The following is a 46,562-nucleotide window of genomic DNA, read 5'->3' on the forward strand; positions in this document are numbered from 1 at the left end:
GGTCGTGCCGGCCGCCACTACGTCGTCGGCACCGCCGTCACGCTGACTGGGTATGCGGGCATGCCGCGCTGCGGGCATCGGCGCGATCACCGGCATGCCACCGGACGCACCGGCCTTGCGGGGTCGGAGAGCCTGGCGGGGCGGGCGTAGAGCCGGGCCGCGCGGCGTTGCGAAATCGAGTACCTCAGCCACGCCAGTTGGACACGCTTCCCCCCACGAGGGTTGTACGTGCCGGGCGTCATGTTTACGGCGCCCGGCACAGACCGTTCCGCATCGTCCGGGCCCCGGCGATCACCGCCCCGTGCCGGTCGTACGCCGTCCCTCGCCGACTGCGCCTCGTTCACGCCGGGCAGTACCACCGACAGCACACCGAATGCCCTCATGCGTCCCGCTCTTCCCCTATGCCTCATATGAACGGACGTCCCACGTCCCACGTCCGGCTCCGGACGTCCCCACGTCCGAAAAAGACCGCCTCGCCCCTCAAGAACACCCCGAAGGGGATGCCCGCAGAGACGCTCTCCGCCCGGCACGCGGTTGCGCGGGGCGAAAGGTAAATCCTTGACCGCAAACCGTTCGGGATCAAGAGATCCGAGACACATGACCGGTTCACATCACTTGCACGGATCCTACAAAAATAAATGCTGTGACCAAGGATTATTTACAATACGGAAGGTCAGGGCCGGCCCGGCATCGCCACCAACTCGGCGATCTGCGCGGTGTTGAGGGCGGCCCCCTTGCGGAGGTTGTCGCCGCAGACGAAGAGCTCGAGCGCCGTCGGGTCGTCCAGGGCACGGCGTACCCGCCCCACCCAGGTCGGGTCGGTGCCGACGACATCGGCGGGCGTGGGGAACTCACCCGTGGCGGGATTGTCGTACAGCACGACGCCGGGTGCGGTGGCGAGGATCTCACGGGCCCCGTCGACGGTGACCTCGTGCTCGAAGCGTGCGTGCACGGTGAGCGAGTGCACGGTGATCACCGGCACCCGTACACAGGTCACGGCGACCGGGAGTCGGGGCAGGCCGAGAATCTTGCGGGACTCGTCGCGGACCTTCATCTCCTCCGAGGACCAGCCGTCCTCGCGCAGCGACCCGGCCCACGGCACGACGTTCAGCGCGACCGGCTCCGCGAACGGCCCGGTGTTGTCCCCTACGGCCCGGCGTACGTCACCGGGGCCGGTCCCCAGCTCCGTGCCCGCCACCAGGGAGAGCTGCTCCCGCAGGGTCCGCACCCCCGCGTGCCCGGCGCCGCTGACCGCCTGGTACGAGGAGACGACCAGCTCGCGCAGTCCGAACTCGGCGTGCAGCGCACCCACGGCGACGATCATCGACAGGGTGGTGCAGTTCGGGTTGGCGACGATCCCGCGCGGGCGGATCCGCGCGGTGTGCGGGTTGACCTCGGGGACGACGAGGGGCACCTGAGGATCCATGCGGAAGGCACCGGAGTTGTCGACCACCACCGCGCCCCGCGCGACGGCGACGGGCGCCCACCGGGCGGCGACCTCGTCGGGGACGTCGAACAGCGCGACGTCGATCCCGTCGAAGGCCTCCTCGGTGAGCGCCACGACCTCGGTCTCCTCGCCGCGCACGGTCAGCTTGCGGCCGGCCGAGCGCGGGGAGGCGATCAGTCTGATCTCGCCCCAGATGTCCGCCCGCTGGGACAGGATCTGGAGCAGGACCGTGCCGACTGCTCCGGTCGCCCCCACGACCGCGAGCGCCGGTCGCCCGGACCGCGTCATCAGCGGCCGGTACCCCCGTAGACGACGGCCTCGTCGCTGTCGGAGTCCAGCCCGAAGGCGGTGTGCACGGCGTTGACGGCCTCGTCCACCTCGTCCTTGCGGGTGACGACCGAGATGCGGATCTCGGAGGTCGAGATGAGCTCGATGTTCACGCCCGCGTCGGACAGCGCGGTGAAGAAGTCGGCCGTGACCCCGGGGTTGGTCTTCATGCCGGCGCCGACCAGGGAGATCTTGCCGATCTGGTCGTCGTAGCGCAGGGAGTCGAAGCCGATGGCGCCCTTGTTCTTCTCCAGGGCGTCGATGGCCTTGCGGCCGTCGGTCTTCGGCAGTGTGAAGGAGATGTCCGTGAGGCCGGTGGAGGCGGCGGACACGTTCTGCACGACCATGTCGATGTTGATCTCGGCGTCGGCGATCGTGCGGAAGATCGAGGCCGCCTTGCCCGGCTTGTCCGGCACACCGACGACCGTGACCTTGGCCTCGGAGGTGTCGTGCGCGACACCGGAGATGAGCGCCTGCTCCACCTTCTTGTCCCCTCGCTGAATCGGCTCACTGCTGACCCACGTGCCCGGCAGTCCACTGAAGGACGAGCGGACGTGGATCGGGATGTCGTACCGGCGGGCGTACTCCACACAGCGGTGGAGCAGCACCTTGGACCCGGAGGCCGCCAGTTCGAGCATGTCTCCGGTCGAGATCCAGTCGATCTTCCGGGCCTTCTTCACCACCCGCGGGTCGGCGGTGAACACGCCGTCGACGTCGGTGTAGATCTCGCACACCTCGGCGCCAAGAGCGGCCGCCAGGGCCACCGCGGTGGTGTCGGAGCCGCCGCGGCCGAGCGTGGTGATGTTCTTGCCCTGCTGGCTGACGCCCTGGAAACCGGCGACGATGGCGATGTTGCCCCCGTCCACCGAGGTCTGGATCCGGCCGGGCGTGACGTCGATGATGCGGGCTTTGTTGTGGACCGAGTCGGTGATGACACCCGCCTGGCTGCCGGTGAAGCTCTGGGCGTTGTGGCCCAGGTTTTTGATCGCCATGGCCAGCAGGGCCATGGAGATCCGCTCTCCCGCGGTCAGCAGCATGTCGAGCTCGCGCCCGGCAGGCATCGGGGATACCTGCTCGGCGAGATCGATCAGCTCGTCCGTCGTGTCGCCCATCGCGGAAACCACGACGACCACCTGGTGGCCGTTCTGCTTGGCTTCCACGACCCTCTTGGCGACGCGCTTGATGCCTTCGGCATCGGCTACGGAGGAGCCTCCGTACTTCTGCACGACAAGGCCCACGTGCGCTCCTCGCTCATTCCGTCGTTGTCCCACGCTGTGCACACAGGTGTGCCCAGCCCGGTCGGCTCATTCTATCGAGCGCCCGGAAAACGCCTCCTCGATATCGCATCGTGAGACTTCCGGGCACCCGCGCAGGGGGCTCATGCCCAGGGCAACGCGGACCACTCGGAAAGTGCCCCGCGTCACACTCCCATGGCCGCCGCGTAAGCCTCGGTCGCCGTGCGTGCGGCCTGCTTGCGGGACTCCCACTCGGCGTCGGACGTCTCGGGCCGGCTCTCCCGGACCCGGTGCTCGGCCTCTGTCCAACTGCCGTACCGGCTCATCGGGCCCCTCCCCCATCCTCTGTCGTCGCGTAGCCGGGTACAGATGGCCAACGGACGGTCAGCACCACCGACTCCTCCTCCGCGAACCATGAATGGTCGGCTCCCGGCCCCCACACGACGTAATCGCCCTGCTCTTCCAGAAGGACGCTGCGGCCGAGAAGTCCAACCCGGAAACGACCGCTGATGAGGACCAGGAGAGCCGTGCGTTCCTCACCCTTCACCCACTGCGAGCGCTCATCGCCACAGGGATGGACACCCCATTTGATCTCCACCGCCTCGCTGTGGCGCGGATCGCCGACGTCCTTGAAGTGCCCGAGAATCCAGCCCCGGTCCAGCGCCGCGTCCTTGCCCGCGTTGCCGACGTACACACTGTCGTGAGCACCTCGGCCACCATTGTCCGCATGGCGCCCACTTGAGCGCTTATGTGTCATTGAGTCGCTTTATGCTCACGCTGTACAGCAAGGTCTCTGCTCCGGTTCGTTACGTCACCGGGCGCATACCCAGCGGGCCGCTGATTTCCTCGACCATGACCCTGCCCGCCTCGATCTCCAGGGTGTCGTCGCCCATGGCCTGGTCGGTGTCGAGGCCGTCCAGGGCGGCGAGGGGCTGGTTGAGGCGGACGTGGGCCACGACGGACTGCAGGGCGCGCAGGGCGGCGGAGGCGGTGGAGCCCCAGTTGGAGAAGTAGGAGAACTGCCACCACCACAGGGCTTCCGTGGTGCGGCCGGCACGGTAGTGGACCATGCCGTGGCGGAGGTCGGTGATGACGTCGGTGAGGTCGTCGGAGATCCGGGCCGGGACGGGCGCCGTACGGGGCTCGTACGGGTCGAAGACCTCGGAGTAGACGTCGACCGGCTCCAGGAGGCGGGCGAGGTTCTCGCGGAGGTCGTCCACGTCGGCCTCGGGGCCCGGGTCGGGCTCGTAGGGCTCGTCGGGGACGATGTCCTCGTGCGCGCCCAGCCGGCCGCCGGCCAGCAGGAGCTGGGAGACCTCCAGCAGGAGGAAGGGGACCGCCGAGTCCGGTTCGTCGCCCTTGGCGACCTCCGTGACGGCGACCAGGAAGCTCTCGATCTGATCCGCGATCTGGACCGAGAAGTCGTCCGGGTCCCGGTCGATCGCGTGCAGCGTGGCATCAGACATCTAGGAGTCGTCTCCCCTCGAAGGCGCGGCCGAGGGTGACCTCGTCCGCGTATTCCAGGTCTCCGCCCACCGGAAGGCCACTGGCCAGGCGGGTGACCTTGAGGCCCATGGGCTTGATCATGCGGGCGAGGTACGTGGCCGTGGCCTCGCCCTCCAGATTCGGGTCCGTGGCCAGGATCAGCTCGGTGACCGTGCCGTCCGCCAGCCGGGCCAGCAGTTCCCGGATACGCAGGTCGTCGGGGCCCACCCCGTCGATCGGGCTGATCGCGCCGCCAAGGACGTGGTAGCGGCCCCGGAACTCGCGCGTGCGCTCGACGGCCACGACGTCCTTGGGCTCCTCCACGACACAGATGACGGCGATGTCGCGCCGGGTGTCACGGCAGATGCCGCACAGTTCCTCCTGCGCCACGTTGCCGCAGGTGGCGCAGAAGCGGACCTTCGCCTTCACTTCCATGAGGGCGTGGGCGAGACGCCGTACGTCCGTCGGCTCCGCCTGGAGGATGTGGAAGGCGATCCGCTGGGCGCTCTTGGGACCGACGCCGGGCAGCCGCCCGAGTTCGTCGATAAGGTCCTGTACCACGCCTTCGTACAACGGACTGCCCGTCCTTCCTGGGTTCCTTCAGTACGTACCGTAGAGGCCTTCGGCCCGTCCTAGAAGGGCAAACCGGGAATGCCGCCGCCGCCCAGCCCCTGGGCCAGCGGGCCGAGCTTCTGCTGCTGGAGGTTCTGCGCGTTCTCGTTGGCCGCCTGGACGGCCGCGACGACGAGGTCCGCGAGGGTCTCGGTGTCCTCCGGGTCCACCGCCTTCGGGTCGATCTTCAGGGCGCGGAGCTCACCGGAACCGGTGACAGTGGCCGTCACCAGGCCGCCGCCCGCCTGACCGTCGACCTCCATGTGCGCGAGTTCCTCCTGCGCCTGGGCCAGGTCCTGCTGCATCTTCTGAGCCTGCTGGAGCAGCTGCTGCATATTGGGCTGGCCACCACCGGGGATCACGATTCAGCTCCTTGGTCGGTCCGTACGTACGGGACTTTCCCGTTCGGCACGAGCCTACGTGGTCCGGGCGGCCGTCGCCCCAGCACTCTTTCGAGTGAGTCACCCTCGCGTCCTATACCTGATCACAGCCCTCTTCCGGGCGGAAGCGGCGCTCGAACCCCCGACGCGGCCACCCTTTGGGAGGTAGGAAGGGGCCCGGCACGTCCGCGTCCGGTGCCCGAGCAGGGGCCGAGCAAGCGCCGAGCAGGCGCTCACAGGGGGCCGGCGGAGGTCAGGCCAGGATCGGGTTCGGAATCGGGTTGGGTCGGGTCGGGTTCCGAGGCCAGTAGGGAGTAGCGGGTGGTTCAGCCGGAGATGCAGCCCGAGGGCCGTCCGCAGGACGGGTTCGGCGAGGGGGCGGCCGGGCTGCGGCCGGGTGATCTGACCGGGCGGGTGTTCCCGCTCGGGGACTGGGGCGAACCCGCTCCCCGGCTGGACGAGCTGTACCGGTGGGTGGAGCGCGGGGCGCTGGACACCGCCGCCTGGTATCTCGCTGAGCGGGCCTGGAAGCGGCGGTGCGCGCGGGCGCTGCGTACGGGGGCCGCGGCGGGGGTGGCCGCCGGGGCGGCGCTGCCGCTGCTGGATCTGACCGGAGCGACCGACGGCGTCGCCCCTTGGGGGTACGTGTCGTTGCTGCTCGCGGTCGTCTGTGTGGCCGCGGACCGGTTCTTCGGGGTGACCTCCGGCTGGATGCGGGACGTGGCGACCGCGCAGGCCGTGCAGCGGCGACTCCAGGCGTTCCAGTTCGACTGGGCGTCGGAGTGCGTCCGCGAGGTGCTGGGACCGACCGAGGGCACCGCGAGCGAGGCGGCCGAGCGATGCCTGTCGGTGCTGCGGCGGTTCTCGGAGGACGTGAGCGAGCTGGTGCGGGTCGAGACGGCGGACTGGATGATGGACTTCCGTACGGGCACGAGCGTGCCGCCGGGCATCCAGGGGGCGCCGGCGGGCACGGGCCGCCCCGAGTCGGCCGGTCAGCCCCACGGCCGCTTCTCGTCCGCGCCCGGGGCCACCCGCCCGAACATGCCCCGGCAACGGCCGCCGGAGCCGAGGTGAGCGCTCCCCCGGCATGCCGGGTCTCGGAGTTCCCGGGGCTCGGAGTTCCCGGGGCTCGGAGTTCCCGGGGCTCGGAGTTCGAGGTCGGCGCAGAGGCGCTGGACTCCCGGGTTCAGACACGGGAGATGCCCGTGGGTGTGGATCACGTCCTGACCTGTGCCGCGGGTCAGGTACGTCAGGAAGCTCGAGGCCAGGGAGTCCGACGGCGGCCGCCCGTAGGTGTACGCGTACTCGATCTCACGGAACGGGTAGGAGTGGTCCCCCCGTTCCAGGGCCTCGACGGACGGGGCCTTGCCGTCCAGGCTCAGCCGGTTCACGCCCTTCGCCGGTTCACGCCCTTCGCGCCGACGGCCCGGTTGAACTCGCTGTACCCGATCGAGCCGGGGAGGTCGGCGACGGTCCGCAGCACCAGTTCCGTCGAGTCGAGTTCGCAGCGCAGGACCGGTGCCGTGGGGTCGTCCCTGTGCCGGCAGTCGAGGGACGAGTTGGCGATCTCGCCCCTGCCCAGCACCCGGTGCTGCAGCACCTGCCGTGTGCCCGAGTTGGCGTCCCGGCTGACCAGGCGCACCGCGACATCACGCCCGCCGAGTTCGCTCCAGTTCGTGATCTCGCCCCGGTACAGCCTCCGTACGGCCGCCGTGGACAGGTCCTTCACTCCCACGTCCTCGTTCACCACCAGGCTGAAGACCGGCACCGCCACCCGGTTCTCGCGCAGTTCGGGCAGCCCTGCGGGCTTGCGTCCGTTCGCCGAACATTCAACAGCAGGCCGTAAGCGTGCCGTTGGTGTGCCGCGTCAGTCCCGCGTGTAGGTGAGCTGTTCGCCGCTGCTGGTGTTCACGCGTCGGAGGGAGCCGTCGGGCAGGAGGGTGATGGCGCTGGCGGCTCCCGGGGTGCAGGCGCTCCGCGGTTGGCCGACCGTCACGGTGGTCGGGCCGATCTCCAGCCGGCCGCCGGAACCCGCGTTGGTGAGGTCGCCCTCGAACACGCAGTGGTAGGCGCCGTTGCCGGTGGGCCCGTCGGCGACGAGGGACATGACCGTGTCACCGGCCTCGCCCTGCTGGATGGTCAGCGTGCGGCTGTGCAGCCCGCTCGCGTTGTCGATGGTCGTCGACCAGTTGCCGAGGTATCCGGTCGGGATCGCCCCGTCGGCGGACGGCTGATCCGTCCCGGCGACGCTACCCGGGCCGCCCGTTCCGTCCGTCCCGGTCGAGGACTTCCCGTCGGGTGAGGGGTTGCTGCCCTGGGACGTGCCGTCGGTCGGCGTGCCCGAGGGATCGCCGCCCGCGGTATCGCCGTCGCCGCCCTTCATCAGCGCGTACACCGTGCCGCCCGCGGCGAGCGCGACGACCAGCGCGATCACGACGAGCAGCGCGGTGGAACGGTTGTCGCGCGGGGACTGCGGCGGGCCGTACGGCGGCGGATTCGTACCGAAGGGCGGCGGGCCGTAGGGAGGGGTGGCGCCGGCGGCCCCGTAGCCGTTGTAGGGGTAGCCGTAGCCGGGAGACTGGGGGTGCGGCTGAGCGTGCTGTTGCGAGTACGGCTGAGGGTGCGGCTGGGGGTGGCCGTGGGCGGCGGGACTCTGCCCGGCCGCCGGGGTGCCCGGAACCGGGCCCGGGGGTGCGGTGGGGCCGTTCGGGCCGACGACCAGGGTGGGCAGGTGGTTCACCGGCGCGCCGCCCCCGGGCGTGCCGGGCGCGGGCGGGGCGGAGTCGTCGGCGGCGGGGGCGTGTTCGGGGGTGGCGGCGGGCGCGGAACCGTCCTGCGCGGGCGGCGGCGCCTGGGGATCCTCCGCGTCCAGGAGCCGTACGGCGTGCCGGCCGAGCTGGGCGACCAGCGCGGCCGGCAGCCAGGGCTCACGGGAGCGGCCGTCGGCGACGGTCTCCTCGGCGCCGGTGCGCAACAGGATCTGGTCGAGAGTGGGCCGCTGGGCAGGGTCCTTCCTGAGGCAGTCCTTCACGAGGCCGGCGAGGCCCTCGGGGACCCGGCCGAGGTCGGGTTCTTCCTCGGCGATGCGGAACATCAGGGCGTGCACGCTGCTGTTGGCGGTGCCGAAGGGAAGCTCGCCGGTGGCGGCGTAGGCGAGCACCGAGCCGAGGCAGAAGACGTCGCAGGCGGGGGTGAGGCGATCGCCGCGCACCTGCTCCGGTGCCATGAAACCGGGCGAGCCGACCAGCGCCCCGGTGCGGGTGAGGCCGCCGTCGGTCACGGTCTCCATGGCCCGCGCGATCCCGAAGTCGATGACGCGCGGCCCGTCGATGGTGACGAGCACGTTGGACGGCTTGAGGTCGCGGTGCACGATGCCGGCGGCGTGGATGTCCTTCAGCGCGTGCGCGAGACCGGCGGCGAGAATGCGGACCGACCGCTCGGGCAGTGCGCCGTGGTCCTGCCCGACGACCTGCTGGAGGCTGGGCCCGGCGACATATCCGGTGGCGACCCAGGGCACCGGGGCCTCGGTGTCCGCGTCCAGTACCGGCGCGGTCCAGTCGCCGCCGACCTGCCGGGCGTTCTGCACCTCCTGGCGGAAGCGGGCCCGGAACTCGTCCTGCTGGGCCAGTTCCTCGCGCACCAGCTTGACGGCGACGGTGCGTCCCCGGTCGGAACGGGCGAGGTAGACCTCCCCCATGCCGCCGGCTCCGAGCCGCGCGAGCAGCCGGTACGCGCCGATTCTGCCGGGATGCCGAGCGTCCTGGTTTCCCATCGCGTCCCCCGCCCCCGGTCCGTGCTTGTCCATCGCTCTGCCGCCTTCCCCCGCCGTGAGCAACAGCCTGAGGATAAGCCGGGCACTGTCCGGGGCGAGCCGGGTGTTGTCTACGGTTCCGTAACAGGAGGTCCGAGGTCGTCGAGCACCGCGCACAGGCGTTCCAGTGCCTGGATCGCCTGTGCGAGTTCGGTTTCGCCGAACGTCTCCGCGAGGCGTTTCGCATAGGCCGCGTGGCCGGGGCCGATCCCCGCGACGGCCGCGCGTCCCTGCTCGGTGACGGCGAGGAGCTTGGCGCGGCGGTGCGCCGGGTTGGGCCGGTACTCGGCGAGACCCCGCTCGACCAACAGGTCGGCGATGCGCTGCACGCTCTGCCGGGTGATGCCCATGACGCGGGCGATGCCGGATACCGGCAGGGGTTCGCGGAGGACCGCGCCGAGCACCTGCCACCGGGCGGCGGTGAGTCCGGCGGGCCTGGCGAGTTCCTCGGCGACCGCGAGGAACTCGCCGTTCAGCCGGAAGGCACCGAGCGCGCCGCGGCTGAGCAGATCCTGCTGTTCGCGGCTCACCGGCCCAGAGCCTCCTCGAACTCGGCGTACGCCTGGGGGTCGGAGTCGTGGAAGAGCCGGTACCAGGCGTCGATCGCCGGTTCGTCGTAGGCGCCGAGCAGCCGGAAGATCTCGCGGGCGAAGGCGACGGGTTCGGTGGGTCCGGCGGTGACCAGCCCGCCGTCGGTGACGGCGTCGGCCTCGGCGTACCGCGCGCCGCCGGCGTAACCGGTCGCGGCCAGGTAGAAGGAGGCGGCGCTGGTGTGCGCCCGCTCGTCGAGCAGTCCCTCGCGGGCGAGTCCGGCGGTGGCGCCGCAGATGGCGGCGACGGGCACACCGGCGTCGAGGAAGGTGCGGGCCGTGCGGGCGAAGGGGGCGAGGTCGTCGCCCTCGTCCCAGAGACGGGCGCCGGTGAGGACCAGCAGCGCGCTGTCCTCGGGCCGCAGGTCGTCGAGTGCGAGGTCGGGCAGCACGCGCAGCCCGCCGGCGCTGGTGACGGGCGCCCCGGTGGGCGCGACGGTACGGACCTCGTACCCGGCGAGGGCGAGGTACGCGGTGGTGTGACCGGTCTCCCAGTCGGCGTAGGTGTCGTAGACGGCGAGATGGACGGGCTTGCGGGTCATGACCGCTCCCTGAATGCGCCGGGGGATGAGGGGATGAGGGTGTCGCGGTGACAGCCGGCCGGGTCTACCGGGCCTACCGGACCGGCCGGACCGGCCGGACCGACCCTCATGACAGCACGCTGACAGGTGTGCAGCATGCTGTCAAAGAGGGAGGGTCGCAACTTACGCTCGGCCGTATGACTGCTCAGCCGAACCCCGAGACCGGGGCCTCCGTGAAGGCCGCCGACCGTGCCCACGTCTTCCACTCCTGGTCCGCGCAGGAGCTGATCGACCCGCTCGCCGTCGCCGGGGCCCAGGGGTCGTACTTCTGGGACTACGAGGGCCGGCGCTACCTCGACTTCACCAGTGGGCTCGTCTTCACCAACGTCGGCCACCAGCACCCCAAGGTCGTCGCCGCGATCCAGGAGCAGGCCGGCCGGATGACGACGTTCGCGCCCGCGTTCGCCGTCGAGGCACGGTCGGAGGCGGCCCGGCTGATCGCCGAGCGGACGCCGGGCGACCTGGACAAGGTCTTCTTCACCAACGGAGGCGCGGACGCCGTCGAGCACGCCGTCCGGATGGCGCGGCTGCACACCGGACGGCCCAAGGTCCTCTCCGCGTACCGCTCGTACCACGGCGGCACCCAGCAGGCCGTCAACCTCACCGGCGACCCGCGCCGCTGGGCCTCCGACAGCGGTACGGCCGGGGTCGTGCACTTCTGGGCGCCCTTCCTGTATCGCTCCCGCTTCTACGCGCAGACGGAGGAAGAGGAGTGCGCGCGGGCGCTGGAGCACCTGGAGACGACGATCGCCTTCGAGGGGCCGTCGACGATCGCTGCGATCATCCTGGAGACCATTCCGGGGACGGCGGGCATCATGCCGCCGCCGCCCGGTTATCTCGCCGGGGTGCGGGAGCTGTGCGACGAGCACGGGATCGTCTTCGTCCTGGACGAGGTGATGGCCGGGTTCGGCCGGACCGGCACCTGGTTCGCGGCGGACCTGTACGACGTCGTGCCGGATCTGATGACCTTCGCGAAGGGCGTCAACTCCGGCTACGTACCGCTCGGCGGCGTCGCGATCTCGGGCGCGATCGCCGAGACGTTCGCGAAGCGACCGTACCCGGGCGGGCTCACCTACTCCGGGCATCCGCTGGCCTGCGCCGCGGCCGTCGCGACGATCAACGTCATGGCCGAGGAGGGCATCGTCGAGAACGCGGCACGGCTGGGGACGTCCGTCGTCGGGCCGGCGCTGCACGAGCTGGCGGAGCGGCACCCCAGCGTGGGCGAGGTCCGCGGGGTCGGCATGTTCTGGGCGCTGGAACTGGTGCGCAGCCGGGAGACCCGGGAGCCGCTGGTCCCCTACGACGCGACCGGTGGGGCGGGCGCCCCCATGGCCGCCTTCGCCGCCGCCGCGAAGGGGGAGGGACTGTGGCCGTTCGTGAACATGAACCGCACCCACGTCGTCCCGCCGTGCAACGTGAGCGAGGCCGAACTGAAGGAGGGCCTGGCCGCGCTGGACTCGGCACTGTCGGCGGCGGACGAGTTCGTGGACCGACCGTGAGGAGATGACCCGGCCATCCGAACAGGCATGGGTCACTCGAACACGTAAAGTGGCGTGACCGTGGGCGGACACGTGCGCCGGACGCGTCCGCCGGATGTATCGGCGCACGTATGCGCCGCATGCATCCGGTCGGCACCGGGACACACGCACCGCCCGCCCCCACGCGTGGCACGGTCACGCCACTCGAACACGACAAGGGAGACGCCCGACCATGCCCGGCATCAGCGGCAACGGCGCGGTGACGCGCAGCACGCTGCGGCAGCAGATCGCCGACGCGCTCCGGGACGAGGTGCTGGCCGGGCGGATGGAGCCGGGGCAGGAGTTCACCGTCAAGGAGATCGCCGACCAGTACGGGGTGTCCGCGACCCCCGTACGGGAGGCGCTGGTCGACCTGTCGGCGCAGGAACTGCTCGACTCCGACCAGCACCGGGGCTTCCGGGTGCACGAGTACTCCGTCGACGACTTCCGCGGCATGATCGAGGCCCGCACGCTGGTGATCGACGGGATGTTCCAGACCCTGACCGACGCCGACGGCCGCCTGGCACGCCTCCGGCCCGAGGAACCACGGGTCGCCGCCGCGCTCGCCGGAGTCCGGCGACGCGGGGAGGAGGCCCAGCGTTCCGCCCTCGCCGGCGAACTCACCGTAGTGATCGGCTACGACCTGCGCTTCTGGCGCGAGCTCGTGACCCTGTTCGGCAACCCCCACCTCACCGCCTTCCTGCACCGGATCCGCGTCCAGACCTGGGTCTGCGTGGTCCAGCACCTGCGGCGCCTGCCCGATCTGCGGGGGCAGTTGTGGTCCGAACACACCGATCTGGTCGACGCACTGGTGCGCCGTGACATCGATTCCGCCCGCGCGGTCGTCGCGTCGTACAACGCCCACTCCCTGGCCCTCGTCGAACGGCTCCCCTCGGGCTGAACGGCCCGGAACGGGTGTGAAGTGGAGCCCGGGGGCCGGGTCCCGCGTCGCCTGTGTTCGTATGGGTAGAGGATCTGCACGAGGGGTGTCACCCTCGTGCCCCGCCGGTACCCTTCCCTGACCTCCGTACTGGATGTACCGGACGTACCGGATGCGGTGGACGCGCTATACGAGGAGCTCTCTTTGGCCTGTGACCTGTGGCTGGTACCGCTCGTCGACGTGTTGTGCCACACCCCCGACAATCCGTTCGCCGAGGAACTCGCGCAGTACAACAAGGTGCTGGCCGAGGCCGGGCTGCCGCCGGTGCCGGTGTACCAGTACATGCCGGGGCTGTCCGGCGAGGTCGCCCCGGTCGCGGGTTTCGACTACGACGCGCTGCACTTCCTGCGGCGCACGTATCTGCTCCAGGTGTGCGGCCTGCCGGTCACGCCGGTGGGCGAGCTGGGCGGCGACTACGAGCAGTTGCTGGAGATGTTCGAGTCGACGGCCCAGCAGTCGCACCTGGTCTGGCACTACGACCACGCGGGGGCCTACGTCCCCGTGGACTTCCCGCACCCGCTCTCCAGCGACGAACTCCTGGCCGGCGGCGGCCCGCTGGGGTCCTCCCACGCACTGCTGCGGGAGCTGGAAGTCGTCGCCCCGGCCCTCGGCATCGACCCCGCGAACCCGCCGGCCGCGCCGAAGCCTCCGCAGGGGCCGACCGAGCTGGAGGAGCCCGCCGTCCCCGCGCCGTACGACCCCAGCCCTTTCGCCCGCGAACGCCACGTCTGGCTCGGCCTGCACGCGGCGGCCACCCGCAGCCTGGCCCAGGGCTCGATGATCGTCTTCAGCTGAGCCCTGGGCGGCAGCCGGCTCGTCCCGGACGGCCTGAACGCCCCGGACGCACCGGACGCACCGGACGCACCGGACGCACCGGACACGAAAACGTCCCGGCGGCCCTGGGCGGGCCACCGGGACGTCGGGGTGCGGCGGGGTACGGCAGGACCGGACTAGAGGAACGAGTTGATCTGGATCGTCTCGTCGCGGCCCGGGCCCACGCCGATCGCGGAGATCGGGGCGCCGGACATCTCCTCCAGGGCCTTGACGTACGCCTGGGCGTTCTTCGGCAGGTCGGAGAAGGACTTCGCGCCGGTGATGTCCTCGGACCAGCCGGGGAGCATCTCGTAGACGGGCTTCGCGTGGTGGAAGTCCGTCTGGGAGTACGGGAGCTCCTCGACGCGCTTGCCGTCGATCTCGTAGGCCACGCAGACCGGGATCTGCTCCCAGCCGGTGAGGACGTCGAGCTTGGTGAGGAAGAAGTCGGTCAGGCCGTTCACGCGGGTCGCGTAGCGGGCGATGACCGCGTCGAACCAGCCGCAGCGGCGGTCGCGGCCGGTGGTGACGCCGCGTTCGCCGCCGATGCGGCGCAGGGCCTCGCCGTCCTCGTCGAAGAGCTCGGTCGGGAACGGGCCGGCGCCGACACGGGTCGTGTACGCCTTGAGGATGCCGATGACCCGGCTGATCTTCGTCGGGCCCACGCCGGCGCCCGTGCAGGCGCCGCCCGCGGTCGGGTTCGACGAGGTGACGAAGGGGTACGTGCCGTGGTCGATGTCGAGCAGGGTGCCCTGGCCGCCCTCGAAGAGGACCACCTTGTCCTGGTCGAGGGCCTGGTTGAGGACCAGGACGGTGTCGGTGACGTACGGCGCCAGCTTGTCGGCGTAGCCCAGCAGCTCCTCGACCACCTGCTCGACGGCGATCGCGCGCCGGTTGTAGAGCTTGGTGAGCATCTGGTTCTTGGCGTCGAGCGCGGCTTCGACCTTCTGGGTGAGGATCGACTCGTCGTACAGGTCCTGGACCCGGATGCCGACGCGGTTGATCTTGTCGGCGTAGGTCGGGCCGATACCGCGGCCCGTGGTGCCGATCTTGCGCTTGCCGAGGAAGCGCTCCGTCACCTTGTCCACCGTCACGTTGTACGGCGTGATGATGTGTGCGTTGCCGCTGATCAGGAGCTTGGACGTGTCGACGCCACGCTCGTTCAGCCCGCTCAGCTCGGAGAACAGGACAGAGGGGTCGACGACGACACCGTTGCCGATGACGGGAGTGCAACCAGGAGACAGGATTCCGGAAGGGAGCAGGTGGAGGGCATACTTCTGGTCGCCCACGACCACCGTGTGGCCGGCGTTGTTGCCGCCTTGGTAACGCACCACGTAGTCGACGGATCCGCCGAGCAGGTCCGTCGCCTTTCCCTTGCCTTCGTCACCCCACTGAGCACCGAGCAGCACAAGTGCGGGCACGCGCGTACACCCCTTCCGGGCGGGGCATGTCCAGGGTCAGGGGCGTACGCGGAGGATCTCCGCCGCGCACACACCGCGACCACCGTGGCCGCCAACCGTCGGACCGTATGCCCCGGAATAGACGAAGCCCCTGCGCAACAGCGCAAGGGGCTCTTGCACAAAGATGCTACCCGAGGAAGCGAGGCATGGCCGAGGTGGCGACTTCCCCGACGTCCGATCAGCTCCTGGTGGTCATCGATCCGGTCGCCCGCCGCAGCGACGGCGAGTCCGTACGTATCGCGAAAGACGTGCTCAGCGGGGGTGCGACGATGAAAGTGTGCTTGCCGGACGGGCCGGAGGAGTTCGCCCGCGCGCTCGCCCGGCGGGGCTCCCGGCGTCCGGTACTGGTCGGCGACGACCGGGCCCTGATGCGGGCGGTGGGCCTGCTGCACCGGCAGCGGGAGCTGACCGGCTGCGGACTCGCCCTGGTACCGGTCGGGGGTGCGCTGTCGCTCGCCCGGTCGCTGGGGGTGCCCACGGGGGCGGTGGCCGCGGCGCGCGCCGTGCTGGACGGTACCGAGCGGCGGATGAACCTGCTGGTGGACGACAGCGACGGCGTGGTGCTCGGCGCGGTACGGATTCCGCCGGTCGGCGCCGACCGGGTACGGGAGGAGGACGCCGAAGAGGCCGAGGACCCGGAGGACCCCTACAGGGCCCCCTGGGCGGGGCAGCGTCCGTGGCTGAGGACCTGCCAGTCCCTGGTACGGACCCTGGTGCCGGTCCGGCCGCCCCGGGTCGCCTCCGCCCCCGAGGGCGGGCCGGTCCGGCTGCGGGTGGAGGTCGACGGGAAGATTCTCATCGACCTGCGTCAGCCGGTGGAGTCCGTCTCCATCGTCCCCGGGCCCGGCGGGATCGCCCGGGTCGAGGTGCGGCCGGTGTCCGTCGGCGCGGAGGCGGCGCCGCTGCTGGCCGAGGGGCACACGGTGACGGTGTCGGGAGCGCACTTCCGCTACCGGGCGGACGCCCTGGTGTCCGGGCCGGTGGGCACCCGGACGTGGGTGGCCCGGGAGGACGCCTGGGGGCTGACGCTGCCGGTGTGAGCCGCGGCGCCATGCGAAGGGCCGGTGCGCTGCGACGGGCCGGTGCCGCACGACGGCCGGTTCACCGGACGGGCCTCGGGTCAGTCGCGGCCGAAGTGCTCCTCCCGGTGGACCCGCCACCGGTCCATGATCGCCTCGATCTCCTTCTCGACGAACTCGAAGAAGGCCAGCGTCTCCCCCAGCCGACGGCCTGCCGGGGTGCCGGGGCCCAAGCTGGCGACGCCCTCGCGCAGCGCGTCCTGCCAGCGCCGGATGACGGCCTCGCGGTTGGTGAGGGCCTCGTACCACTGGTCGCCGTGCACGCGGTAGCGCTCGCGGCGCGAGCCGGGTTCCCGCTCGCGGGAGACGAGGTGCTGCTGGTCCAGGTAGCGCACGGCTCCGGACACCGCGGCGGGCGAGATCCGCAGCGTCTCCCCCAGTTCGGCGGAGGTACTGGCCCCGGTGTCCGAGACCAGCAGGGCCGCGAAGACCCTGGCCGGCATGCGCGGCAGCCCGGCCGCCACCAGTTGCGCGGCGAAGTGCTCGACGAACCGGGAGACCGCCTCAAGGTCCCGCTCCGGCTGCCCGGCCCCTTCCTTCGTCATGATCCACCCGTCTCCGCCCTCGGCCCCTGCACATCCCGTCCGCCCGCTGCGCACCCGTATCCGCAGCTCAGCAACATCGACCAGTCTAGTCCGACATTTATACACTTCCTTAACTTCATAAATTTGTGAAACCAGCGTACTTTCCGAAGCATGACGAAGGCCATCACCGTGTCCGGACTCCACAAGTCGTTCGGTCGCACGCACGCACTCGCCGGTCTCGACCTGGAGGTCGAGACCGGCGAGGTCCACGGCTTCCTGGGCCCGAACGGCGCCGGAAAGTCCACCTCCCTCCGCGTCATGCTCGGTCTGCTGCGTGCCGACTCGGGTGCCATCCAGGTACTCGGCCGCGATCCGTGGGCGAACGCCGTGGAGCTCCATCGCTGCCTCGCCTATGTCCCCGGCGACGTCGAACTGTGGCCGAACCTCACCGGCGGTGAGGCCATCGACCTGCTGGCGCGACTGCGCGGCGGCCTGAACAGGAAACGGCGCGCCGAGCTCATCGAGCGCTTCGACCTGGACCCGACCAAGAAGGGCCGCGCCTACTCCAAGGGCAACCGGCAGAAGGTCGCCATCGTCGCCGCGCTCGCCTCCGACGCCGAGTTGCTGCTGCTCGACGAGCCGACCGCAGGACTGGACCCCCTCATGGAGGTCGTCTTCCAGGACATCATCGGCGAGGCCAAGGCGGCCGGCAGGACCGTCCTGCTCTCCAGCCACATCCTGGCCCAGGTGGAGAAGCTCGCCGACCGCGTGAGCATCATCCGGCTGGGACGCACCGTCCAGTCCGGCACCCTCGGCGAGCTGCGCCACCTGACCCGCACCACCATCGAGGCGGAGACCGAACGGCCCACCACCGGCCTCGGCGAGTTGCCCGGCGTCCACGACCTGCGGATCCTCGACGAGGCCACCGGCCGGGTCCATTTCGCCGTCGACGGCGGCCAGGTCGACGCAGCGGTCCGCAAACTCACCGAGTTCGGCATCCGCAGCCTCATCAGCCACCCGCCGACCCTGGAGGAACTGATGCTCCGCCACTACGGCAGCGAGCTCGCCGCCAACGGGCACGGTTCGAAGGGGCACAGTTCGAAGGGGCACGGCACGGACGGGCACGGCACGGACGGAGACCTGCGATGACCACCGCGACGGCCACCGCCAAGGCGCCGGCACCGGCCGGACCGGTCGCGGGCGGCAACGCGCTGGCCGGGACCCGGACGCTGATCCGCTTCGCCCTGCGCCGGGACCGGATCCGGCTCCCGGTGTGGGTCCTGGCCCTGTTCCTCGGCACGCTCATGACGGCGAACAGTTTCAGGACGCTGTACAGCGACCCGCAGGACCGGGCGAACGCCGTCAGGAGCGTGGACAGCCCGGCCGGCCTGGCCATGTCCGGCCCCCGCCACTACCTCGGCGACGACGGCTTCGGCTCCATACTGAGCCACCAGATGCTCGGCTTCATGACCGTCCTCGTCGGCCTCATGAGCGTGCTGATCATCACCCGGCACACCCGTGCCGAGGAGGAGACCGGCCGCGCCGAGCTGGTGCGCTCCACCGTCGTGGGCCGCCACGCCCACCTCGCCGCCGCCCTGTCCGTCGCCGTCCTGACCAACCTCGCCCTCGCCCTGCTGCTGGCCTTCGGCCTGGCCGGACTGGGAATGGAGGGCATCGACATGGCGGGCTCGCTGCTCTACGGCTTCGACCACGCCGCCGCCGGCCTCGTCTTCGCCGCCGTCGCCGCGGTCACCGTCCAGTTCACCGCGCACACCCGCGGCGCGTCCGGTATGGCGCTCGCGGTCATCGGCGTCGCCTACGTACTGCGTGCCGTCGGCGACAGCGGCGAGAACGGCACCCTGTCCTGGTTGTCCCCGATCGGCTGGGTGCAGCGCAGCTACCCGTACGTCGACAACCGCTGGTGGCCGCTGCTGCTCTGTCTGGTGTTCGCGGTGATGTGCGCGGCGGCGGGGTTCGTGCTCTCCACCCGGCGGGACGTGGGCGCGGGCCTGCGTCCGGAGAAGCCGGGCAGCCCCACTGCCTCCGCCGCCCTCACCACACCGGTCGGCTTCGCCCTGCGACTGCACCGCGGCACGCTGATCGGCTTCGGCGCCGGCCTGTTCCTGATGGGCGCGATGTACGGCTCGATCCTCGGGGACGCCGAGGACATGCTGAAGGGCATCGACGAGATCCAGGAGGCCCTGGACCGCATCGGCGGGGCCGGCGTCGTCGAGTCCTTGGCCTCCATGGTCATGGTCGTCCTGACGGTCGTGGCGGCGGTGTACGTCGTCATGGCGGCCCTGCGGCCCCGCTCGGAGGAGACGGCGGGCCGCGCCGAACCCCTCCTCGCCACCGGCCTCTCGCGCGCCCGTTGGGTCGGCGGCCACCTGGCCGTGGCCATGGGCGGCGGTACGGTCGTGCTGCTGCTGGCCGGGCTCGGCTTCGGCATCGCGGGCGCGGCCTCGACCGGCGACGCCGGACTGTTGCCGGACCTGGTGGGCGCGGCCGTCGCCTACGCACCCGCCCTGTGGGTCACGGTCGGCGTGACCGTGGTGCTCTTCGGCTGGTTCCCGCGGGCGAGCCAGGCGGCCTGGATCGTGCCGGTGTACGCCTTCGTGGTCGGCTACCTCGGCCAGATCCTCCAGTTCCCGAGCTGGATGAACAACCTCTCCCCGTTCGGACATGTCCCCCGGCTCCCCGCCGCGGACATGAACTGGACCCCGCTGCTCCTGCTGTCCCTCGTCGCCGCCGGCCTGGTGTGGCTGGGCCTGGCGGGCTTCCGACGGCGGGACCTGGAGACGAAGTAGCGGCAGCCGTGCCTGCCCGGGCGCCCGTCGCGGTGCACCGCGCATCCACTGCGACGGCGATGGAGGCCGCCGGCCTGGGCAGTTCCCAGCAGTTGTCCTTGGCGGCAGCCGTACGCGCACCGGGCCCGCTCGGCACACCCGATGCTGCCGGCCCGCTCCCGCCACGGTGAGATCGTTCGGACAAGCTCCCCATCGCTTGATGGTGTCCCTGCGGGTGGCGCAAGGAATCTGAAGGTGGCGTCACGGGTCGGGGCCGGTGGTGCTGCTCGGCGGGCGGGAGGTCGAGTGACGGTGCATCGGGCCCTGTCGGGGCGGCCGGCTGCTCGTGCGCGCGGTTTTCCACGACCGCCCGGTGGCACGGCGGCCTCGACGTGCACGATGCCGGGACACGCGTCCGCGCCCCGGGGAGGACACACCGTCCCAAAGGCGTGAGCACTTTGGCTGCCACTGTCCTGATGTCGCTCATTTGAGCGCTCACGTGATACATGCCCGTCGACTGCTCACGCTTTTCGGCAAGGCATCCGCTTCCGGCCCCGCAGCGTCGGGACCGCGGAGATCCCCTGCACCACCCGGCGGGACACCCTCCATCGCATGAACGCGAACCCTTTGGGGGTATATGCGCAAGACGCAGGAAGTGCAGTTTCCAGCCATACGCAAGGGCATCGGTTCTTGAACGGGGTCACCGCAGCAGGTTGTGAAGCAGGGCGACCACGGCCAGGCCCACAAGAAGCGCGCCTCCGACAGCGGGGCGCAGGAAAGCGATGTCCGTGCCGCCGGCGCCCGCCGGCAGCAGTACGGCGGTGCGGGTGCCGAGACCGTTCACGTTGAACCCCGGGTACGGCAGGTGAGACGCGGTCCGTCCGCGTCCGGACCGCACCTTGCGGCATACGCGGGTCACCCCCGCAACTCTCGCGAAAATCCGCTGAGGTCCCCTTTGTGGAACGGGCCCGGCGCCCCGTCCGCCCATGGGCGACGCGGTTCGGGACGGCGGACTCAGACCTCGACCACCAGCCCTTCCAGTCCTCGGATCACGAAGTCCGGCTTGCGCTTCGGCTCCTCCGCCGGGCTCAGCGTCGGGGCCTTCTCCAGCAACGCCGTCATGGACGCGGCCAGTTCGATACGGGCCAGGGGCGCGCCGATGCAGTAGTGGATGCCGGCGCTGAAGGAGATGTGCGGGTTGTCCGCGCGGGTGAGGTCCAGGCGGGCGGGGTCGGTGAAGACGGCCGGGTCGTGGTTGGCGGAGCCGAAGAGCATGGCGATCTCCGCGCCCCTGGGGATCACCGTGCCGTCGATCTCGATGTCGTCCAGCACCCAGCGTTCGAAGAGCTGGAGCGGGGTGTCGTAGCGCATCAGCTCCTCCACGGCGGTGGGGACCAGGGAGTGGTCCGCGCGGAGGGCGGCCAGCTGACCGGGGTTCCGGAACAGCGCCGCCCAGCCGTTGACCGTGGAGTTCACCGTCGCCTCGTGGCCCGCGTTCAGCAGGAGCACGCAGGTGGAGATCATCTCCTGCTCGGTGAGGCGGTCGTCCTCGTCGTGTGCCGCGATCAGCCCCGAGATCAGGTCGTCGCCGGGCTTTGCGCGACGCTCGGCAATCAGCTCCCGGAGATACTCCGAGAATTCGACCGAGGCCCTGACGGCCTTCGTCGCCGACTCCCCTGACGGCTTCAGCTCGTACATCCCGCAGATGTCCGCCGACCAGGGGCGCAGCGGGGCCCGGTCGGACTCGGGGATGCCCAACATCTCGGCGATCACCGCGACCGGGAGCGGTTCGGCGACGTCCCGCAGCAGGTCGCCGCCGCCGGCGTCGACCAGCGCGGACACCAGGTCCGCCGCGAGTCCTTCGATGTACGGCTTCAGCCGCTCCACCGTGCGCGGGGTGAACGCCTTCGACACCAGACGCCGGATACGGGTGTGGTCCGGCGGCTCCAGGTCGAGCATGCCGTGGTCGTTGAGGGTGTGGAACGGCTCCTGCTCGGGCGGCGGTGCGGTCCGGCCGAACTCCTCGTGGGTGAAGCGGTGCTGGTATGTCCGGCCCAGGCGCCTCTCGCGCAGCAGCGCGGAGACGTCCGCGTGGTGCGGGACCAGCCACTGGTTCGTCGGCTCGAACCAGTGCACCCGGCCCCGTTCCCGCAACTCGGCGTAGGCGGGATACGGGTCGGCGAGGAACGCCGGGTCCCACGGGTCGAACGCAAGGTCGGATTCAGCCGTCATGGACGGACCATAGGCCGCCGAGCGGGCCCCTGCCCAGAGCCCTCATCGAAAGCGGCTTTCCCGATGGGGACAGGAAGGGCCGCCAGGAGCTGCCCCCTGCGACCTGCGGAGCGAGACCAGACAGTGCCTCGCACAGCACCTTGGCCGGATGCGTACCCGTGCTCATGGCGTCTGCCGTACGAGGCGGGAAACTCTGGCCATGTTCATCAGACGATCAGTCGCGGCAGTCGCCGTCTCCCTTGTCGCGGTCACTGTGGCCGCGTGTGGAACCCAGCGGGGCGAGCAGGCGCGGTCGGCGAGTCCGCCGCCTTCCTTGACACCCCGACCGACGTGCGCGGAGCCCGTCGAGGTGCCTTCGGATCTGCGGTCATCTCCCGTTCCGAGCGTGACCGGCACACCCCAGAAGGAGAACGGGGAGAACGGGGAGAACGGGGAGAACGGGGACCAGGCTCCCCACTACGCCGAGAACCACGCCTACCGCATGCAGGCATCCATGACGGCGGACGAACACGCCCGGGGGCAGGCGTCGGCAAAGCTCATCCGCGAGGAGCTGGAGAAGGTCCGGCAGGAAGGCGGTCCCGGTGAGCACGGCGCCTTCGGCGAGGAGCGGATCGCGGCGGCGCTGAGTCGTCTCGGCTGCGGTGAGGAGCACGGCGTGTATGTCGGGCCCGGGTTCTACAGCGTCCACACGGGGGTCGCGTGCGTGTCCGGTCGCGTGGCGGAGGACGAGTTGACCAGCGAGGTGCACGGCGCCTACCTCGAGCCCCAGCCGGGGACGGGCCCCTGTGTCAGGAACCAGGGAGGCCACTGAACGCCCGGAATCACGCCCCTGGTCGAGCGGTTCGCTTCACGTGCTCGACGAAGGCCGCGAAGGAGAGGGCGGGGACGGAGAGGACGGCGCGGGCGGGGACCTTGGAGTCGCGGATGGCTATGCGAGTGGAGAGGGCAGCGATCTCGACACAGGTGTTGCCTTCGCCGCCGCCGGAGTAGGTGGACTTCCGCCAGTTCATCAAAGCTCCTTCGTCAAGCGGTGAACGAAGTCCCGTGACTCCGAGGGGTTCAGCGACGACTTCTTCACCGTGCAGAAAAGCGTTCGGAGCCGATCCAAGTGGGCTGCCGCATCGATGAACAGGGTGCCCGTGGGTGAGTCGAGGAGCCCCGTGTCCAACTTAGGCACCGACCCACCCAGATACATCATCGATGCGTCAGCACCAGCGAAGCCGTCCCGGTCGACCGGGATGATCCGCACGGTGGCGTGACCCTCCTCGATCTCGTCCAGGATGAGCCGAAGCTGAGACACGGCCGTCCGGCGGTCGGCCACACGAATACGCAGGGCGAACTCGTGAATCATCGTCTCGTACGGGGTCGGCCTGTCACCCTCGATCGCCTTGCGCCGTCTCATCCTGTGCTCCACGCGCGGCGCCAGTTCACTCTCGGGCAGATCAGGACGCATGTACCTGAAGACCGCCCGAGCGTAGTCCGGGGTCTGGAGGAGCCCGGGAACGTGCGTGATCACGACCTCCCGCAGAAAGGTCGCGTGATGTTCCGCCTCGGCCACATCCATGTTCACCTGCGGCAGGACTCCCCGGTAGTCGTCCCACCAGCCGTGTGACCGCTCACTGGCCAAGGACGCCAGAGCGTCGATGAACTCCTCGTCCCCGCAGACGTAATGAGCTGCCAGCCGACGAACGCGCTCCGCGCTGACGCCTGAGATGCCCAACTCCACCTGACTCATCTGCGCGGAAGTCGAGTTCAGGAACGCCGCCACCTCGCGCGCCTTCATGCCCGTCGCCTCGCGCAGCTTGCGCAACTCAGTCCCCAGCCGCACCTGCCGAGCGGTGGGATTACTTCTCGGCGCCATACGTTCTCCCTCCCCAACGCTTCTGCGTACGTGCCACGTTCGAGTGCCAAATTATGGCAACAGCTCGCGAGAGGAGAAATTACTCCTCTACCGTCAGTGACGCGACGCACACGCTACGGAACATCGGGGTACCGGAAGTGCACCGCTTCGTCCTGTCATGACGGTTGCGGCAATGACACCGCCCGGCGGCTGCGACGCCCCTCACCTCACCGAACGGAGTTGCCGCATGTCCGAAAACGAGTCCTGGGAGTACTCCTTGTACATCCCGAACGATCCGCGCGCCGTGACCATCAGTCGCCGCACCCTCCGCCTGATCCTCACGATGCACGGCCTGATCCGCCTGGTCGACGTCGCCGAACTGCTGGCGGCGGAGCTGATCACCAACGCCGTGACGCACACCAAGGGGCCCGCCGCGCTGCGGGTGCGCTGGTCGGCCGGCGTGCTGCGGATCGGCGCGTGGGACGCTAACCCCGAACCGCCCGACACTTCGGCGGAGTTGAACGGCAACGCCATCGATGAGGGCGGCCGGGGGCTTGCCCTGGTCAGGGCCTGCTCCGACCTGTGGGGCTGGCAGCCGCTCTCCAGGTTCGGCAACCGGGGCAAGTACGTGTGGTGCGAACTCGCCGGTCAGCCCGGCCAGCCCCGTCAGCCCCGTCAGCCCGGTGTCACCAGCCGGGCCTCGTAGGCGAAGACGGCTGCCTGGGTGCGGTCGCGGAGGCCCAGTTTCACCAGGATGCGGCTCACATGCGTCTTGATCGTCGACTCGGCGACCACCAGCCGCCCGGCGATCTCCGCGTTCGACAGGCCCTGCGCGATGAGCACCAGGACCTCCGTCTCGCGCTCGGTCAGGTCGCCGTAGGCCGCGTGCGCGGACGGCATCAGGCGCGGGGCCTCGGACAGTTTGGAGAACTCGGTGATCAGGCGCTTGGTCACCGTGGGGGCGAGCAGCGCCTCGCCGGACGCGACGATCCGTACCCCGTCGGCGAGTTGGCGGGCGGAGGCGTCCTTGAGGAGGAAACCGGAGGCGCCCGCGCGCAGCGCCTGGTAGACGTACTCGTCGAGGTCGAAGGTGGTCAGCACCAGCACCTTCGCGGCGCCGTCGGCGGCGACGATCTCGCGGGTCGCCTCGATGCCGTTCAGCTCGGGCATGCGGATGTCCATCAGGACGATGTCGGGGGCGAGTTCGCGGACCCGGTCCACCGCCTCCCGGCCGTTGACGGCCTCGCCGACGACCTCGATGCCCGGCATCGCGTTCAGCAGGACCGAGAAACCCTCGCGCACCATCATCTGGTCGTCCGCGATCAGGACGCGGATGGTGCGGTCGTCGTCGCTCATGCGTCACCTTCGTTCACCGAGGCGACCGGCAGGAACACCGCGACCTCGTAGCCGCCGTCGTCGGTCGGGCCGGCCGTCATCTCGCCGTTCAGCATGGTGACCCGCTCGCGCATGCCGGTGACGCCGTGCCCGGCACCGGGCGAGGGCTTCACCAGGTTCGGTGCGGGGACCGGGCCGTTGACTATGCGCAGGCCGAGGCCACCGAGGACGTACCCGATCTCGACCCGGGCGCTCGCGCCCGGCGCGTGCCGCAGGCTGTTGCTCAGCGCCTCCTGCACGATCCTGTACGCCGACAGCTCCACGCCCTGCGGCAGCTCGCGCACCGCCCCGGTCACCACTTTCTCCACGTCCAGACCGGTGTCCCGCACGTTGGCGAGCAGGGCGTCCAGGTCGGCGAGGGTGGGCTGCGGGGCGTCGGGGGCCTCGTAGTCCTCGGCGCGGACCACGCCGAGGACCCGGCGCAGCTCGGTGAGGGCGGCCACCGCGTTCTCGCGGATGGTGGCGAAGGCGCGCTCCAGCTCGGGCGGCGGGTTCTCCACCCGGTAGGGCGCGGCCTCGGCCTGGATGGCGACGACCGACATGTGGTGGGCGACCACGTCGTGCAGCTCGCGGGCGATGGTGGTGCGCTCCTCCAGGAGCGTGCGCCGGGAGCGTTCGTGCGCGGTGACCGTCTGCTGGGCGGTCACCTCCTCCTCGGCCGAACGCCGGATGTGCCACACGGCCACGCACAGCAGGATCAGCGCGGAGTAGACCAGCAGAGGAGCGGTGTTGGTGCTGTAATCGTACGCACCGGGCGGGTCGAGCAGGGTTTCGGCCAGGCCCCCGTACAGGGCGGTGATCACCCACATCCAGGCGGCGGTGCGGGGTCTGGTGCGCAGCGCGACGACGGTCAGCACCGTGAGGTGGCAGACGATGGAGGCGGGCGACCACGGCCAGTCGCCCCAGGTGTTGCCGAACAGGGCGGAGATGACGGTGGCCCCCATGGACAGCCAGAACGCGCCGACCGGCCGGACGAGGGTCATCAGGATCGGTATCCCGGCGAGCAGACCGAGGATCACGCTGAAGGAACCGTCGGAGACGCCGAACGCCAGGGGGGCGAGCGCGACGATCAAGGCGTGCGGCGCCCAGCCCGCGTGCTCCCGCAGGCGGGCGGGCAGCAGCCGTGCCAGTCGGCCGTTCATCTCGCGACGCGGGAGCGGCCGACAGGCGAACGCGTTGTGGATCAGGTCGTGGCGCAGCCCGCGCAGGGCGTTCCGGGCCAGCCGGTACTCCGGGCTGCGGGTCTTGGCCCAGTCCCCGGGCGACAGGGCCGCGGGATGGGCGTGGGTCGTCTCAGTCACGGTCACACGTTAGGCCGGTCGGGTGACCGGGGGCGTCCCCGCCGAGAGGGGTTCCCGGGCCTCCGTCTCAGGTACTACAAGGGGGCGAAAAGTCGTACGGGGAGAGGGCCGGCGGCCCCCGGCGCCCCGGCTCACATGGCACCCGGGCGGGCCGCCCCTCGCGTCAGTACCCCGTCGGCCGGACCAGCCCCGACTCGTACGCGAAGACCGCCGCCTGGGTGCGGTCCCGCAGGCCCAGTTTCACCAGGATGCGGCCCACATGGGTCTTCACGGTCTGTTCGGCGACCACCAGCCGCACCGCGATCTCCGCGTCGGACAGGCCCTGCGCGATCAGTCCGAGCACCTCCGTCTCCTCCGTCTCCCGCTCGGTGAGATCGCCGACGCGCTGCCTGAGCGGGAAACGGTGCCTGTCCTCCAGGCGGGCGAACTCGGCGCTCAGCCGCCGGGTGATGCCGGGCGCGAGCAGCGCATCGCCGGGAGCGTGGCCTTCCCGGGCCCGGAACCGGTCAATGGCGCATACGGCGGTGCCCCCGAGGACCAGGCCCGGCTTCCCGAGGTGTGCCCCCGAGGCCCTCCACCCCGGCTCCCCTCACTGGTAGTGATGAACGGTCTGCCAAGGAAAGGAACACCTGTGCGCGTGCGGGAACAACGGGACGACAGGACCAACGGCCAAGGGCGGGTACGGCGCACGGACGCGCCGGGTGCCGTCACCGGACTGCTGGCTCTGCAGCGCACGGCGGGGAACGCGGCCGTGGCCCGCGCACTCGATGAGCAACAGCGCGCCGACCACGGTCACGGCCGCCCGGCGCAGCGCACAGCGACCCCGGAGACCGCTTCCGCCGCCTACGCCGACCGTGCGTTCGTGCAGCGCATGCCGGCGGACAGGCAACCGCCACCGGTACCGCCCAAGCCCGAGAACCTCACGGTCAAAAAGACCGCAGAACCGACACACGACTACACGTGCGCCGGGCCGGTGGGGCAGATGACTTTCTACCGCGCCGACACGCGTCCCCCCGAACTGATCAGAAAGACCAACGGGATGCGCTCATGGGAGCCGGCGTCCCTCAGTACCGAACTGACCACGTTCTTGAGCAGACCACGCGAATACTCCCAGGAACACGTCAGGAGTCCCAACAAGCGTCTGGTGTCCATGGCGCTCAATGAGGAATGCGGCGGCTTCGCCAGCTCGGACCGGCACATCTACACCATCCAGGTTTCCGGCATGTACCAGTTCGATGCTCCGCCGGCGAGAAGCAAGCTCCTGACCAAGCCGACCCTCTTCGCCAACAGCGACTCCCTGGAGACCGCGACCGTAATCATCATGGCGCCCGTGGGCGCGACCGATGAAATGGACTACTTCGGGGACATCCCGGTGTCCCACATCGTCGCCTGCCGCAAGCCCGGCGAGAGCGGCTACGAAGCCATGTGACGCACGTGGGGGAGGGGGAGGGCCGAGGCGCCCTCCCCCTCCTCACCAAGCGAGCTGGGCGATCTCCTCCGCCACCACCGCGCAGGCGTCCGCCGTCGGGTCGATCAGCGGGAAGTGACCGACGTCCTCCAGCAACGTCAGCCCCACCACCTCACCGGCCTTGGCCGCCGCGTCCGCGTACGACTCGGCGACCGCCTGCGGGACATCGGCGTCGGTACGGCCCTGGACGACGGTGGTCGCGATACCGGTGGGCAGCAGCAGCGCGGGATCGGCGTACGGCTGCCGCTCGGTGAACCCCTGCTCACCGCCGAGGAGTTGGCGTGCCGCACCGCCGCAGACGTCCAGCTTGTCGGCGACCGCGAGGTCGGCGATCGGAGCGAGGGCGACCACGCCCCGCAGGGGCACGGGACCGTCGGTGCGCCAGGGGGCGTCGGCGGGGAGCAGGTGGCGGCCGGCGGCCCACAGCGCCAGGTGGCCGCCCGCCGAGTGGCCGGTGACCACCGTGCGGTGCGGGTCGGCGCCGGGCAGGTGCCGACGGGCCAGCCCGGGCAGCGCGTCGAGCGCGGCGGCGACGTCGTCGAAGGTGTCCGGCCACCGCCCCGCGACCGGGCCCCCACCGCCTGCCTCGCCCGCCTCACCCGTCCCGCGCCGGTACTCGACACTGGCCACGGCGAAGCCCCGGCGGGCCAGGAAGCCGGCGAACGGGCTGATGTGCCGCCGGTCGTAGGGCGCCCGCCAGGCACCGCCGTGCAGGACGACGACCAGCGGCACGCTCCCGCCGGCAGGGCCCTGGGCATCCCGCGGGGCGTAGAAGTCCACCACCTGGTCCGGATCGTCGCCGTAGGCCGCTGTGGCGTCGGGCGCGACCGGCGAGTGGGAGAAGAGCGACTCCTCCTCGGCTGCGGACCGGGCGGCTGCGACGTCGTCCGTCATGCTCAACCTCTCAGCGATCAAACGTACTTGACGGTCGAGAGAAGAATTCGGCCGTTGGCCGGGACCGTATCAGCCCGACGACGGGCGGGGACATGGGGATATCACGCACGGTGAACGTATCCGGGGTGGCCGCTCCCCTCCTGTCAGAAAGACGACCGGGCCCGCCGGCGCAGGACTGCGCCGGCACAGGCCAGGACGACGGCAAGACCCGCCAGTACGCGGACGAGCACGTTGATCGACATGGAGAGGTGCCCCACCGTGGTGCCGTCGGAGGAGACGCAAGCGCTGCGAAGAGGCCGGTGCTCCTGCCCGATGCCTGCCGACTCGGCACCGGAGGCGGCCCGGTTCGCGCACAACTCGGGAAACGACCCTCCCATGGTGACGGAGAACCAGCCGTAGCAGTACACGGCCACTGCCGAAGAACCGGAGGTCAGAACGAGAACCGCGCAGAGTCCGGGCAGAGGCAGGGGCGGGTTGTTCAGCATCAGGACGACGGTCACGATGCCCGCCGCCGCGGTAGCCAGACCGATGAGCATCAGCATGCCCGTCAAAGGCACCGACACGGTGTCACCTTCTCTTCGTTCCCCTCCACGGCCGGGGCCTCTCGTTCGGAGCAGGCCGGGCTCGCGGGCCCCGGCACCGGACCCCGCTTCCTGCTCCGGCCTGCTCCGGCCTGCTCCGGCCTGCTCCAAACGAAAGAGCCTAGGGTCCGGGCTCCGCCAGCACCTCCGCCAGCACTTCCGCCAGGCTCCTGGCCGCCCGCTCCGCGTCCGCGAAGCCGACGTACAGCGGGGTGAAGCCGAAGCGGAGCACGTCCGGGTGACGGAAGTCGCCCACCACCCCGCGCTCGATCAGCCGCCGCATGACGTCCCCGGCGTCCTGGCAGCGCAGGGCGATCTGACTGCCCCGCTCCCCGTGCGCCCTCGGGGTGAGGCACTCGACCCGGCCCTCGGGGACGTACGCCTCGACGCACTCCAGGAAGAAGTCCGTCAGGGCGAGGGATTTGGCCCGTACCGCCTCGATCGTGACGCCGCCGTCCCAGACGTCCAGCGCCGCCTCCAGGGCGAGCATGGACAGGATGTCCGGGGTGCCGACCCGCCCGCGCAGCGCACCCGGCGCCGGTGCGTACTCCGGGCGCATGCCGAAGGGCTCCGCGTGGGAGTTCCAGCCGGGCAGCGGGGAGTCGAAGCGGTCCTGCAACTCCGCACGCACGTACAGGTACGCCGGTGCGCCGGGGCCGCCGTTCAGGTACTTGTAGGTGCAGCCGACCGCCAGGTCCACGCCGTGCTCGTCCAGTCCGACCGGCAGCGCGCCCGCGCTGTGGCACAGGTCCCAGACCACGTACGCCCCCGCCGCGTGCACGGCGGCCGTGAGCGCGGGCAGGTCGTTCAGCCGGCCGGTGCGGTAGTCGACGTGGTTGAGCAGCACGGCGGCCGTACGGTCGCCGAGCGCGTCCGGGACCTCGGACGGCGGCACCGGACGCAGGGTGCAGCCGGTCATCCGGGCCGCCGACTCGGCGATGTAGCCGTCCGTGGGGAACGTGGTCGCGTCGACCACGATCTCGTCGCGGACGGGTCCGGCGGGTCCGGCGGCACCGTCCGTCAGCCGGGCCAGGCGCACCGCGCCCACCACCGCCTTGAAGACGTTGACGCTGGTGGAGTCGCCGACGACGATCTGCCCGGCCGCCGCGCCCACCAGCGGGGCGATCCGGTCGCCGATCCGCTCGGGCGCTGTCCACCAGCCGCTCTCCGTCCAGGACCGGATGCGCAGCTCGCCCCACTGCCTGCGGACGACGTCCTCGACCCGGCCGGGGACGGCGACGGGCAGCGCGCCCAGCGAGTTGCCGTCGAGGTAGACCGCCTCACCGCCGCCCTCGTCCAGCACGAACTCGGCGCGTTTGGCGGCCAGCCCGTCGGCCGCGTCCAGTTCCTTCGCCCTGAGCCTCGGTTCAGACATAGGAGCGCGCCGTCCACAGCTCGGGGAACACGTTGTTGCGTGCCCGCTTCTCCAGCCAGGCCACCCCGGCGGAACCGCCCGTGCCGGCCTTGGCACCCATCGCGCGGCGGGTGGCGACCAGGTGGTCGTTGCGCCAGCGCCACACCAGCTCGGCGACGTCGGTGAGCGCCTCGCCCAGCCGGGCGACCTCGTCCCGCTCGTCACCCGCGTAGACCGCCGTCCAGACCTCCTCCACCCGCGGCGACGGCTCGTACCGCCGGGACACGTCGCGGCGCAGCACCTCGTCGGGGACGGCGTGCCCGCGCCGCGCGAGGAGGCGCAGCACCTCGTCGTACAGGCTCGGCTCGTGCAGCGCCTTCTCCAGCTCGGCGTGCACCCGCGGCGCGCCCCGGTGCGGGACGAGCATGGACGCGGACTTGTCACCCAGCAGGAACTCCATGCGCCGGTACATCGCCGACTGGAAGCCGGAGCCCTCGCCGAGCGCGCCGCGATAGGCGTTGAACTGCGCCGGGGTGAGCTGCCCGAGCGGCTTCCAGGAGGCGTTCAGCGCCTCCAGTTCCCGCACGGACCGCTTCAGCGCGTCGACCGCGGTGGGGATGTCGTCGCCCCGCAGCGCGTTCGCCGCCGTCTCCCACTCGTGCACGATCACGGTGAACCACAGCTCCATCACCTGGGTGGTGACCAGGAAGACCATCTCTCCGGGATCGTCGGAGAGGGTGTGCTGGAGGTGGGTGAGGACGTCGGCCCTGACGTAGTCCTCGTAGGGGGTCGTGCCCTCGAAGTCGAGATGCGGGGTCTCCGGCTCAAAAGCCTCGTGGGACATCGCTGTCTCCTGAATTGTGCTCCGGGTAGCGGTCCGCCCCTGCCGTTACCGACACGGGGGCCCCGGTCCCCGCACTGCATCCTCCGCAATGATCCCCCGGCCTCGCAAGGCCCGCCCGATCACAGTTGTTCCGGGACTGCTCCGGGCGGGTGACCGGGATCCGCTCCGGGCCTGCCGGGTGTCCGGTTCCCTGAGAGGATCGAGTCATGAACACCTCCCGGGGCGTGGTGGTCTCCCAGGTCGTGGTGTTCATGGGCATCTCGTGCACCGGCAGGAGCACGTTCGGCGCCTTGCCCGCGGACGCCCTCGGTGTTCCGCACGCCGAAAACGGCTTCCATCCCCAGGCCGGCGTCACCTTCGCGCACCTCAGCGGCGCACGTGCCCTCGTCGGGGAACGGACCGGGCGGCTCGAGGGGTTCTTCATGCCCATGCCCATGCCCATGCCCATGCCCGGCTCCCGGTCCTCCGTACTCCAGCCACTGGAGCCGGACGACACGGGAGTGACGGTGGACGTGCCGGGCACCCGGGAGGGGATCACCGCTTGCGCCGTGGACGCCCTACGGGGCGTGAAGCGGTCCTCCGCCCCTCCTCGGGCCTCGCCCCTCGGCAGTCCCGGCCCGGTCGCACGGACGGAACGATCTCGATCATCTTCAGGGACACGTATGCGAAAAGGGCGCAAGGAAACGGGGAAGCAGGAGCAGCGACTGCGATGGCTGCCCGCCGCGCTACTCGTGAGTGCCTTCGTCCTCGATCTGGTCCTCTTAAACAACGTCAGCACGTTCCCCCTGCTCGCGGCCGCCCCCGTACTGGCCGCGCCGATTCTCTCCCTGCGCGGGACGATCGCCACCGGGGTGGCGGCGAACGCCGTCGGGCTCGCCCTGGTGGACCTGGAAAGAGAGCCGACCCGCGCCGACGTCACCGCGTTCACCAGCCTGGTCGTACTCACCGTCATCGCGGCAGGCCTCAATGTGCTGCTGGCACGCGACCGGCAGCAGCTGAGGACGAGCCGCGAGGTGGCGGCGGCGGTGCAGCGCGCGGTGCTGCCGGACCCACCGCACCGGGTGGGGCGGCTGACCGTGGCCTCCCGGTACGAGGTCGCCCACGAGGAGGCCGCCATCGGCGGTGACCTCTTCTCCATCTACGAGACACCCCACGGCATCCGCATGCTCATCGCCGATGTGCGCGGCAAAGGCCTCGAGGCGGTCCGCACGGTCAACGCCCTGCTCGGGTCGTTCCGTGAGGCCTGCCTCCACCAGCCGGATCTGCCGAGTGTCGTCCGGCAACTGGAGGACCGGATGCGGGCCGGCATCGAGGAGGCGAGTGGTGCGGAGACCGAGTCGTTCGCCACGGCCGTCATCGCGGAAATCCCCTCCGACTACTCCGTGCTCCGCATCACCAACCGGGGCCACGAGGCGCCCCTGCTGGTCCACGACGGCAAGGCGAGCCCGCTGGAACCGGCCACGCCGTCCCTGCCCCTGGGCCTGGGCGCCCTCGGCGGCGACGAGGTCCCGGTCGACCGGTTCGACCTGCCGGTCGGGGCCACCCTGGTGCTCTTCACCGACGGCATCGACGAGGCCCGCGACACGGACGGCGTCTTCTTCGACCCCGTACCGGTGCTGTCGCAGCGCTTCCCGCCCGACCCGGACGCGGTGCTCGACGCGGTGGTCGACGCCGTCTCCCGGCACACCGGAGGCGCCCTGCAGGACGACGCCGCTCTCTTCGCCGTCACCCTGGGCCCGGACGCGGAGACGAATACCGCCGCCCCGCCCTCGGACACCGCTCGGGCCCCCCGCCCCGGGCACGGCACGTAGCCCGCGACGCGGCACCGCGGCCCGGCCGAACGGCCCCCCTGCCAGGTGGCAGACTGGCGTCATGACCACTCAGAAGAACCTGCTCGGCGGCCCGGACCCGACACATCTGCCGGAGAACGAGGAGGCATACCGCCTGCTCGCCGAGGACTCCCTGCCGCCCGCCGAGGTGGTGGCGAAGTTCCCGACGTTCTCGCTGGCCTGGGCCATGCTCGCCGACGACGCCTTCGAGGCGGGGCGAGTAGTCGAGTCGTACGCGTACGCCCGGACGGGTTACCACCGGGGACTCGACTCGCTGCGCCGGTCCGGATGGAAGGGCCACGGCCCGATCCCGTGGAGCCACCGCGCCAACCGCGGCTTCCTGCGCTGCCTCGCCGCCCTCGCCCGCGCCGCCGAGGCGATCGACGAGAAGGAGGAGGCGGAGCGCTGCAAGCAGTTCCTCCAGGACAGCAGCGCCGAGGCGTACGAGGAGCTGAAGCGGGCCTAGGGCCTGCACCAGAGTCTGCCCTGGGGTGGCCTAGGTTCCGGGTTGCCGGGGCTCGGACGGTGGTGTTTCACGTGAAACACCACCGTCCGGCCCCACTGCGGTCTCGGGTTCCAGTGGGGGCACCGCCACGCTGCCGTGCGTATGGCATTCGGGGCGGCGGCAGCCCGGTGCGGGACGCCGTACGGTCGCGAAGGCGATGACCGAGCCGGCCACCAGGACGGCGGCGCACAGCACCATCGCCCGGCCGAACGCCGCGTCGAAGGCGTCCGGCTCCCGGTACGCCTCCGGCCCCATCCCTACGAGCAGCGGCAGCGCGGCCACCGCCACCAGGCCGGCCGCGCGGGCCGCCGCGTTGTTGATACCGCTGGCCAGGCCCGCCCGTGTGGTCTCCACAGCCGCCAGAACGGTGGCGGTCAGCGGCGCCACCAGGGTGACCATGCCCAGGCCCAGCACCAGCAGCGCGGGCAGCGCATCGGTGAGGTACGAGGCACCCGGCCCCACCCTCGTCATCAGCAGCATCCCGGCCGCGCACAGCAGCGGTCCGACGGTGAGCGGGATGCGCGGCCCGATCCGGGCGGCGAGTTCGCCGGAGCGGGCGGAGAGCAGCAGCATCAGCGCGGTCGTGGGCAGCAGCGCCGTACCGGCGGCGAGCGCGGACCAGCCGACGGCGACCTGGAGCTGGAGCGCGGCGAGGAAGAAGAAGCCGCCGAACGCCGCGTACACGCACAGGGTCACCACGTTGATCACCGTGAACTGGCGGGACGCGAAGATGTCCAGCGGCATCATCGGGTGCGGCCGGTGCTTCTCGACGAACACGAAGGCGACGGCGGCCACCAGTCCGGCGACCCCGGTGGCCGCGACCACGAGGGAGCCCTCACCGGCCTCGATCAGCGCGTACGTCACCAGGGCGAGGGCGAGCGCGCCGAGCACCGCGCCGAGCACGTCGAAGCGGCCGGGGGCCTGCTCCCCGCTGTCCGACTCCGGTACGTGACGGACGGCGATCGGGGCGCACAGCACGGCCAGCGGCACGTTGATCAGGAACACCCAGCGCCAGCCCGGCCCGTCCACCAGCCAGCCGCCGAGGAACGGGCCGACCGCCGCGCCGATCCCGCCGAAACCGGACCACAGGCCCACCGCCCGGCCCCGGTCGTCGGGGTGGAAGGACGCCTGGATCAGGGCGAGCGAGCCGGGCGTGAGCAGCGCGCCGCCGATCCCCTGCAGGGCACGGGCGGCGATCAGCGCACCGGCGTTCGGGGCGAGACCGCACAGCAGGGAGGCCGCGGCGAACCACAGCACGCCGACCACGAACACCTTCCGGCGCCCGAACCGGTCGCCCAGCGCCCCGCCCAGCAGGATCAGGCCGGCCAGCGTGACCATGTACGCGTTGACCGTCCACTGCAGGGCGGCGAGGTCCGCGTCGAGGTCGCGGCCGATGCGCGGCAGGGCCACGTTGACAACGGTGGAGTCCAGCATGGCCATGCTCGAACCGAGCACCGTGGTGAGCAGGATCCACTTGCCCTGCGGTGAGGCCAGCCGGACATCGGGCATGCTCGGAGCATACGGAAGCGGGCCGAGCCCGGCACTCCCCGCGCACGCGCCGCAACGGGTGCGGACGGACGTGACGGGCGGGGTGCCGGGCTCGGCTACGCGCTACCGACGTACTGGTCGGCATCTACCGACGCCTGCTGACGTTTACCGACGTTTACCGACGTCTACCGGCATCTGCCGACGTACTGCGGGATTTACTTGATCCTGGTGCCCGTGGAACGCAGGTTCTGGCAGGCCTCGACGATACGGGCGGACATCGACGCCTCGGCCAGCTTGCCCCAGGTGCGCGGGTCGTAGGTCTTCTTGGAGCCGACCTCGCCGTCGACCTTCAGGACGCCGTCGTAGTTCTTGAGCATGTGGTCGGCGACCGGACGCGTGAAGGCGTACTGCGTGTCCGTGTCGATGTTCATCTTCACGACGCCGTTCTCCAGCGCGGTGAGGATCTCCTCCGGCGAGGAGCCCGAGCCGCCGTGGAAGACGAAGTCGAACGGCTGCGAGCCGGCCGGCTTGCCGTACTTGGCGGCGGTGCCCTCGTTCAGCTCCTTGAGCAGCTCCGGGCGCAGGACGACGTTGCCCGGCTTGTACACGCCGTGCACGTTGCCGAACGACGCGGCCAGCAGGTAGCGGCCCTTCTCACCGAGGCCGAGCGCCTCCACGGTGCGGATCGCGTCGTCGACCGTGGTGTAGAGGGAGTCGTTGATCTCGTGCGAGACGCCGTCCTCCTCACCGCCGGTCGGGGTGATCTCGACCTCGAGGATGATCTTCGCGGCGCGGGCGCGCTCCAGAAGCTCCTGGGCGATGCTCAGGTTGTCGGCAAGGGTCTCCGCGGAGCCGTCCCACATGTGGGACTGGAACAGCGGGTTGCGGCCGCCCTTGACGCGCTCCTCCGAGATCGCGAGCAGCGGACGGACGTAGCCGTCGAGCTTGTCCTTCGGGCAGTGGTCCGTGTGCAGGGCGATGTTGACGTCGTACTTCTCGGCGACGATGTGCGCGAACTCGGCCAGGGCGACCGAACCGGTCACCATCTCCTTCTTGTGCTGACCGCCCAGGAACTCGGCGCCGCCCGTGGAGATCTGCACGATGCCGTCGCTCTCCGCCTCGGCGAAGCCGCGCAGTGCCGCGTGCAGGGTCTGGGACGAGGTGACGTTGATGGCCGGGTAGGCGAACTTTCCTGCCTTCGCCCGGTCCAGCATCTCGTTGTAGACCTCGGGAGTTGCGATGGGCATCTGTCCGCTCCTTATGCATGCGCGTGCGGGTTGGCGTACTGCGTACTGTCGGCCCTGACCTGGAACCTTGGATGCGACGTCGTTGTCGGGGCCATCCTCCCAGACTTGCCCCGCACGGCGACGGCGCTGGTCGAGTCGTTATGCGGGGGATGCCGAGGGGGCCGGAACACGGGGCCCGGGGGCCGGGGGCCGGGACACCGGCCGATGGGGTGGGTACCGGCCGACCGGTGTGGTGGGTACCGGCCTGTGCGGTGCGGCCGGCCGGCCGGTCAGTCAGTCAGTCCAGGCCGAGCTCGTCCTTGCCGAAGGCGAACAGGTAAGGCACCCCGGCGCCCTCCTGGATCTTCTCGGCTGCGCCGGTCGCCCGGTCCACGATGGTCGCCACGGCCACGACCTCGCCGCCGGCCTCACGCACGGCCTCGACGGCGGTGAGCGGGGAGCCGCCGGTGGTGGAGGTGTCCTCGACGACCAGGACCCGGCGCCCCCTGATGTCCGGGCCCTCCACCCGCCGCTGCATACCGTGCGCCTTGGCCGCCTTGCGGACCACGAACGCGTCCAGCCGCCGGCCGCGCGCCGCGGCGGCGTGCAGCATGGCGCCGGCCACCGGGTCCGCGCCCATGGTGAGGCCGCCGACCGCGTCGAAGTCCAGCTCGGCGGTGAGGTCCAGCAGCACCTGGCCGACCAGCGGGGCGGCCTCGCCGTCGAGGGTGACGCGGCGCAGATCGACGTAGTAGTCGGCCTCGAGCCCCGAGGAGAGGGTCACCTTGCCGTGCACCACGGCCTTGTCCTTGATCTGCTGCAGCAGCGCGCCACGTACGTCACTCATGACAGCCAGGGTAAACGGCTCCGGGGCATACCCCGCAGGTCGTGCCCCACAGCCGTGCATTGCAGGGCATGCCCCGGAGCCTGTCGTCTAGAGCCGCCGCCAGGTCCAGGTGGTCGTGGCTTCCAGCGGCTCCAGCGGGGTGACCAGACGCGGGTGGGTGTTCAGCCCGTTGGGCGGCCCGGTCTGCGGCTCCACGCAGACGGCCTCGCGCTGCTCGTCGTAGACCACCACCCACTCCTCACGGCTGGTCACCTTCAGTTCCAGCCGCCCCGGCCAGGTGAGGGTGACGTCGACCCCGTCAGGCATGCCGAAGCAGTCGTCCCAGGGGCCGGGGCGGGGGTCGACCCGGTTGCCGGTGGGCAGGTGGTCGTCACCGCGCTCCTCCTGCCAGGCGGCGGTGAAGTCGAGGCGTACGTCCTGGGCGTCCGCGCCACCGAGACTGCGGTTGAACCAGGGGTGCCAGCCGATCTGCGCCGGGAAGGACGACTCATACGTCTCCACGGCCATGGTCAGCGTCAGCGCGTCCTCGCCTAGCGTGAACTGCTGCGTCACCCGCCCGGGGTACGGCCAAGGCTCCACGAGGTCGTACGTGAGCACGGCCTCGTCGGCGCTCTTGCGGGCGGTGCGCCAGGCGGCGTCACGGGCGGTGCCGTGGATGGCGTGGGGCGGGGCGTTCAACGGCAACTGCCGGACGGTCGCCCCGTCCCGGAACCGGCCGTCCCTGGTCCGCCCGCACCAGGGGACCATCGGGAAACATCCGAAACGGTCGCCCTGCCGCAGCAGTTCCACTCCCCCGACCCGCAGTCCTGAGACCCGCCCGCCGTTCCCCGGCCGTACGGTCACCTCCGCGTCGCCCGCGGTCAGCGTGATGTCTTCGTCACTCACGGGACGACCCTACTGGGGTGATCAAGAGTGCCCTCGACTGCCGGGCCGGTCCCGCCTGCCGGATACGGCCTCAGCCGCGCCTGCGGAGGGCCCGCACCGCGACGATCGCCGAGGCCACCGCCAGGGCGGCCGCCGGGGCGGCCCAGCGCAGCGGGGTGGAGACGGAGACGGTCTGGGGGGCGGGGACGGGCGCGTAGCGGCCCCGGGGCGGGGCGTGGTCCACCTCTTCGGCACTGCGGCCGATCATGGTGCGGCGCGCGTGCGCGGCCTCGGCGACGGCGTCCTCGTCGGCGCCGTCCTCCCCGTCCTCCTCACCCACCGGCCCGTCCGCTGTCTCGTCCACGTCGTCCACGTCGTCCGGCAGCCCGGGTCCGGGGGGCGGCAGGGAGATCTCCGCGTCAAGGGCGGAGGGGCCCGAGGGAACCGAAGGCGACTCCGGGGCCGAGGACTCCTCCGAGGACGACGTCCCCTCGTCGGGCGTCTCCTCGTCGGGCGTCTCCTTCTCGGGCGTCTCCTTCTCGGGGTCCTCCCCCGCCGTGGTAACCGCAGTCGTCCCCAGGTTCGCCGCGAAGCGGTTCAGCAGGCGGGCCACCGCCGAGGCCACCACGTCCGGCGGCAGTCCCGTGACCCGGCCGTCGGCCGTCGCCGTGCCGTCGACGGCGAGCGTGGCACCGCCCTCCGTCTCCCGCAGGCTCAGCCGCAGCGCCAGTTTCACGGCGCCGGTGCCGCGGGTCTCGACGGCATCGCCCTCGACGGCGTAGGAACCGTCGTCCCGTCGGGTCACCCGAACGGCGCCCCGGTAGGTGATGGAGTGGCTGCCGATGCGGACCTTCAGCCGGCCGGCGACCGGATCGGCTCCGGCGTCGTGCTGGAGCCCCGGCACCGCGTGGGCGACCCGTGCGGGATCGTCCAGCGCCTCCCTGAGCCGCTCCACCGGAACCGGAACGAACACCTCGTGCTCCATGACTGCGGAGCCTACCCACGGGAACGCCGGACTGTATCCCCGTCGGCACGAAAGGCGCAGCGGGCACGACTCGGACACGTGTCCGAGGGGGCGCGGGTCAGCGGTCGTGGCTCAGCGGTCGTGGCTCACCGCGCGTACCGGGGGTGGATCAGCGTCGACGGCGGGAGGTCGGGGACGCGGGTGCGCTCGGCGGCCCGCGCTCCGGCGGCGAGGGAGGTGTCGGTGAGGGTGCGGGGGCGGGGGCCGGACGGGTCCAGGCGCAGCTCGGGGCCCGTGCGTGCGGCGAGGACGAAGCCCCGGTCGCGCAGGGTGCGGGTGGTGTCCGCCGGGGTGCGGGCGGGGCCGGTGACGAGACCGGCCGGCCGGCCGCCCGTGCCGTACGGGACGGTGCGGAAGCCGGCCGAGCGGAGCGTCGACTCCACCGTCCAGTACGTCTCGGGCCGGGACGTCACCTGCCCCGCGTGCACCACGAGCCGCCCGCCGGGGGCGAGCACGCTCCGGGTCAGACCGTAGAACTCCTGCGAGTACAGCTTGGTGCTCGCGGTGATCTCCGGGTGCGGCAGGTCGGACACCACCACGTCGTACGCGGCCGGGGGCGCCCCGCGCAGCCAGTCGAAGGCGTCCTCGGTGGTGACGCGTACGCGCGGGTCGTCGAGGGCGTGGCCGTTCAGCGCGGACAGGGCGGGGTCGTGGCGGGCCAGCCGCACCACGCCCGCGTCGAGTTCGACGACGTCGACCCGTCGCACGCCGGGGTGGCGCAGCACTTCGCGGGCGGTCAGTCCGTCGCCGCCGCCGAGGACGAGCACGCGCTCGTGCGGGCCGGTCATCGCGGGGTGCACCAGAGCCTCGTGGTAACGAAGTTCGTCCCGGCTGCTGACCCGGAGCCGGCCGTCGAGGAACAGGCCGAGGGAACGGCCGTCCCGGTCGCCGGTGAGCACCACTTCCTGTACGTCGGTCCGCAGGGCCACCCGGACGTCCGAGCCGTACATGGCGTGGCGGGCGGCCTGTTCGAAGTCGTCGACGAGGACGGTGGCCGAGGCGAGGACGGTCAGCACGCAGAGGTTGGCCACGATCAGCAGCCGGCGGGCACGGCGGGTGAGATCCTGCCGGAACAGGCCGAGCACCAGCGCGCCGCCGACCACCGTGTTGACCGCGCCGGTGATCAGTGTCCCCGTCAACTGGCCGAGGAACGGCAGGAGAAGGAACGGGAAGGCGAGCCCTCCGACGAGGGCGCCGACGTAGTCCGCGGCGAACAGGTCGGCCACCGCGCCGCCCGCGTCCTGGCGGCGGATCCGCTGGATCAGCTCCATCAGGAGCGGCACCTCGGCCCCGATCAGCAGGCCGACGGCGAGCGAGAAGACGACCAGCAGGACGGGTGGCCCGTACGCCCACGGGCCACCCCAGTCGCCGGTCCAGGCGAAGACGGCGTACAGGGCCATCGCGCTGCATCCGCCGACGAGGGCGAGGGCGGCCTCGACGGCGCCGAAAGCGGCCGCCGCGTGCCGCCGCAGCCGCTTGGCGGCCAGCGAGCCGATGCCCATGGCGAAGACCATGACGGACAGCACGACCGACGCCTGGGTGACCGAGTCGCCCATCAGGTACGCCGCGAGGGCGACCAGTTCGAGTTCGTACACCAGCCCGCAGGCCGCGCAGACGAACACACCCGCGAGCACCAGGAACCGCCCGGTGCCCTGCCGCACGGGCAGCCGCAGCGAACTGCCCGAGTCGTCGCCTCCGCCTCCACCGCTGCCACTACCGCTGTCGCTGTCGCGCCGCCTGTCCCGGGGCTGTGCGGAGCCGGGCGGAGCGGGGGCCTGCGCTTCGATCACTCTGCGACGTTACGTCACACCTCCACTGCGGATCGTCACCCACACGTGTGATGTTTGTTTACCGCTGACCGATGCTGGTACGACCGGGAAACCCCGCGCGGGCCGCCGACGGAACACCACTCGCGCGGAGCTCGCACGGAGCTCACACGGCTGCCTTCACCCGCACGCCCACCCGTGTCCGGGTTGCCACCACCTGGCCGTCCTGCGGATAGGCGTGCCAGGTCCGCCAGTGGACCTGGCTCCCCTGACGCTGGGCGAGCATCGCGGTGAACGCGTGCGGACTCCCGGGGAACACGCCGGCGAGGCCGTGCGGATGGTCGGCGACCAGGGCGAGCAGTTCCTGCGCGCGGCCCGCGAAGGAACCCGGGGAGAGCATCTCCACGCGGGCGGCGAACTCGTACTCCCAGTCGCCCACCCGGGTGGCGACACCCAGCGGAAGAGGTGTTCTGGAGCCCCGGATGCACGCCACGGTCTCCGAACAGACGCCCTGTTCCTCCTCCAGCAGCACTTGGTGGGACGCGCCGAGGAGCCTCAACTGGACTTTGGCCCCCGTCAGTTCGAGGTCGAGCGTGGCCAGCGCGGGCAGCGGCTCGCACCCCAGGGCCCAGGCGAGATCGGCCGCACGCGTGTCGGTGTAGGAGGTGGTCAGGGTCGTGAGCATGGAACGGCTCCGCAAACGCACAGGGAGAAGGGTCGGGGAGAGGGAGATGCGGGCGCCGTCACGCCCCGGTCGTACCGGGGTTCGGCCCGCCAGCCCGTCGACCGGTCGGACGAGGTCCGCAGGAGGTCCGAGGGCTGTGCTGGTAATGAGAGGAAACCACGAACTAAGGCCCCAGCACAGCGTTTTTACCCAACTTCGTGCGGTTTCCATCCCCTCGGGGGCCCCTCAGATCACCTGTTCACGGTGGCGCACACCTGGCGTATGACGGGCGCACATCCGGCACGTGCCTGACACACGACTGGCACACGACTGGCGCGCACCTGGCGATGACGACGTCCGGGTGACGAATGCGGCCAGTGGGGCCCGCCCCAGGCGCGGACCCCACTGTTCCCTCGGCGGTCTCCGCCGTCGGCTGCCTCCGCCGTCGGCGGCCAACCCGTTCAGCCGCCGGCCGCCTCTCCCCTCAGCGGGCTCCCTGTCAGCTGCCTCCGCCGCATCCGCCGCCGCCCCCGCACGACGACCCGCCTCCGCAGGACGAACCACCGGAGCCTCCCCCGCCCCCGTCGCCCCCGTGCGACGAGCCGCAGGACGCGGCGACGGCCCCGCCGCCCGCCCACCAGCTGCCGTCCCCGCCGCCACTGCCGTCCCCGCCGCCGCCGCGGCGCGCCCGGCGCCCGGAACGACGTCCCGCGGCCACCAGGAACACGACCACCAACATGAGGACCAGAGCCAGAATGATGCCGATGACCATGACGTCACCGTCCTTTCGTTCCCCCGTGATGCACCCGAAGCGACCCCCGTGGGCGCCTCGCTCACGCGTGTGGACGGGAGATGCCCGATGCCCCCACGGCCCAAAGCAGAGTTGAGCAACTTCTGAGGATCCATCTGGAGGAACGGCCCCTGACCTGTACAGAAGCTCAGTCCAGGGGCCGTTCGGGTGTCACTGGGCCCTCTGTGGGCCGTGATCTTCCCGAGAGAGGCGCTGAAACACCGTGTCGATGGCACGACGGGCACGCTCGCGACTGTCGGGCATCAGGTGGGCGTACACCCGCAGTGTCAGCCCCGGATCAGCATGTCCCATGTACTCGCTGACGGCCTTGATGTTCTCGCCCGCGTCCAGCAGTGCGGAAGCGTAGAAGTGCCGCAGGGCATGCATCCCGTGTTCGCGTGCCGACTCGTACCGGCCGTTCTCCCCCGCTGCAGGGAGGAGACCTGTGGCAGCAAGAGCCGGCTTCCACTCCTTGGCGTTGAAGTTGCTGCGCCACACGATGCCCCCTCGCTCAGCTGTGAAGACCAGCCGGGCGGACACCTTCGGCCCCTCCGGCACGCGCCACGGCAATGTGATCTCCACGGGCTTGCAGCCGTCCATATGCGCCCGGAGAGCTCCCACAACGGAGTCGGGCAACGGTACGTCCCGCTTCTTGCCTCCCTTGGGGAGGTCGAACACCGGATGTCCCTCCACGTGCTTGACCTGTCGAACCACGTGGAGGGTGCGGCCGTCGCCGCTGAGGGCATCTTCAGCCAGCCCGAACACCTCACCCTGCCGCAGACCGCACCCGGCACCGACATCGACCATCGCCTGATAGCGCTCCAAGAGTGCCGCTCGAACGGCAAGCACCTGGGCGGCTCCGGCTCCGCTGCGGGCGACGCTCCTGCCTCCGGCCCGCTCCGCCCGCGCTGCGCCGACGCGCGCCCACTGGTGGATAGGGCCGGTGGCCATGAGTCGATCACCGCATAGAGCGGCCCACGGCCAAGACGATGGTTGCGGACGCTGCCCCTTCCGGAACAACGAAGAGACCACCCATCCGGCCGGGGTGGTCTCTTCGTTCCAGGGCCTGTCCGACGGGTCGCGTCACCGACCCCGCACCCGACAGCACTGTCACCCGAATGGCCCAACATGACGTGCCACCCACATGGGTGAACATCAAGCTGATTAGTGCCCCACCCGAGGCAATCCGTGAAAGGCGAACCAAATGCGCATTCGACGAATCCTCGCCGCAGTCATCGCCACGGCAGCCCTCGCCGGACTCGGCCTCACAGGCGCCGCCACCGCCACCGCCGGCAGCGCCACCTCGCCCGGCAGCGCCACCCCGGGTGAGTGCACGGACGGCGGCGGAACGATCGATCGGTCGACGCCCGTGCTCCCGACCTGCAGGGGCGGTATGTACGACGGGCAGACGGTCGACTAAACCCCACTAGGGCCTGTTGCGAAAGTGGATCGGCACCCCGCAGCCACGCGCTGCGGGGCGCTCCCTCGCGAGCGTAGCCGGGAGAGTCGCAGGGACTGTGCCGACCCGTCGGGCACGCCAGGTCCGAGTCGGCCCGGAAGCACGCGGCGGGCGGGAGCTCCCGAACGCCGTCGCGCGCGAGCGCAGCGAGCTGCCAAGGTTTGCGCGGCCGTAGGCCGCACCTCTGTTACTGAGGCAAGAAGCCGGGGGTTCCTTGCCCAAGCTCGCGGAGGCGAGCGAGGTAGTCCGCCTCCGGCGGGGGACCGGCCGGCACCGGGATGGAGGGGGCACCGTTCCCGACCGCGGGCCCGTAGTGGCGTGCGCGGGGAGCTCCCATCCCGACCGCCGTCGACCCAGGCAAAGCCGAGCAGACGCGGCCCCTGGCGTCCAGGTCGTTCGTACAGTGGCGCGCTCCACCTGGACGCCAGGGACCACGCCCGCTCCACGGTGTGTGGGTCGACGGCGGACGGGATGGGAGCTGAGGTGAGTGGTGGGTAACAGATGGTGGTGAAAGTGCGGCTCAAAGGACGGGCACACGAACCAGCCATCAAAGACTCCGTCGAGCTAAGACCACCGCTTGATGATCTTTGCTGGACGTTCCGGGGCCGCCCACACCTGGATACGGATCTCCTCAGTGGTCTCGGGGCTCTCGTCAGAGTCGACGTCGGCCTGAGTTGCCCGAGCCAAGTTGCTCCGGGACACGCGGACGCGGTTCCAGCCTGGCGGGACCTCAAACGTAGCCGCCTCGGGGGCGTAGTCCGTGCAGCCCAGAACCATCAGGCGGCCCAACGACACATCGAGGCTGGCCTCAACGACGTGATCGAATTCCGAGCTGTCATCACTCGGCTCCTGAGGCAGGACGACAACAGTGACGGATACGTTGACGTTGACCACCGTGCCGATACCCAGCGCATCCGATGCAACCGCGAGGTGATCGGCAACGGCCTGGTCCGTCCACGCGCCGCTTAGATCACCGTCCGAATCCGCATCGGATACGTGCACCTGGAAGTAGTCGGCGAAGAGGGTGAGCTCTGTCGTTGTCGTCATGGCGGCACACTGGCATGCAGCACTGACAGCCGGAGATGCGGTAGCCGTCCACGGGCTGTACTCCACCGACCACGCCGTAGCATGACGCCATGGATGAACCCCGGATCAAGGTGTATGGCTCGGCTGGCGAAATAACCATCGCGGCCAACGTCACCGGGCTACGAGATCTTGCCGAGCGACTCCTTGGCCTGGCAGACCCCGAGCTTCGAAACGGGTACCACGAGCACCTTGAAGGCGGCATCAATCTCGAAGACGGATCGATCAGCCTGATCCTGGCTCGGGATGACAAGTTGTAGATCTGCTCGCTCTCTTGAAGGAGCCGGGGGCGTCTTGTCAAGAGGGTCCCGGATGCATGACATCAGTGCCTGACACCAACAGGGGCGGACCGCAGCGGTCGACGTCGAACCTCAGCGGACAGCCAGCCGAGCAACAAGGCGGGTTGGCCGACATCGACGACTCCCCGTGATCGACCTGATAAGGATGAGGCCACCTGGTCAAATCCTGTGCCTAACCGGGGGTGCCGTCCTCGACCCATGGACGGCACCCCGATGGGCCCCTGTCCGGGAGGAACTCATGGCAGAAACGATCCACTACACGAGTTTCCCTGGCTTCGACGGCACCAGCCTGGAGGACAGCTTCGTCCTGGAGATCCAGGCAACACCAGGCCGATTGAACATCACGCTGGACCTCATGATCGGGTGGGCCCATCCGTCATACCGGGACCCACTCGAAGGTGAGGTTGCCTGCTTCCGTAAGGCCGTGATCGAGTTTCCCACGGTTCAGGAACTTACCTGGACCCGCCAGAGCAGCATCAGGCCGGCAGTGGATGCCAGCGGCGAGCAGGACTGGGGCGGGATCGATGCGCTGCGACAGCACGGGGCCGTCTACCAACTCGAAGGCGACTGGGGAGCGATCGAGGTCGTATCTCGGGAGCCAATCGTGCGGATCATCGGCAGTTGATCTGCGGTACAGCAGAGAAGTACAGCAACTGTGGCGACCGCAGGCGACCGGCACGAACCGTTGCCACCCCCGTGATCAGGTCGGGAGACCTCAGCGACCTCCCCGCCCGTAGTTCGCATCGAGGGGCAGCCCGACGACTCGACTCGGCCATTGAGACCCCACCGACCTAGCAGCGCTGGGGGTGCCGAAAGCCGGGTCTGTCCCGAAACGCGATGGGCTAGGATCCCCGCCGGGCGAAGCCGTAGCGCAGAGGTCGTCGCGCGCGGTCTCCAAAATCGCGAGGACGCCGGTTCGAATCCGGCCGGCTTCGCCCGCCCCAGGTGGATGCCCCAGGAAACGCTAAGGTTCCGTCAACTCCCATGTGCGGAGTAGCTGACAGGCGTGCCACAGTCGTGCCAGAAGGGACGGGGACTCACGGGGAATCAGGGTACCTAGGGTACGTGGCGCCGGACTCCGTCCAAGGCGGGAACCCGCAGGTCAGGCCCTTGATCGCCCAGCCTCTCTCCTAAGAAGCGATTCCCAATCCGGGCGGCACGGCTGCGGCTCGAACCTGAGTCCGTGCGGTGCTCGTTCAGATGAACACGTGGTCGTCGGCGC

Annotated in this window: 48 protein-coding genes, 1 tRNA gene and 2 pseudogenes (1 of these 51 only partly in view); 16 read left to right on the plus strand and 35 right to left on the minus strand. The window is 70.7% G+C overall.

What is annotated here, in order from left to right:
* The 8 genes from ACFYQA_RS11625 to ACFYQA_RS11660 all read right to left on the minus strand — a co-directional run.
* Positions 1-192, minus strand: the 5' portion of a protein-coding gene (locus ACFYQA_RS11625; RefSeq protein ID WP_388915005.1) for a SigE family RNA polymerase sigma factor. 483 nt of this gene lie to the left of the window's left edge; only the first 192 of its 675 coding nucleotides appear in the window; it begins with the start codon at positions 190-192; its stop codon lies beyond the left edge, outside the window.
* Positions 193-673: 481 nt separating this feature from the next.
* Positions 674-1,735, minus strand: a complete 1,062-nt coding sequence (locus ACFYQA_RS11630; RefSeq protein WP_388915008.1) for an aspartate-semialdehyde dehydrogenase — start codon at positions 1,733-1,735, stop codon at positions 674-676.
* Complete coding sequence (locus ACFYQA_RS11635; RefSeq protein ID WP_388915011.1) at positions 1,735-3,012, minus strand: aspartate kinase; 1,278 nt, start codon at positions 3,010-3,012, stop codon at positions 1,735-1,737. The genes ACFYQA_RS11630 and ACFYQA_RS11635 overlap by 1 nt, the downstream gene beginning before the upstream one ends.
* Positions 3,013-3,194: 182 nt before the next feature.
* Complete coding sequence (locus tag ACFYQA_RS11640) at positions 3,195-3,335, minus strand: hypothetical protein (protein ID WP_388915014.1); 141 nt, start codon at positions 3,333-3,335, stop codon at positions 3,195-3,197.
* Positions 3,332-3,766, minus strand: coding sequence for a signal peptidase I (locus ACFYQA_RS11645; protein WP_388915018.1), 435 nt, complete (start codon positions 3,764-3,766; stop codon positions 3,332-3,334). Before ACFYQA_RS11645 ends, ACFYQA_RS11640 begins: the two co-directional genes overlap by 4 nt.
* A gap of 49 nt (positions 3,767-3,815) precedes the next feature.
* The gene (locus tag ACFYQA_RS11650) at positions 3,816-4,475 is read right to left on the minus strand and encodes a DUF5063 domain-containing protein (protein WP_388915021.1); all 660 of its coding nucleotides are present in this window, start codon (positions 4,473-4,475) and stop codon (positions 3,816-3,818) included.
* A complete protein-coding gene (gene recR / locus ACFYQA_RS11655) occupies positions 4,468-5,067 on the minus strand; it encodes a recombination mediator RecR (RefSeq protein ID WP_386393267.1) in 600 nt (199 codons plus the stop codon). The genes ACFYQA_RS11650 and recR overlap by 8 nt, the downstream gene beginning before the upstream one ends.
* Positions 5,068-5,126: 59 nt before the next feature.
* Positions 5,127-5,468 (minus strand): YbaB/EbfC family nucleoid-associated protein, encoded by a 342-nt coding sequence (locus tag ACFYQA_RS11660; protein ID WP_388915025.1) that lies wholly within the window; start codon positions 5,466-5,468, stop codon positions 5,127-5,129.
* Positions 5,469-5,807: 339 nt separating this feature from the next.
* Here ACFYQA_RS11660 and ACFYQA_RS11665 point away from each other — a divergent pair, with 339 nt between their 5' ends.
* Positions 5,808-6,560, plus strand: coding sequence for an SLATT domain-containing protein (locus ACFYQA_RS11665; protein ID WP_388915028.1), 753 nt, complete (start codon positions 5,808-5,810; stop codon positions 6,558-6,560).
* Between the two features lie 86 nt (positions 6,561-6,646).
* On the opposite strand, the pseudogene ACFYQA_RS11670 reads toward ACFYQA_RS11665, so the two are convergent.
* From ACFYQA_RS11670 to ACFYQA_RS11685, 4 genes and pseudogenes are all read right to left on the minus strand, one after another.
* Positions 6,647-7,326, minus strand: a pseudogene (locus tag ACFYQA_RS11670) (substrate-binding domain-containing protein); the annotation flags it as partial.
* 27 nt (positions 7,327-7,353) lie between these two features.
* Positions 7,354-9,291, minus strand: coding sequence for a protein kinase (locus tag ACFYQA_RS11675; RefSeq protein ID WP_388915031.1), 1,938 nt, complete (start codon positions 9,289-9,291; stop codon positions 7,354-7,356).
* Positions 9,292-9,368: 77 nt separating this feature from the next.
* Positions 9,369-9,827 carry a MarR family winged helix-turn-helix transcriptional regulator gene (locus tag ACFYQA_RS11680; RefSeq protein WP_388915035.1) on the minus strand — a complete coding sequence of 153 codons (459 nt, stop codon included), beginning with the start codon at positions 9,825-9,827 and terminating at the stop codon, positions 9,369-9,371.
* Positions 9,824-10,429: a DJ-1/PfpI family protein gene (locus tag ACFYQA_RS11685; protein WP_388915038.1), complete on the minus strand. Its 606-nt coding sequence runs from the start codon at positions 10,427-10,429 to the stop codon at positions 9,824-9,826. Before ACFYQA_RS11685 ends, ACFYQA_RS11680 begins: the two co-directional genes overlap by 4 nt.
* A gap of 176 nt (positions 10,430-10,605) precedes the next feature.
* Here ACFYQA_RS11685 and ACFYQA_RS11690 point away from each other — a divergent pair, with 176 nt between their 5' ends.
* The 3 genes from ACFYQA_RS11690 to ACFYQA_RS11700 all read left to right on the plus strand — a co-directional run bounded on the left by ACFYQA_RS11690 (position 10,606) and on the right by ACFYQA_RS11700 (position 13,720).
* Positions 10,606-11,967, plus strand: a complete 1,362-nt coding sequence (locus ACFYQA_RS11690) for an aspartate aminotransferase family protein (protein WP_388915041.1) — start codon at positions 10,606-10,608, stop codon at positions 11,965-11,967.
* 211 nt (positions 11,968-12,178) lie between these two features.
* Positions 12,179-12,886 (plus strand): GntR family transcriptional regulator, encoded by a 708-nt coding sequence (locus tag ACFYQA_RS11695; RefSeq protein ID WP_388915043.1) that lies wholly within the window; start codon positions 12,179-12,181, stop codon positions 12,884-12,886.
* A 183-nt stretch (positions 12,887-13,069) separates the two neighbouring features.
* Positions 13,070-13,720 (plus strand): hypothetical protein, encoded by a 651-nt coding sequence (locus ACFYQA_RS11700; RefSeq protein ID WP_388915046.1) that lies wholly within the window; start codon positions 13,070-13,072, stop codon positions 13,718-13,720.
* A 155-nt stretch (positions 13,721-13,875) separates the two neighbouring features.
* Here the strand turns inward: ACFYQA_RS11700 and ACFYQA_RS11705 are convergent, their stop codons facing one another.
* The gene (locus tag ACFYQA_RS11705; RefSeq protein ID WP_386393247.1) at positions 13,876-15,159 is read right to left on the minus strand and encodes an adenylosuccinate synthase; all 1,284 of its coding nucleotides are present in this window, start codon (positions 15,157-15,159) and stop codon (positions 13,876-13,878) included.
* 185 nt (positions 15,160-15,344) lie between these two features.
* Here ACFYQA_RS11705 and ACFYQA_RS11710 point away from each other — a divergent pair, with 185 nt between their 5' ends.
* On the plus strand, positions 15,345-16,238 hold the full coding sequence (locus ACFYQA_RS11710; RefSeq protein WP_388915049.1) for a diacylglycerol kinase: 894 nt from the start codon (positions 15,345-15,347) through the stop codon (positions 16,236-16,238).
* 80 nt (positions 16,239-16,318) lie between these two features.
* On the opposite strand, the gene ACFYQA_RS11715 is transcribed toward ACFYQA_RS11710, so the two are convergent.
* Complete coding sequence (locus tag ACFYQA_RS11715; RefSeq protein WP_388915052.1) at positions 16,319-16,822, minus strand: GbsR/MarR family transcriptional regulator; 504 nt, start codon at positions 16,820-16,822, stop codon at positions 16,319-16,321.
* Between the two features lie 150 nt (positions 16,823-16,972).
* Between ACFYQA_RS11715 and ACFYQA_RS11720 the strand changes: the two genes are divergently transcribed.
* Complete coding sequence (locus tag ACFYQA_RS11720) at positions 16,973-17,950, plus strand: ABC transporter ATP-binding protein (protein ID WP_388915055.1); 978 nt, start codon at positions 16,973-16,975, stop codon at positions 17,948-17,950.
* Positions 17,947-19,608, plus strand: a complete 1,662-nt coding sequence (locus ACFYQA_RS11725; RefSeq protein WP_388915058.1) for an ABC transporter permease — start codon at positions 17,947-17,949, stop codon at positions 19,606-19,608. The genes ACFYQA_RS11720 and ACFYQA_RS11725 overlap by 4 nt, the downstream gene beginning before the upstream one ends.
* 679 nt (positions 19,609-20,287) lie before the next feature.
* Here the strand turns inward: ACFYQA_RS11725 and ACFYQA_RS11730 are convergent.
* Positions 20,288-20,506, minus strand: a complete 219-nt coding sequence (locus ACFYQA_RS11730; RefSeq protein WP_388915061.1) for a hypothetical protein — start codon at positions 20,504-20,506, stop codon at positions 20,288-20,290.
* 95 nt (positions 20,507-20,601) lie between these two features.
* Positions 20,602-21,819 carry a cytochrome P450 gene (locus ACFYQA_RS11735; protein ID WP_388915065.1) on the minus strand — a complete coding sequence of 406 codons (1,218 nt, stop codon included), beginning with the start codon at positions 21,817-21,819 and terminating at the stop codon, positions 20,602-20,604.
* 385 nt (positions 21,820-22,204) lie between these two features.
* Between ACFYQA_RS11735 and ACFYQA_RS11740 the strand changes: the two genes are divergently transcribed.
* On the plus strand, positions 22,205-22,630 hold the full coding sequence (locus ACFYQA_RS11740) for a hypothetical protein (RefSeq protein WP_388915068.1): 426 nt from the start codon (positions 22,205-22,207) through the stop codon (positions 22,628-22,630).
* A 10-nt stretch (positions 22,631-22,640) separates the two neighbouring features.
* Here the strand turns inward: ACFYQA_RS11740 and ACFYQA_RS11745 are convergent, their stop codons facing one another.
* Together ACFYQA_RS11745 and ACFYQA_RS11750 are read right to left on the minus strand one after the other, a co-directional pair.
* Positions 22,641-22,829, minus strand: a complete 189-nt coding sequence (locus ACFYQA_RS11745) for a DUF397 domain-containing protein (protein WP_388915071.1) — start codon at positions 22,827-22,829, stop codon at positions 22,641-22,643.
* Positions 22,829-23,680 carry a helix-turn-helix transcriptional regulator gene (locus ACFYQA_RS11750; protein ID WP_326753883.1) on the minus strand — a complete coding sequence of 284 codons (852 nt, stop codon included), beginning with the start codon at positions 23,678-23,680 and terminating at the stop codon, positions 22,829-22,831. The genes ACFYQA_RS11745 and ACFYQA_RS11750 overlap by 1 nt, the downstream gene beginning before the upstream one ends.
* A 226-nt stretch (positions 23,681-23,906) precedes the next feature.
* On the opposite strand from ACFYQA_RS11750, the gene ACFYQA_RS11755 reads away from it, so the two are divergent.
* Positions 23,907-24,365, plus strand: a complete 459-nt coding sequence (locus tag ACFYQA_RS11755; RefSeq protein ID WP_326753882.1) for an ATP-binding protein — start codon at positions 23,907-23,909, stop codon at positions 24,363-24,365.
* Here the strand turns inward: ACFYQA_RS11755 and ACFYQA_RS11760 are convergent.
* From ACFYQA_RS11760 to ACFYQA_RS11770, 3 genes and pseudogenes are all read right to left on the minus strand, one after another.
* Positions 24,335-25,015 (minus strand): response regulator transcription factor, encoded by a 681-nt coding sequence (locus ACFYQA_RS11760; RefSeq protein WP_326753881.1) that lies wholly within the window; start codon positions 25,013-25,015, stop codon positions 24,335-24,337. The two genes, ACFYQA_RS11755 and ACFYQA_RS11760, sit on opposite strands and share 31 nt — an antisense overlap.
* Positions 25,012-26,355 (minus strand): sensor histidine kinase, encoded by a 1,344-nt coding sequence (locus tag ACFYQA_RS11765; protein WP_388915075.1) that lies wholly within the window; start codon positions 26,353-26,355, stop codon positions 25,012-25,014. Before ACFYQA_RS11765 ends, ACFYQA_RS11760 begins: the two co-directional genes overlap by 4 nt.
* A 163-nt stretch (positions 26,356-26,518) precedes the next feature.
* Positions 26,519-26,836: pseudogene (locus ACFYQA_RS11770) on the minus strand (response regulator transcription factor); the annotation flags it as partial.
* Positions 26,837-26,992: 156 nt separating this feature from the next.
* Between ACFYQA_RS11770 and ACFYQA_RS11775 the strand changes: the two are divergent.
* Positions 26,993-27,784, plus strand: coding sequence for a hypothetical protein (locus tag ACFYQA_RS11775; RefSeq protein ID WP_388915078.1), 792 nt, complete (start codon positions 26,993-26,995; stop codon positions 27,782-27,784).
* 42 nt (positions 27,785-27,826) lie between these two features.
* On the opposite strand, the gene ACFYQA_RS11780 is transcribed toward ACFYQA_RS11775, so the two are convergent.
* The 4 genes from ACFYQA_RS11780 to ACFYQA_RS11795 form a co-directional block, all read right to left on the minus strand.
* Positions 27,827-28,717, minus strand: coding sequence for an alpha/beta hydrolase (locus tag ACFYQA_RS11780; RefSeq protein ID WP_388915081.1), 891 nt, complete (start codon positions 28,715-28,717; stop codon positions 27,827-27,829).
* Positions 28,718-28,860: 143 nt separating this feature from the next.
* Complete coding sequence (locus ACFYQA_RS11785) at positions 28,861-29,280, minus strand: hypothetical protein (protein ID WP_388915084.1); 420 nt, start codon at positions 29,278-29,280, stop codon at positions 28,861-28,863.
* A 139-nt stretch (positions 29,281-29,419) separates the two neighbouring features.
* Positions 29,420-30,673 (minus strand): kynureninase, encoded by a 1,254-nt coding sequence (kynU, locus tag ACFYQA_RS11790; RefSeq protein ID WP_388915086.1) that lies wholly within the window; start codon positions 30,671-30,673, stop codon positions 29,420-29,422.
* Positions 30,666-31,496: a tryptophan 2,3-dioxygenase family protein gene (locus ACFYQA_RS11795; protein WP_386393192.1), complete on the minus strand. Its 831-nt coding sequence runs from the start codon at positions 31,494-31,496 to the stop codon at positions 30,666-30,668. The genes kynU and ACFYQA_RS11795 overlap by 8 nt, the downstream gene beginning before the upstream one ends.
* A gap of 206 nt (positions 31,497-31,702) precedes the next feature.
* On the opposite strand from ACFYQA_RS11795, the gene ACFYQA_RS11800 reads away from it, so the two are divergent.
* Positions 31,703-33,307 (plus strand): PP2C family protein-serine/threonine phosphatase, encoded by a 1,605-nt coding sequence (locus ACFYQA_RS11800; protein WP_388915090.1) that lies wholly within the window; start codon positions 31,703-31,705, stop codon positions 33,305-33,307.
* 61 nt (positions 33,308-33,368) lie between these two features.
* Positions 33,369-33,791, plus strand: a complete 423-nt coding sequence (locus ACFYQA_RS11805; protein WP_388915093.1) for a DUF3151 domain-containing protein — start codon at positions 33,369-33,371, stop codon at positions 33,789-33,791.
* Positions 33,792-33,821: 30 nt separating this feature from the next.
* Here ACFYQA_RS11805 and ACFYQA_RS11810 read toward each other — a convergent pair whose 3' ends face one another.
* The 9 genes from ACFYQA_RS11810 to ACFYQA_RS11850 form a co-directional block, all read right to left on the minus strand.
* Positions 33,822-35,339, minus strand: a complete 1,518-nt coding sequence (locus ACFYQA_RS11810; RefSeq protein ID WP_388915096.1) for an MFS transporter — start codon at positions 35,337-35,339, stop codon at positions 33,822-33,824.
* A 194-nt stretch (positions 35,340-35,533) separates the two neighbouring features.
* On the minus strand, positions 35,534-36,565 hold the full coding sequence (gene fbaA / locus ACFYQA_RS11815; protein WP_388915099.1) for a class II fructose-bisphosphate aldolase: 1,032 nt from the start codon (positions 36,563-36,565) through the stop codon (positions 35,534-35,536).
* Between the two features lie 277 nt (positions 36,566-36,842).
* Positions 36,843-37,391 (minus strand): orotate phosphoribosyltransferase, encoded by a 549-nt coding sequence (gene pyrE, locus ACFYQA_RS11820; protein WP_332429511.1) that lies wholly within the window; start codon positions 37,389-37,391, stop codon positions 36,843-36,845.
* Between the two features lie 87 nt (positions 37,392-37,478).
* Positions 37,479-38,276: an aldose 1-epimerase gene (locus tag ACFYQA_RS11825; protein ID WP_388915102.1), complete on the minus strand. Its 798-nt coding sequence runs from the start codon at positions 38,274-38,276 to the stop codon at positions 37,479-37,481.
* 70 nt (positions 38,277-38,346) lie between these two features.
* Positions 38,347-39,240, minus strand: coding sequence for an SRPBCC domain-containing protein (locus ACFYQA_RS11830; RefSeq protein WP_388915105.1), 894 nt, complete (start codon positions 39,238-39,240; stop codon positions 38,347-38,349).
* Positions 39,241-39,365: 125 nt separating this feature from the next.
* Positions 39,366-41,069, minus strand: coding sequence for a polyamine aminopropyltransferase (locus ACFYQA_RS11835; RefSeq protein ID WP_388915108.1), 1,704 nt, complete (start codon positions 41,067-41,069; stop codon positions 39,366-39,368).
* 142 nt (positions 41,070-41,211) lie between these two features.
* Entirely contained in the window at positions 41,212-41,730 is a 519-nt protein-coding gene (locus ACFYQA_RS11840; RefSeq protein ID WP_388915111.1) for a DUF2617 family protein, read from the minus strand.
* A 478-nt stretch (positions 41,731-42,208) separates the two neighbouring features.
* The gene (locus tag ACFYQA_RS11845; RefSeq protein WP_388915114.1) at positions 42,209-42,481 is read right to left on the minus strand and encodes a hypothetical protein; all 273 of its coding nucleotides are present in this window, start codon (positions 42,479-42,481) and stop codon (positions 42,209-42,211) included.
* 189 nt (positions 42,482-42,670) lie between these two features.
* On the minus strand, positions 42,671-43,348 hold the full coding sequence (locus tag ACFYQA_RS11850; RefSeq protein ID WP_388915117.1) for a tyrosine-type recombinase/integrase: 678 nt from the start codon (positions 43,346-43,348) through the stop codon (positions 42,671-42,673).
* Positions 43,349-43,703: 355 nt separating this feature from the next.
* Here ACFYQA_RS11850 and ACFYQA_RS11855 point away from each other — a divergent pair, with 355 nt between their 5' ends.
* Complete coding sequence (locus ACFYQA_RS11855; RefSeq protein WP_388915120.1) at positions 43,704-43,919, plus strand: hypothetical protein; 216 nt, start codon at positions 43,704-43,706, stop codon at positions 43,917-43,919.
* 603 nt (positions 43,920-44,522) lie between these two features.
* Here ACFYQA_RS11855 and ACFYQA_RS11860 read toward each other — a convergent pair.
* Positions 44,523-45,005, minus strand: a complete 483-nt coding sequence (locus ACFYQA_RS11860; protein ID WP_388915122.1) for a hypothetical protein — start codon at positions 45,003-45,005, stop codon at positions 44,523-44,525.
* An 89-nt stretch (positions 45,006-45,094) separates the two neighbouring features.
* Here ACFYQA_RS11860 and ACFYQA_RS11865 point away from each other — a divergent pair, with 89 nt between their 5' ends.
* The 3 genes from ACFYQA_RS11865 (at position 45,095) to ACFYQA_RS11875 (ending at position 46,275) form a co-directional block, all read left to right on the plus strand.
* Positions 45,095-45,301: a hypothetical protein gene (locus ACFYQA_RS11865; protein WP_388915125.1), complete on the plus strand. Its 207-nt coding sequence runs from the start codon at positions 45,095-45,097 to the stop codon at positions 45,299-45,301.
* Positions 45,302-45,578: 277 nt separating this feature from the next.
* Positions 45,579-45,965 carry a hypothetical protein gene (locus tag ACFYQA_RS11870; protein WP_388915128.1) on the plus strand — a complete coding sequence of 129 codons (387 nt, stop codon included), beginning with the start codon at positions 45,579-45,581 and terminating at the stop codon, positions 45,963-45,965.
* 235 nt (positions 45,966-46,200) lie between these two features.
* Positions 46,201-46,275 (plus strand) — tRNA-Trp (locus ACFYQA_RS11875).
* Positions 46,276-46,562 lie beyond the last annotated feature (287 nt).

The organism is Streptomyces sp. NPDC005774, assembly GCF_042871645.1.
Classification (GTDB): Bacteria; Actinomycetota; Actinomycetes; order Streptomycetales; family Streptomycetaceae; genus Streptomyces; species Streptomyces pratens.

Bases quoted from the DNA above. Each gene is read 5' to 3' on its own strand.
- ACFYQA_RS11630 (WP_388915008.1), bottom strand. From the start codon at position 1,735: ATGACGCGGTCCGGGCGACCGGCGCTCGCGGTCGTGGGGGCGACCGGA.
- ACFYQA_RS11640 (WP_388915014.1), bottom strand. From the start codon at position 3,335: ATGAGCCGGTACGGCAGTTGGACAGAGGCCGAGCACCGGGTCCGGGAG.
- ACFYQA_RS11645 (WP_388915018.1), bottom strand. From the start codon at position 3,766: ATGACACATAAGCGCTCAAGTGGGCGCCATGCGGACAATGGTGGCCGA.
- ACFYQA_RS11650 (WP_388915021.1), bottom strand. From the start codon at position 4,475: ATGTCTGATGCCACGCTGCACGCGATCGACCGGGACCCGGACGACTTC.
- ACFYQA_RS11675 (WP_388915031.1), bottom strand. From the start codon at position 9,291: ATGGACAAGCACGGACCGGGGGCGGGGGACGCGATGGGAAACCAGGAC.
- ACFYQA_RS11685 (WP_388915038.1), bottom strand. From the start codon at position 10,429: ATGACCCGCAAGCCCGTCCATCTCGCCGTCTACGACACCTACGCCGAC.
- ACFYQA_RS11690 (WP_388915041.1), top strand. From the start codon at position 10,606: ATGACTGCTCAGCCGAACCCCGAGACCGGGGCCTCCGTGAAGGCCGCC.
- ACFYQA_RS11695 (WP_388915043.1), top strand. From the start codon at position 12,179: ATGCCCGGCATCAGCGGCAACGGCGCGGTGACGCGCAGCACGCTGCGG.
- ACFYQA_RS11710 (WP_388915049.1), top strand. From the start codon at position 15,345: ATGGCCGAGGTGGCGACTTCCCCGACGTCCGATCAGCTCCTGGTGGTC.
- ACFYQA_RS11715 (WP_388915052.1), bottom strand. From the start codon at position 16,822: ATGACGAAGGAAGGGGCCGGGCAGCCGGAGCGGGACCTTGAGGCGGTC.
- ACFYQA_RS11720 (WP_388915055.1), top strand. From the start codon at position 16,973: ATGACGAAGGCCATCACCGTGTCCGGACTCCACAAGTCGTTCGGTCGC.
- ACFYQA_RS11725 (WP_388915058.1), top strand. From the start codon at position 17,947: ATGACCACCGCGACGGCCACCGCCAAGGCGCCGGCACCGGCCGGACCG.
- ACFYQA_RS11735 (WP_388915065.1), bottom strand. From the start codon at position 21,819: ATGACGGCTGAATCCGACCTTGCGTTCGACCCGTGGGACCCGGCGTTC.
- ACFYQA_RS11745 (WP_388915071.1), bottom strand. From the start codon at position 22,829: ATGAACTGGCGGAAGTCCACCTACTCCGGCGGCGGCGAAGGCAACACC.
- ACFYQA_RS11750 (WP_326753883.1), bottom strand. From the start codon at position 23,680: ATGGCGCCGAGAAGTAATCCCACCGCTCGGCAGGTGCGGCTGGGGACT.
- ACFYQA_RS11755 (WP_326753882.1), top strand. From the start codon at position 23,907: ATGTCCGAAAACGAGTCCTGGGAGTACTCCTTGTACATCCCGAACGAT.
- ACFYQA_RS11760 (WP_326753881.1), bottom strand. From the start codon at position 25,015: ATGAGCGACGACGACCGCACCATCCGCGTCCTGATCGCGGACGACCAG.
- ACFYQA_RS11780 (WP_388915081.1), bottom strand. From the start codon at position 28,717: ATGACGGACGACGTCGCAGCCGCCCGGTCCGCAGCCGAGGAGGAGTCG.
- kynU (WP_388915086.1), bottom strand. From the start codon at position 30,673: ATGTCTGAACCGAGGCTCAGGGCGAAGGAACTGGACGCGGCCGACGGG.
- ACFYQA_RS11795 (WP_386393192.1), bottom strand. From the start codon at position 31,496: ATGTCCCACGAGGCTTTTGAGCCGGAGACCCCGCATCTCGACTTCGAG.
- ACFYQA_RS11800 (WP_388915090.1), top strand. From the start codon at position 31,703: ATGAACACCTCCCGGGGCGTGGTGGTCTCCCAGGTCGTGGTGTTCATG.
- ACFYQA_RS11805 (WP_388915093.1), top strand. From the start codon at position 33,369: ATGACCACTCAGAAGAACCTGCTCGGCGGCCCGGACCCGACACATCTG.
- ACFYQA_RS11810 (WP_388915096.1), bottom strand. From the start codon at position 35,339: ATGCCCGATGTCCGGCTGGCCTCACCGCAGGGCAAGTGGATCCTGCTC.
- fbaA (WP_388915099.1), bottom strand. From the start codon at position 36,565: ATGCCCATCGCAACTCCCGAGGTCTACAACGAGATGCTGGACCGGGCG.
- pyrE (WP_332429511.1), bottom strand. From the start codon at position 37,391: ATGAGTGACGTACGTGGCGCGCTGCTGCAGCAGATCAAGGACAAGGCC.
- ACFYQA_RS11830 (WP_388915105.1), bottom strand. From the start codon at position 39,240: ATGGAGCACGAGGTGTTCGTTCCGGTTCCGGTGGAGCGGCTCAGGGAG.
- ACFYQA_RS11840 (WP_388915111.1), bottom strand. From the start codon at position 41,730: ATGCTCACGACCCTGACCACCTCCTACACCGACACGCGTGCGGCCGAT.
- ACFYQA_RS11845 (WP_388915114.1), bottom strand. From the start codon at position 42,481: ATGGTCATCGGCATCATTCTGGCTCTGGTCCTCATGTTGGTGGTCGTG.
- ACFYQA_RS11855 (WP_388915120.1), top strand. From the start codon at position 43,704: ATGCGCATTCGACGAATCCTCGCCGCAGTCATCGCCACGGCAGCCCTC.
- ACFYQA_RS11860 (WP_388915122.1), bottom strand. From the start codon at position 45,005: ATGACGACAACGACAGAGCTCACCCTCTTCGCCGACTACTTCCAGGTG.
- ACFYQA_RS11865 (WP_388915125.1), top strand. From the start codon at position 45,095: ATGGATGAACCCCGGATCAAGGTGTATGGCTCGGCTGGCGAAATAACC.
- ACFYQA_RS11870 (WP_388915128.1), top strand. From the start codon at position 45,579: ATGGCAGAAACGATCCACTACACGAGTTTCCCTGGCTTCGACGGCACC.